This is a genomic window from Mesorhizobium sp. P2_B5 (assembly GCF_056404775.1).
Genome location: NZ_JBFUDJ010000014.1, coordinates 55,998 through 111,754 on the forward strand (window position 1 = coordinate 55,998; position 55,757 = coordinate 111,754).

The window sequence follows — 55,757 nt, forward strand, 5'->3', positions numbered from 1 at the left end:
CGGTGATATTCGTCGTGTTCGACACTATCACCTGCCTTTCCTGGAAATCGATCAGGCGGGCGGAAATCGAAGCCCAGAATATCTTGTTCTCCCTGTCGTATTGCTGGACCCGAAAATCATCGATCCTGCCCTTTTCGATCAGGGCGCGCTCCAATATTGCGCTACAGTGTGGATCGACATAGTAGTCGGTTATTTGAGGGCGATCGCCGTAAAGATCTCTGGTGGCAGGATTGCGGTAGAGCGTTTCTCCGTCGAACGTGGTCATGCGTATCGGCGAAGGGCAGGCATCAAGCACCTTTTGCAGCACTGCCGTGGCGTCGCGCTCGGCAGCCTCGGCCTTCTTGCGCTCGCTGATGTCGGCGCGCGTTACCACGAAGCCGCCAAGATCGGTGGGATGTATCGATACCGAGTGCCATTTGCCGTCGGAGAGGGGGACCTCGAAAGGGGAGTGGAACTCGATCCGACTTTGAATCTGCTCGTCGAGCCACTTGTCCTCGCGCCCAACCGCATCGCGGTATACGCCGCGCCTGGCGGATTCGCGAAGCAGTTCGTTCCATTCCACGCCCGGTTTAATGAGATCCCGCACCGGCTGGTTCAACTCGCGGTAAAGGCTGTTGCACATGACCAGGCGGTGATCTTCGTCGTACAGTGCGAATCCCTCGGAGAGTGACTCAACGGCGTCTGCGAGCATCTCCCGCGCAGCAGCGACTTCGCCGTCACGCTTCTTCTGCTTGGTCACATCGGCGATGCCGGCGAGAACCACTCGCCGGCCCTGGAACTCGACGATCCTGAGATTGCCGGTGGCCCAGAACTCTTGGCCGTCGGGTCTTTTAAGAAGCACCTCGCAATTTTCGACGACACCCTTTTGCATGAGCTCCCGATTGATTTCCCGGTATTTCTCGGGATCGACAAAGTAGTCGCCGAGCCGCACCGTCTCGCGTTGCGCCTTTTTGCTCCATCCAAGCAGCCGTTCGGCAGCATTGCTCTGGTAGATGAGTTCCCCCGAACTTGCGTCGTTCATCCAGACCGGCAATGGATGATGCTTGATCAGGAAGCCGAACAGGTCTTCGCGCTGCTTCCGTGCCGTGATGTCCAATACCCCGATGATGAGTGAGTGGCGCCCACCATAGATGCCGCGACGGCAGTTGGTAGAGCACCAAAGGGCCGATCCGCTTGTGTTTCTAAGCTGGATTTCGCGATCCCGCACGATCTCGCTGTTGCTGGCGAGAGAACTGATTTCATCGAATTCGCCAGTATTCACCAAATGATCCGTCAGGAATTGCGGATCATGCGGAGTCCATTTTCGGCCAAGCAGGTTCGACGCATCGAGGCTTTCGTACAGGATCTCCCCGCTTGCCGCGTCTACCACCCAAACGGGCAGCGGATGACTGTCGGTGATGCAGCGGAATATCTCCGCGCCTTCCTGGTGCGCAATCTGCGCTCGTTTCATCTCGGTAATGTCGACGCTTACCAGCGCCGTGCCGCCCTCCAGCCGAAGATGTGCCGTGAGCAACTTCCACCGCCCATCCAGTGTCTCAGCTTCAACTGAACCCTTGTCGATTTGCATCCATCGTGTCGCGGCACTTTCAGCGAACTCGTTGCCCGGCTCAATGGCGCGACCGTCGAAACTTTTCAGATGGCGGAGGGCTTCGGCGACTGCGGCAATGGCGTCTATGGGCTGCCTCTGGTCTAGGCGGAGCCGCTGGCCTCCAAATATCTCCGGATTGCTACCAACGAGGATATTGTCGGCGTCAAAGAGGGCATAGCCAGTGTGTGTGGAGGTAATTTGATTGTCAGGCCGCATGGTCGATCCTTTGGTGGCGTGATCCCGAGGGAGGATACTAGACCCTCTTTGTTTCAGCACACATTCAGGCGCTGCGTGATTTGTTTCAAATGTTTCGGCGCGTGCGAGTCTTCGCCGGCGCTGACGTGAAACGAAACTCGCTCCCGAAAAAACGGCCGAAACACGGATGGCCCAGTACAGTTGCGGGTGTCGATGCCGCCTGTAGTGACAGATCGTGGCCGCAGCCTGATGTCGTCGTTTAGTTCGGTTTGCTCGTTGCGGCGAAGATCAGTCGATAGCTTCGAGAGGATGCCAGGGCGGCCATGCGGACGCTCATGTGGCTATGCCATCCATGCAAGGACCGCCCCCCGCAACAGTCACGTGCGAGATCATCCTTGGCGCGCTGAGGAACTCCAGCGCAGACTTGTCTAGCTCGTGGACCGTCAATGCCTATCGCTCTTCGCTTGTGTGTCAGTTACCCGATACAAAACGCTTGAACAGAAACACTTGAGTCCATCTCTCTGACATTCAGCCGAAACCGGGCCGGTGTTTACCGTGCGTCCAACAAGAACGGCGAAACGGTTCAGACCATGTATGGCCAGTCATTCCAGCATCCTCAGGTAGCGGCGATCGGTTCCGGCTTGGGAATGCATCCCAATGCTGCGGGTCGGGGCTTTCTGAAAGTCGAAACCGCCTCGATCGAGTATAAGGAGTGCGGCAGCGGCCCTACTGTGGTGCTCGTGCCCGGCTCGTGCAGCACCGGAGCTGCCTGGCGTTCGGTGGTTTCGCATCTGGGCGATGGCTTCCGCTGTGTGACGACCAGCCTGCTCGGCTATGGTGAAACGGACGAACGCCGGACGATGGCCGACGCGTCGATCGATCATGAATGCCATGTCGTCGAACAAGTTATCAAACGGGCTGGCGGCCGCGTCCACCTGGTCGGTCACTCATTTGGGGGGCTGGTGGCTCTCGCGGTCGCTCTTCGAGGCCACGCCGCACTGGCGAGCCTAACCATCCTCGAAGCGCCGGCAGTCGGCTTACTGCGCGGCGAAGGCGACGAGAACCATTACCGCGATTTCATTCATCTCACCGACAGCTACTTCCGCTCGTATCGGAACGGCAACCGAGAAGCGATCGCAGCCATGATCGATTTCTACGGAGGTCCCGGCACGTTCGATTCATGGCCCCATCGGGTTCAGTCGCATGCCGTTGAAACGACTGAGGTCAACATGCTTGACTGGGCGAGCGCCTACACATTCACGCCTTCCAACGCTGCTTTGTTAGCCCTTGCCGTGCCTACCGAGATCATCGTGGGCGCAATGAGCCGCCGGGCCGTGCAGCGGGCAAACGAGGCGGTGATGCACCGCATTCCAGGCGCTGTCATGTGGGAGATCGAGGGTGCCGCGCACTTCATGATTGCCACTCATCCCGCGCAGGTTGCTAAGATCATATCGGCTCGTGTTGATGACGCTGACCGGCGTGCAGCCACGAATGGTAAGCTAAAGATCAGCCGGCGGTAAGGACTTGCTCCGCCAACCGCTGCTATCCCCTCAATAGTCATTTCAACGAACCGAGTGCACCGGATCCGAGCCGTCATGTCTTCACGCGACCCAAGCCCCCTCTCCACTGTTGTTGTCGTAGACGTCGCAGCTCTGATTGCTGGCGGAGATGCCGGCCAGGCTTCATCGCGACAGGCTGCGGCTTCTGACCTGGGTGGCTGCCTCTGGGGGCTCGGCGCCGCCGCGATCTGGAGCGGCTGGTGGACCGTTACCCGCTTCGGTGCGGCCGACGGACTTTCTGCAGCTGATCTGGCGGCGGTTTGGTTCGGCATCGCTGGCCTCGTGCTGCTCCCGCTTGCCTGGCGGAAGTGCGCCCGCCGAGATTCGAGCGTCGACGACTTCTGCTAGAGCGTTTCACCGTTTCACGGAAACGGCGAACCGCTCTATCTCTGTTTTCACGCAATTCCGGACGGAAAACCGCTCACACTTTTCCTGGAATTGCTCTAATAAACTCGGCTCGGAGATTTTCCGACGCCAGTGCTGGGACTCCAGAGCAAGCCTGGTTGGATCGGGGTGCCGTCAACACCGTCCGCGGTCCGCCTTGCCGATGATTCGGTTCTGCCCACGTGGTGGCGATCAAACTCAAGCTCATCGTCCAAGCATTGGTACGTGAGGAAGGCGGCCGCAGGCGCCAGCCCGAGCGCACCGCGGAGCGGCCGGCCCATCCCGTCCACCAACTGGCAGAAATGATCCGAACGAGGACAGGGCTTCCTGCCCTGTCCCCTCGCCCCCATCGCTGGGCGTCTCGCCAAGCGGTGCGGCCAAGACGCGGTGGCGAAGGGGCTTACGGTCAAGTCGATTGAAGACAATGTCGGCGGCCTTATCGACTTCATGGCCGAGGCGGTAGAGCTACGCCGCAGAGAAAAATAGCGAATCCGGCTGGCGCGAGTGACGACCCGGTCAACGATGCGCGCGGCGGCCGCACGCCGAAGCAGGTCGAAGGAGCCTGCCAAGCTTCTCTCGCCGCGAACAGGCTGGATTGGTCGTTCTGTCGAGCCCGCGGTGGCGACCCGCTGCTTAGTTAGTATCCTGAAAAGCGCAACATTGGCACGATTCACCATGGGCGATGACAAGGACAGCGGTGAGCGTGTGGCCGGGAATGAAACACTGGCGGAGTCCATTGCCAGGGAGACCGGCATCACCGAGGATCAGGCGCGCGAGCTTATTCGCCTGATCGGCACCGACCGCATTCCCTGCTCCGTGAGGCGCGGCTGTTGCTCCGCCAACGCCTGGGTTAGGCTTTGCAAGACCCACTCTCAAGCGCCCTCAGCTATCCGGTCATCTTCTGTTGCTGGGTGGCAGTCATGGCTTTGAGGACCCGGACCACTTCTGCCGATTCTGTGGGCTTCAACACTGTAATTCCGTGTGAGAATACTCCATGGCTGGCCTCGACGCTAAGGCCCGTATAGACTACAAAGGGTACACTCAAGTCTGCCAACGTCTTAGCCGCCTCATGGCACTCGCCATCCGACAGACTGACGTCAAGAACGGCGGCGGCAGGCGTGTGTTCCTTCAGAAACAGATTCGCCTCGGAACAGGACCTCACCACCGCCACCGTGAAACCTGCCTCGGAAAGCGCGCACTCTAGGTCCAAAGCGATCAAGGCTTCGTCGTCAGCGACCAAGACCAGAGGACTTTCCATGCTCAGCACGTTCATAAATTTAGCATTATGGGACGAGTCGTTGCCGTCCGAACTTGGCCATCAAAGTTAACTGCGATTGCGGCCGGATGGCAATATGGGCCGCGCAACCCTCAAAAAAACACCGATCGTGGAACGAAGTTAATACGAGCCGCGTTGTTGGCGGTTAAGCCAGATTGGGACCGGGAATGGATGAACTGCGGCAGGCGAATGTTGTCGCCTTCAAGAACCGGGAAATTTCCGGTCACGACAGCCTGAATTTCGATTATCAGGATTTTTTCGAGAATGGCGCCCTCGCGCTTCACTTAGTGGGCGCTGACGGCATTATTCTGCAAGCCAACAAGGCTGAGCTCGATCTGCTTGGCTATCCGGCAGAGGACTATATCGGCCGCCACATCGCGGACTTCTATCCCGACCGGCACGTGATAGAGGACATTCTGGATCGCCTCTCCAGGGGCGAGCGGATCGCGAGATATCCGGCGCGTTTGAGAGCCCGCGACGGATCCATCAAGCATGTCGAAATCACTTCGAGCGGCCATTTCCGCGACGGCGAGCTGATCAACACGAGATGCTTTACGGCTGATGTAACCGACCTTGAGCGGACACGGACGCAGCTCAGGCAGCACGACAGTACCTATCGCCAGATTCTCGAGAGCCTCCCCGTGGCGATCTATACGACTGACCAGGACGGCACCATTACCTACTACAATCGCGCTGCTGCCGATCTGGCAGGCAGGGAGCCCTCCGTCGGCAAAGACAAATGGTGTGTGACGTTCAAGCTGTTCACTGCCGACGGCCAGGAACTGCCGCACGACGAGTGCCCGATGGCTATCGCGCTCAAGGAAAACCGGCCGGTTCGTAATCAAGAGGCGGTAGCGCAGCGTCCGGACGGATCCTTCTTTCCGTTCCTACCCTACCCCACACCTTTGCAAGACGAGCATGGCAACCTCATTGGTGCGGTCAACATGCTGCTCGACCTGACGGACCGCCAGCGTGCGGAAGAAGCCAGGCAGCACTTGTCGGCGATCGTGGAGTCCTCGTTCGACGCAATCGTCAGCAAGGATCTCAACACCATCATCAAGAGCTGGAACCATGGCGCTGAACGACTGTTCGGCTACACCGCCGACGAAGCGATCGGTCAGTCGGTGACCATGCTGATCCCGGATAACCACCAGGACGAAGAACCCCGAATTCTCCAACGCATTCGCCGTGGCGAACGCGTCGAACCGTTCGAAACGACCCGCCAGCGCAAGGATGGCAGCCTGGTTCCGGTTTCGCTGACGATATCGCCCGTGCGTAACGCAACTGGGCAGATCGTCGGCGCTTCGAAGATTGCACGGGACATCACGTCGGCGAGGGAAAACGAGCACCGCATCCGCATGCTGATGCGCGAGGTCAACCATCGGGTGAAAAATCAGTATTCGGTCATCCTGTCGATGATCCGGGAGACCAACAAGCGATCGGAGACGCCCAAGCAGTTTGAATCCCAGGTGCGCGAGCGCATCATGGCACTGTCGCGATCCCACGACCTGCTGGTGTCGGCCGACTGGAAGGGCGCCACAATCCGTGACCTGTTGGCGGCGCAAGCCGAGTCCTTTCCTCGGGGTGACGTTATCGAGATGTCAGGCCCATCCTTGGTCCTTAGTCCCAATGCGGTGCAGTATCTCGGGATCGCCTTCCATGAACTGGCGACCAACTCGACCAAATACGGAGTGCTCTCGGGCGACGAGGGCCGGATTTCGGTCACGTGGGGCATCAACGGTTCCGGTGCTTCGAAGCTGTTTCAACTCACCTGGGCCGAAACCGATGGGCCGGAAGTCCAGAATATCGGACAGGGCGGCTTTGGAACCGTGGTCCTGAAGCGGGTGGCGCCCGCGGCGGTTGGAGGGCAGGGAAATCTCGAGTACGGGCCGCATGGGGTCATCTGGAGCTTGGAAGCCCCGTTACCGGCCGTGGAAGCGTCCGTTGCAAATGGGAGCTAAAGGTCGGGGGTTTCAAGGCCTCTGACGCCTTTGCATGATCTGTAGCCTCAGCCGCGCATCAGGTTTTGAGAGCGCAGCCGACGCGCGCCTCCCTCATGGCGTCGTGTCACGGCCCAGCCTGGATTCTCTTATGGTAGTCGGAAGCCGTCTGCTTGGACCGGCGCCACAGGCAATCGCAAGATCACAGTTGTTCCTGACCCGACTGCGCTGTCGATTTCGACACTTGCATCTAAGGATCATGGATCACACACTCGCGTCGATCGGTAGAAGCAAGATTGCGGTGATTGCACATGACGACATTCTCAAGGTTGTGCGTAAATCACCTCGCCTGGCAAATCTATTTTGGCGGGAAAGTTTGGTGGACGCGGCGGTCGCGCGCGCCTGGGTCAAGGTATTGGGAGGGCAGGATGTGGTGGGCAGGTTAGCCCACCTCGCCTGTGAGCTTTACGTGCGCATGACGGTCATGGGGCTGGTAAGAGAGAATTCCCATCCGTTACCGCTAACTCAAGTTCAGATCGGCGAGACTATCGGCGCGAGCGTAGTTCACGTCAATCGCATGTTGAAGAAACTGCGTTCTGACGGCCTTTTGGAGCACAAAGAAGGACGGCTGGTCATCCTGAACTGAGACGCCTTAAGCGAGATAGCAGACTTCGACCCGGGTATCTAAACCTTCGAGACCCACTCTATTTGGATGTAACGCCAGCCGCTGGCGTTAGCATCTCCGTTCGCATCCCAGAAATCGTATAGCGAGGCAAGCGGCGGCCCGCGCCGTGAGGAAAGCGCGGGCTCGAGTGTCTTAGGGGAGCAGCCGACAGCGGGAGGAGGAGCGCCGGCGCCCTCAACTAACTTCGCGGGCTTTTGTAGTTCCGTAGTAACAAAAAAGCCCGCCGTCTCTGAACAAAACGGCGGGCTTCTCACCAGCACCAAAAAAAGGCCCGCCGGTTTGCCCAGCGGGCAAGTGGGCTGGGGACGCACTGAGAGGTCAGTGCAATAGTACAAGTTCGGATGTTTCGAGATGTTCCAGCAGCTCACAAATTTGGATCGTACGTGCTGGAAGAGGACGCTAGTTAAGCCTGGCGGAGCAACCTGATGTTTCCCGACCTCTACGGCAACAAAAAGCCCGCCGACTTGGGCCAGCGGGCAATCGTCTGGAGTAGCGGAATCAACCGGCGCGAGTTCAACGAACGTTGAAGATGTCGGTTGCAACCTCGCACTCATATGCCGCTGGGTGACGCCCTTCATAGGGGCGCCGCCTCGGTCGCCTTATGGTTCGAATGCCGCCGCCTTCTTGCGCGAGCACGTTGGCAGGCGATTCCTTCCCATGGGAAACAGGCATCTTTTTTCCTTTCGACGGGGAAATATATTCAGGCCGCCGCGTTATGAGGGCGCGCGGACGGATGCGTGGGGGTTTAAGGTGAAGGTTTTCGACAGGCTCGAAGAGCTACTCGATGCGGGCGATCTGCAGTGCGCGTTAGCGGAGGCGCGCGCCCTCACGGGTCAGATTGAACGGCGCTCAAACGTGGTTTCGGGTGCAATCGACGACTTTTTGATCGACCTGATGACCCTTGCATTCGTCGCCGAAGCTTTTGGCAATCACCTCGCAGATGCAGCTCGCAAACTGGCTCGGCGAAGGCTCTCGAAAGTCCGGTTGCTTACGCTGAATTGACCCACAACGCGGGCAAAGTACGCGTCTGCGCCCGCCCAAAACCTGCAGCCCGCCACAGGGAGGCAGCGCGGGCTGATGGCAGCGGCGAACCGCATCTGCCCCTTTATTATCCTTCCGCGGCCGCTCCCTCTCCCTGCTCGTTGTCCCATGCCTTGTAACAGGCCGTCTTGATTTCTTGGGCTGAGCCATCTTCGTTGAAGGACCTATGCGACGACCCTGAAATTCCCGGCACCGCTGAGCAAGTAAGCCGCCCTGGATCGACCCAGAGATCCTTCCTTTATTCGCATGTTTCGCTGAGCTTGCAGGGATGCAAATATGTTCGCCAGTCGGCGCTGCCATACTCAAACGGGCCAGCCGGTCAGGCCCAGCGGGCGGCGATTGCTAGTCCCCTCGCAGTACCACCGAAGCCGCTGGGCCGCAGTGCCATTGAGGGCCACCCTGAAAAGAAGCGATCCTAACGAGCAGCAGACGCCAGTCGTCATCGGGATGTGGCTGATATTGCATAAGTCTCGACTTATGGGCAAGGCGTCGAAATTTACGACGCCCTTGCCTCGCTACGCTGGTCTTCTGGACTCTTTGTTGAAACAGTCGCATCCTCTCTTCAGGGGAAGAGGGGCGTGGACAAATACCGATACTACAATCGCTCTGACCACCGGCGAAAGCGATCCGGTGCCAAGCATAGCCGTGCGCGCCGATGGGCGAGCGTGCCGCTGCGCCTGGTCTTGGTGACTGTGGCCGCGGCTGGCGCGCTGGTCGCGCAGACCGCCATCCAGCGCAGCCAAGGTTTGCCAGAGATCAATGCATCGAACTGGTTCGGTCCAAAGCCGGCGCCGATCGCCGGTATTGCGTCTGTGATCTATGGCGATACGATCGAAATTCACGGGCAGCGCATCCGCTTCAATGGCATCGACGCCCCCGAGAGCAAGCAGTCTTGCGATGACGCCAAGGGATTCGAATATCCTTGCGGTCGACGAGCGGCCGAAGCGCTCGACAAGTTCCTTGCGGCCTCCAAGCCCGTGCAGTGCTCCTTTGTCTCCTGGGATCGCTATGGCCGCTTCGTAGGCGATTGCCGACGTGCCGACGGCACCAGCGTGGCATCATGGATGTTGGAGCACGGTCAGGCCTTGGATTGGCCCCCCTACAGTCAGGGGGCCTATGCTGGGCAACAGGCGACGGCCGAGGCTGCGAAGGTCGGTCTGTGGGTCGGAAAGTTTGAAGCGCCTTGGGATTGGCGTGCACGGCACGCTGACAAGGCACCAGCGATCAGCCAACCTCTCGGGGTCATCAACAACCAAGTGGCGCAAAGCTATTCCTGTCAGCCGCGGCGGACCTGCCCTCAAATCAGTTCGTGTGACGAAGCAAACTGGTATCTGGCCAACTGCCCCTGGGGCGGCAAGCTGGACCGCGATAAGGATGGCATTCCTTGTGAATCGCAGTGTTAAGGGGTCTCATGAGGATCGATGCGGCTAGTGTTCTGACAAGAACGACCTTCGGCCTATTGGGACTGATCGCTTTCATGGTGGCTGGATGCAGTTCGGTCGATTACCAGAAGCTTGTCACAGGCCAACTTTCTGGAAGTCTGTTCGTCATGTGGGTCGGAGAGGGCAGCAATTCGGGCGACGGAAATTTTCTCTTCGTGCCCGATCCACGGGATCCATTGATCTTCCACCGCTCAGATCCAGGCTCTCCGGGGAGCACCATCCAGCCGGGTCTCATGTACACTGACGGCGGATCGATCCCGAAAATCGCACAAGTCTTCAAGGGACTATCGCCTTGGGGCTACGCGCCTGCCTATATGGTTCACGATTGGGTCTTTATCGCTCACCACTGCATAGTAGACGGCAGCACGGAGAACCGGTTTGACCAAGTTCGCGGAGTCGAATTCGACGACTCAGCCGCGATCCTCGGCGAAGCGATCAAAGCATTGATCAAAGCCCGACAAGTGGCTCCCGACGATGTAGCGCCTAGTGCCATAACTGCTGCCGTCGGGAGCGTGGTCGCGAAGAACCTCTGGGATGAGAAAGGAGCATGTCAGTCGCTTCAGGTCAGCGCGAAGGACATCGCTGCTGCGGAGGCAGCCATACCGGGATCAACCACCAAGGCGCGGAACTTGAGGGCCTTCCGGATTCCGGAGACCATCGTGACTGCAGTTGCCCCCGCAAAGCCGGCGAAGATTGTGGCTCGCGTGACATTTTGAAATGCAAGCCACAAGCGGCGGCCTTCGTTCTTGATAAAGGTCCGATCGACATAGTTCGCCTTGGACTACGCAGTAGAGGTTCATATCTGTTGCGTGGGCGAGCTTCATCTTGGCGATGAGGTGACGGCTACATTCCATCTGCTCGATCATGGCGAGAAGCGTATTCGATTCTTCCAGGAGCTGCGCCATGTCGAAGGCTGGCTGGCAGCCACTGCCGAACAGCTCTCACTCCACATTGACATGTCCGGTCCGAGGGTCGTGCCATACCCTTCCGACATACTGCCGACACTCGAACAGGTCCAAGCCGCGCACGCCGTGCTCGGGACTCCGGTGCGAGCTGGGAAGAGGATTGCGATCGCCAGTTGCCAGGGGCCGGCCTTGCATTCCTGACCTGGAAAAGCAAATCCTCAGACTAGACGACCGTGGCTTGGTAACAGTCGTTCACGAGCATTCGCCGCTTGGCGATGACGCCCGCGCTCTCAAGGCTTTCGCTCCTGCTTGGCTCTGGCAAAGCCGCGATCCGTCGCGATGAAGCGTTCCAACATCGGCACAATCAGCCGCACGGGATCGGCTGATGGCTGACCTGAGTCTCGCCCTAGGATCTCGGCATATCTGGACAGGTCGCGGTGCAACCGCGCCGGCACCTCCACTGTGACTTTGACTGGCTTATCGTCTGCGATCGGACCGAGTTTCAACTTGGCCATTTCAGCCTCCATAGGGTTCGAGCACGAGATCGCGCGTAACGACGACGCGCACGGCAAAGCCTGGCCGTATCGTCAGCGTGGGTGCGATGTTGAGCTGGCGCTGGACGATCTGCTGGCCCACCTGGCTGAGGCTGTCGGAGGCGCCGCCGCGCAAGGCGCGCACGATGTCACTTTCCTGTCCAGACGAGCCGGCCTCCGCGCCGACGCTAAGGATAGTGGTGAGTGCCGCGGCCTTGAACAGCTCGGCCCAATGGTAGTCGACGCCGTCCTCAAGGCCGGCATAGCCTTGAGCGTCAGTGCCAGGCTGGCGTTCGAGAACAATGGAACGGCCGTTGGGGAAGACCAGCCTGCTCCAGACAAGCAGAACGCGCCGCTGGCCGAATCCGACCCCGTTGTCGTATTGGCCAATGACGCGCGTGCCTTGCGGGATCAGCAACGAACGACCCGTCGGACTGTCATAGACATTTTCTGTGACCTGAGCGGTGATCTGACCGGGCAGATCGGAACGGATACCGGTTATGAGCGCCGCCGGGATGACGGCCCCTGCCTGAAGCACATAGGGCGATACTAGCGGCGTGACGCGATCCGGCGCCACGGTGCGCCGATCAGTGGCCGCATTCAGAAAGGCGAGTTGACGGTCTTGCGTGGTGGACTGGCCGATCTGATCGGCAAGGTCGGGGCCGCCAAGGTTCGGCGGGGAGGTTCCTCCGGGCTGGGTTTCGGCCGTCACCCCAGTTGACTGCCCTGTCTGGAAGAAGACACGCGAAATTCGGGCCGCCTCCTCTTCGGCCCGCCGGCGTTGTTCGGCCTCATCGACCATGGGTGTCGCGATTGTCGGCGGCACGACGGGCTGCCCCTTGTGCTGTGCGTCAAGTATCGGCCGGCCAAGATCGCCAGGCAGCGGCGGCCCAAGAACGGGACCGGTGTAGTCGTGTGGCAAGCTGGCCAGTCCGTCGGCGGGCTGCCTGTTGGACGTCGAGTACAGCTCGTCGCCATGCCGGCCGGTTTCACTGGTTTGAAGCGCGTAGATCAGCGCACCGCCGACGCCAAGCGATGCACATAAGCCAATGCCGGCGAGCACCTTGCGGGACAGGCGTGTGACGCGCGGCGGATCGGCGCGAAGCTGCATGGGGGCAGCCGGGATTTCGTTCTCGTTCATGATTGCTCCCCTCCCCTTTGACGAAATCCGTTCCTTGCATTCGGCGCCGCGTTGGTGCCTGACATCCACGGACCTCTCCTCGTGGCATCGGTGCGAACGATCCTGACGGTCTGTTGCCGCTTGCCACTGCCAAGCCGCAATTCCGCCGCGCCAAAGAGACGGTCGACGATCAGGGTGTTCTGGTAGACGCGGCTGTTGGCAATCTCGGCCTCGCCGTCCGGGCCGATGACGAAGATGGGCGGCATCTCGCCTTGCACGATCCCGCGTGGAAACTCGACATAGACCCGCCTGCCGTCGTCGTACACGTTGACAGGCCTCCAGGGGGGCGCGTCGCCGGTGAGACCATAGCGGTGGTTGCGTGCGGTGATGGCGGGAAGCACCGGTGTCGCGGGGATCGCCCGCGCTTGTCCGGCCGACGGCGCGGGATAGGCCCATGACACGGCGGGCATGTACGGCTTCTCGCCCGATTGCAGCTCGATCATGTAGCTGCGCCGGTCGGTGGTGATGACGAGATTGGTCTTGATGTCCGAGCGCGAAGGCTTGACCAACACATGGACGCGCCTGGTGACGCCCGCTCCGCTTTCGGTGTCGCCGATGACCCAGCGCGCGGTATCGCCCGCCGCGATCGGACCTTCACCGGTCAGGCTTTCGCCAGGCTCAAGCGCGATGTCCGTTATCTGTCCTGGAGCGGCATAGACCTGATAAAGGGCTCCTTCGCTCCAAGGATAAATCTGAATGGCGTTGTAATAGCCCTCACGACGCGGCTGGACTCGCGCCGCTGCGTTGGCGTTCTCGACGCGCGCCTCCGGCGTGCTGCCGGCGACACCGCCGCGGGCCGGGACCCATCCTGGTGGAACGTGCAGCGGCTTTGGCCTTTCATCGAGCGCGGCTACCGGAGCGCCGGGCAAAGGCGGCACGTAGGCATCATAGGAGATCTGAGGTGGTTTCTGCGGTGTGGCGCAACCGGCAAGTATGGAGCCCGATAGCAACACCAAGGCAAACGCCGACCTTGTCAAAGCCGGAGTGGCGATGACACACAATGGCAGGTTCATTGGCTCATCTCCCGGGACCAGTTGATGGCGTTGACGTAGATGCCGAGCGGATTGGCGCGAAGACGTTCGGCGTCGTTTGGCATTTGTGTCACGATCGTCAGGATCGCGGTCCAGCGCTCGGTGCCGGAAAGCTGGCCGTTTTCGTAGTGATGCTCGATCCAGGCGACACGAAAGGAGCCGGGTGAAGCCCTGATGACCGAAGAAATATCCACCGCGACCTGCTGCTTGCCCACCCTGGAGAAAGGGTCGTTGGCGCGGGCGTAGTCGTTGAGCGCCGCAGCGCCCTGGTCGGTGGTCCAATCATAGGCGCGTAGCCAGTCCTGGCGCAGGATGATCGGATCGGCGGGGATGGAGCGCACCTGTTCGACAAAGCGGGCGAGATGCCACGCTATCTGAGGATCAGTCGGCTTATAATCTGCGATCGCGGGCGCGGTCGCTTGAACCTGGCCCATCCTATCGACCTGCACGACCCAGGGCACGACAGTACCGCGGCCCAATTGCCAGACCAGTGAAGTGGAAAGGCCTGCCGACAAGATGAGCGACCCGAACGCCATGGCGCGCCAGTTGCGGGCCTGCACGCGAGCAGAGCCGATGCGTTCATCCCAGATCTGCTCCGCCTTTTGATAGGGGGTTTCCGGTCGAGGGGTCTTGCCGTAGTGGACCACGGGTCGCCTAAAGATATTCATGGATCATTTGCCTTCAGAAAGAGAAATCGAAGCTCCGCCGCCATGGCTGTCGCCGGCGCGTACTGCGTGGGCGGCGGCCTGGGCGCCATGAGAGAGGCGTTGAGAGCGCTGCAAGCGTCTGGCCCATTCCGGCTGTCCGTGAGTGCCGGATGGCTTGCCCGCGCCTGACGCCGCGGCTGACAACGCGGCGCCGCCGATCGTTCCCATGGTCGACGAACCGCCGGTGATTTCAGTCGCCGAACTGGCGCCGGAGGCGAAGCTGGACTTAAGCGACTGACCGGTGTTTGCGGCAGCACGCTTGAGGGGGGAGGAGGCTGCCGCAGCGCCAGCACGCGCAATGCCGCCCAAGCCGGAGGCGATGCCTGCCGCGCCAGATTGGCCCTCGGCGCCAAGCGTATAAGCGGCCAAGGCGCCGCCAGCGAGTGACGTGCCGCCACGCGCGGCTGACACCGCGCCCGAGAAAGCGGCTGTCCCACCTCGCGCCGCCAGGCCGGCCGCGCCATAGCCCGCAACCGCCATGCCGCCCGCGGCAAGGCCAGTCCCGACGGCCGCACCGGCGCCAAGCTGCGGTCCACCCGCGACGAGGCCGTTGGCGATGCCAGGACCGAAGATGCCGAGGCCAAGCAGCGACAGCGCCGCCAGCACGATCGCCATGGCCTGGTCGATGGTGGGGTTCTCGCCGCCGAAGCCTTGAGTGAATTCGCCGAAGAGCGTCGATCCGATGCCGATGACGACGGCAAGCACCAGAACCTTGATGCCGGACGAGATGACGTTGCCGAGCACGCGCTCGGCCATGAAGGCAGTCTTGCCGAAGAGACCGAAGGGGATCAGCACGAAGCCCGCCAGCGTCGCCAGCTTGAACTCGATCAGCGTCACAAAGAGCTGGACCGCCAAGATGAAGAAGGCGAGCAGGACGAGCGCCCAGGCAAAGAGCAGGCAAGCAATCTGGATGAAGTTTTCAAAAAAGGAGACGTAGCCCATCAAACCGGAGATCGCGTCAAGCAATGGTCGTCCCGCATCGAGACCGGTTTGCGCCACCTTGCCGGGGTGCAGCAGGTCCTGTGCCGAGAAGCCGGTTCCACTCGCCTTGAGACCAAGACCGGAGAAACTCTCGAACACGATTTGGGCGAGACCGTTCCAGTTGGATATCAGATAGGCGAAGACACCGACGAAGAGCGTTTTCTTGACAAGCCGCGCTAGGATGTCGTCATCAGCGCCCCAGCTCCAGAAGAGCGCGGCGAGCGTCACGTCGATGACGATCAGGGTGGTGGCGACAAAGGCGACCTCGCCGCCGAGCAGGCCGAAACCGCTGTCGATGTAGCGGGTGAAAGTGGCCAGGAATTGGTCGATGACACCGGTATTGCCCATATTTATCGGGCCTCATGCAGGGCCGCATCTGGCGCGTCCGGCTCGCCTATCGAACGCCCCGATGGCTCTTTGAGACCGAGGAAGCGATCGCGCCGTTCGGCCCATAGCCGGGCGCATCCATCGTCACGCAGGGCAGCCTCGCCGAGGACCTGGCAGCGGCGCAGACCATCGCGAAGAGGGTTCGGCATCGAGCCTGCGGTTGTGTGAGCGCCCTCGCCCGCCGGCTTGTTCTCGTTCCGGCTCATACCGAGCGCGGCTGCCGTGACGGCGGCCGCGACAAAGATGACAGCCACCGTGCGAGCGAGCGTTTTTCCGTCCATGGCCTTCGGCCTCAGCGGTTGAACATCTGGACCGAGCCGGCCTCGTAGCCGGAGCCTGGCGCCAGGAAGCGGCGGCGTTGCTCGCGGCCCTGATCGACCGCGGCGGCACGCTCGGCCTCAGTCAGAGCCTGGGCGCGGCCGTTGGCGGCGACCACAGCGGTCAGGTCCGCGAGCTGCTGGCCCTGGAGCGCAAGAAGCTGATTGCCAGCTTGCGTCGCCTGCAGCGCTCCCGTCGCCGATTGGCTGGCGCCGACCAGCGCCGACATCTGTGCGCGGCTGGACTCGATGTTTCCAACGACGCCCGCCTGGATCCGCATGGCGTCCTGAAGGCTGCCTACCGTGTTTTGCCAGCGCGAGCGCGCCTCCGTGACGAGCTCCTGGTCGGATGCAGAGAGCGACACGCTGCCGTATTGCTGCTGAAAGGCCTTGTCGACCTGCTGGACGTCGAAGGCGATGTTTTGTGCTTGCCCGAGAAGCTGTTGCGTGCGTTGCACCGACTGTTGCAGTTGCTGCAGCGAGGACAAAGGCAGGCTCGTCAGGTTACGCGCCTGGTTGATCAGCATCTGAGCCTGGTTCTGAAGCGAGGTGATCTGGTTTGTGATCTGCTGCAGCGAACGCGCGGCCGTCAGAACATTCTGGGAATAGTTCGATGGATCAAACACGATGAAGGCATACGCTGGGGCAGTCATCGTCGGCGGGATGGCGACCGGGGCGGCGAGCATCGCCGCGACCATAAGAAGGGCGCGTGGTCGGCTTTGACGAACAGTCATGGTTGGGAATCCTTTTCAGGTTCGGGCAGGGTGAGGTTGGGAATGAGGTCGGCGGCCCAGCCGACGTCACGGGCACGCAGCCAGGCCGCCAGGAAGCCGTGGCGGCCATGCTCGGCGATGATGCTGCCGATCAGGGCCTGATCGCTCTTCGAGGACGCGGCGCAAAGTGCCAGCCCGACCTCGGACAGGCCGAGCTCGAAGAGACGGTTGCCGCGACGGGACTGGCAGTAGTAATCACGCTTGGGTGTCGCTCTCGCCAGGATTTCGATCTGGCGGTCGTTCAGGCCGAAGCGCCGATAGATGGCGGTAATCTGCGGCTCAACCGCGCGCTCATTGGGCAACAGCAGCCGGGTTGGACAGCTTTCGATGATCGCCGGCGCGATGGCCGAATTGTCGATATCGGCAAGCGACTGGGTGGCGAAGACGACGCTGGCGTTCTTCTTGCGCAGCGTCTTCAGCCACTCGCGCAACTGCCCGGCAAACCCCTCGTCGTCGAGGGCAAGCCAGCCTTCGTCGATGATGAGCAGCGTTGGGCGCCCGTCGAGCCTATCGCCAATGCGGTGGAACAGATAGGACAGGACAGCCGGCGCGGCTTGCGTGCCCACCAGTCCTTCGATCTCGAACGCCTGCACGGAGGCCTGGCCGAGGTGTTCGGCCTCGGCGTCGAGCAATCGGCCGTGAGCGCCTCCGACACAGTACGGGCGCAAAGCCTGTTTCAGATCATTGGCTTGCAAGAGCACATTGAGCCCGGTAATGGTGCGCTCCTCGACGGGAGCCGAGGCAAGCGACGTCAGCGCCGCCCAGATATGCTCCTTTGCGTCCGGGGTGATCTGGATGCCCTCGCGCATCAGGATCGCGACGATCCAGTCAGCTGCCCAGGCGCGCTCGTACGTGTCATGAACCCGGGCGAGCGGCTGCAACGAAACGGAGGCGTCCACGCCTTCGGTGAGGTGCCCCCCGAGATCGTGCCAGTCGCCACCCATGGCGAGCGCAGCGGCGCGGATAGAGCCGCCGAAGTCGAAGGCGAATATCTGAGCGTTGCGGTAGCGACAGAACTGCAGCGCCATCAGCGCGAGCAGCACCGACTTGCCGGCGCCAGTGGGACCGACGACCAGCGTATGACCGACATCGCCGACATGAAGGACCAACCGGAACGGGGTCGAGCCTTCGGTCTTGCCGTAAAGCAAGGGAGGGCTGACCAGATGCTCGTCCCGTTCCGGCCCCGCCCACACGGCGGAAAGGGGCATCATGTGGGCGAGATTGAGCGTTGAGATGGGAGGCTGACGGACATTGGCATAGGCGTGCCCGGGCAAGGAGCCGAGCCAGGCATCGACGGCGTTGACGGTCTCGGCAATCGCCGTGAAGTCGCGGCCCTGGATGACCTTCTCGACAAGCCGCAATTTCTCGTCGGCAACGCGCGGGTCGCAATCCCAGATGGCGACGGTCGCGGTGACATAGGCCATGCCCGCCATGTCGGCGCCGAGCTCCTGCAACGCAGTGTCGGCGTCAGCCGCCTTGTTGGCGGCGTCGGTGTCGAGGAGGGCTGACGCTTCGTTGGTCATCACCTCCTTGAGGATCGAGGCGATGCTCTTGCGCTTGGCGAACCATTGCCGCCGTATTCTGGTCAACAGGCGGACAGCGTCGACCTTGTCGAGCAGGATCGCGCGGGTCGACCAGCGGTAGGGGAAGGCCAGCCGATTGAGGTCATCAAGCAGGCCGGGTGTCGTGGCGGTCGGGAAGCCGACAATCGAGAGCACGCGAAGATGCTTGTCGCCCAGTCGCGGTTCGAGCCCGCCGGCGAGCGGTTCATCGGCCAGCAGCGCATCGAGATAGATCGGCGTCTCGGGGACCCGCACCCGATGGCGTTTGGTCGAGATGGTCGAATGCAGGTAGGTGAGCGTTTCGCCGTCATCGAGCCAATGGCATTCCGGCATGAAACCATCGAGAAGGGACAGCAAGCGCTCTGTCCGGTCGACAAAGGCGCGCACGATCTCGCCCGGATCCGCGTCCGACTGGTCGCGACCCTCATAAAGCCACCCCTCGGCGCGCGTGGCGTCTTCGGGCGGTGGCAAAAACAGGAATGTGAGAAAGTAGCTCGATACGAAATGAACCCCCTCCTCGTCGAAATCGGCTTTGCGCTCGGCATCGAGCAGGCTGGAGGCCGCATTGGGAAACTGGCTCTCGGGATAGGAGGCGGCTTCGTGCCGCTGCGCTTCGACAAAGACGCTCCAGCCCGAGCCGAGGCGACGAAAGGCATTGTTGATGCGCGACGCCACCGCAACAAGCTCTGCCGCGACGGCGGAGTCGAGATCGGGGCCGCGAAACCTCGCGGTGCGCTGAAAACTGCCATCCTTGTTGAGCACGACGCCAAGCGCGACGAGAGCTGCCCAAGGCAGATAGTCGGCAAGGCGAGCAGCGGTCCGGCGGTATTCGGCAAGGCTCATCATAGCGGCGCCCTCAAACCAAAAGATGTCCAGGGAGACGCAGGTGTCGACGCCCAACTTCGAAAAACAGAGGATCGCGCCTGGCGGCCCATACCGCCGTGAGATGTCCGATTGCCCAGATGAGGAGACCGACCAGCCACAGCCGCAGCCCAAGACCGACAGCGCCCGCAAGCGTGCCATTCAGGATCGCGATTGCGCGCGGCGCGCCGCCGAGCAGGATCTGCTCCGTCAGCGCCCGGTGAACGGGCACCGTCCACCCCGGCACCGCGTCGAGCTGTTCAAGGGCGGTTGTCATCAGATCAGCACTCCGCCGCCGAACGAGAAGAACGACAGGAAGAAACTCGACGCCGCAAAGGCGATCGAAAGGCCAAAAACGATCTGGATGAGCCGCCTGAAGCCGCCCGAACTGTCGCCGAAGGCCAGCGTCAGGCCGGTGACGATGATGATGATGACGGCGATGATCTTGGAGACCGGACCCTCGACGGACTGCAGGATCTTTTCGAGTGGCTGTTCCCACGGCATCGAGGAGCCTGACGCGCGGGCGCTCGAGGCGACCAGGAGATTGACGGCAAGGGCGGTGGCCCCCGTGGCCAAGCGGCGGTGGCAGCGTACAAGGAGGCGGATCATGAGGTTTCTCCTGGGTTGATCGGTGTGGCTTCAGCAATGCGATAATCGCCGTCAGGGCCGAGACCCTCGACCCGGACGAGTTCGCTAAGCCGTCGCGCGGTGCCACGTCCGGACAGGACGGCGACGAGGCCGATCGTGTCGGCGATCAACGCACGCGGGACAGTGACGACGGCTTCCTGGATAAGCTGCTCAAGGCGGCGCAGGGCGCCGATGCCGGAGCCCGCATGAAGGGTGCCGATGCCGCCGGGGTGCCCGGTTCCCCATGCCTTCAGCAGGTCGAGGGCCTCGGAGCCACGCACCTCGCCGACGGGAATGCGATCGGGCCGCAGGCGCAGCGAAGAGCGAACCAGGTCGGCCAGCGTAGCGACGCCATCCTTGGTGCGCATTGCAACAAGGTTGGGCGCGGCGCACTGCAGTTCGCGGGTGTCCTCGATGATGACGACCCGATCCATCCCTTTCGCCACTTCGGCGAGCAGCGCGTTGGTGAGGGTGGTCTTGCCAGTCGATGTGCCGCCGGCGACAAGGATGTTCGCGCGACCGGCAACCGCGGCGCGCAATATCGCGGCCTGACCGGCGGACATTATGCCTGCCGCGACGTAGTCATCGAGCGTGAACACGGCGACGGCGGGCTTGCGGATCGCGAAGGCGGGTGCTGCGACGACAGGCGGCAACAGGCCCTCGAAACGCTCGCCGGTCTGCGGCAACTCGGCCGAGACGCGCGGGGAACGGGAGTGGACCTCGGCGCCGACATGATGGGCGACCAGGCGCACAATCCGCTCGCCAGCGGCAGGCGCCAGCATTTCCCCTGTATCGGCCAAACCTTCCGAAAGCCGATCCACCCAGATACGGCCATCCGGGTTCAGCATTATTTCAACGATCGCGGGATCGTCGAGAAACCGGGCGATGGCGGGTCCGAGCGCGGTGCGCAGCATGCGCGAGCTGCGCGCGCGTCCCTCGGTATCGTTGTGCGATGTAGCCATCCTGTCCCCGTTTGAGCCGGGAACGCGTCAAGCAAAGCCCGGTCGGGGACGATCAAAAGAGCCCTGAAGCGGTACGATTCAACGGGTTTCAGCCGTCATCGTAGCTTAGCGCGCAATTACCGGCCAACGGCGGTGCCGACAGCAGCCGCGCTATAATGTAAACTTTCGCAATAATATGTACATGTTTATTGACACCCGACTCACGCCGGGTTTATGAGAGAACCACCGATGGCCTGCTATAGGCGATCGTTCTTTCCACGGCGCGGAGGGTGTCATGAGGTCCGGTCCGGAGAGCGCGATTTCTCGGCGCAAAACCGCCCGCCTCAGGCACGCCGAAACGATACTGACATCGTCGCCGCGCGCCTCGACGAAGAGTGGTGCCACCCCGTGAGCATGAGCGAAATCTGGCTGGGCATTCTGCAAGGGCTGGGTATCACCGCAGAGGTCACGGCCTATGGCCTGGTCTTTGCGATCCCCTTCGCGCTCGTCTTCGGCGTCGCGCAGTTTCTGACCACCGGCATGACGCGCTTTCTGGTTACCGCCGTGATCGAATTCTGGCGTAGCTCAGCGGTCGTCGTCCTGCTCTTCTTCTTTTATTACGTGCTGCCGGTGATGGGGGTCACTCTGTCGGCGCTCACCGTCAGTGCATTGGTGCTCGGTCTCAACACCGGCGGCTATGCCAGCCAGGCGGTTCGCGCCGGGTTGCAGTCTCTGCCCGCCGGCCAACGCGAGGCGGGCATGGCGCTCGGCCTCTCGCGCCCGGCGATCCTGCTCCTGATCGAGCTGCCGCAGGCGCTGGTCGCGATGAGCCCGACCTTTGTCAACAACCTTATCCAGCTCGTCAAGGCGACGTCCCTCGTCTCGCTGGTCACGCTGACGGACATGACCTTCCGCGCCAAGGAAATCGCGCAGACCGACTACAACCCCGTGGCGATCTATTCGGCGCTGCTGCTGGCCTTCTTCGTCGTCTGTTATCCGATCGCGCTTGCAGGCCGCTGGCTCGAGGCGCGGGTCAGGCCTGAAAGAGGAACGCCGCGTGGGATTTAACTTCGATTTCGTACTATCGACCGTCCCGACGATCATCGGGGCGATCGGAACGACTCTGCTCGCAACGGTGTTGAGTTGTCTCGGCGCTTCGGCGCTTGGCTTCACTTTCGAAATGATCCGCCGCGGCGGCGGTGCGACTGGCCTCGCCGTCCGCTTCCTGATCGACTTCATCCGCTCGACGCCGGTTTTGGCCTGGCTCTATTTCCTCTATTTCGTCCTGCCCTTCTACGGGATCCGGCTTGGCGCCATGACAGTCGGCATACTGGGGCTGAGCCTGTACTACAGCGGCTATCTGGCGGAGGTGTTCAAAGCGGGCATCGACGCGATCCCAAAAGGCCAGCAGGAAGCGGCCAGAGCCTTGTCGCTCACCCGCCGCGACACGGTCGTTTTCGTCATCGCGCCGCAGATGTTGCGCAACGTCGCGGCACCGTTGGGCAACTATCTTGTTTCGATCCTCAAGGCGACGCCCTATCTCGCAGTCCTGGCCGTGCCCGAAATGCTCGGACGCGCCTTCGATATCGCTTCTGAAACCTATCGATACGCAGAGCCGCTGACCGTTGCCGGCATCCTGTTTCTCGCGCTAGCGCTGATACTTGGCTATGGCGTGAAGCGCATCGAGCAGCGCCTGCTTGCAGCTGGACGCCGCTGATGCTCGCTCAAACCCCTCCTCCAGTCCCAGCCGTTCAATCCATCCCTCATGTCCGGATCGACGGTCTCAACAAATGGTTTGGCGCCCTGCACGTTTTGAAAAACATCGATCTTTCCGTACGAGCGGGCGCACGCATCGTCGTTTGCGGACCGTCCGGCTCCGGCAAGTCGACCTTGATCCGCTGCATCAACGGTCTCGAGCCCTTCCAAAAGGGAACGATTCAGTTCGAAGCGGCAACTCTGGACAAAGATGGCCGCGATGCCGCGAAGGCGCGCCGGCAGACAGGCATGGTGTTTCAGAGCTTCAACCTGTTTCCGCACCTCACCGTGCTCGCCAACTGCACGCTGGCGCTGCGCCGCGTTCTCCTGAAACCGGCACGGGAGGCCGAAGAGATCGCCATGCACCATCTGACAGCGGTGCACATCCCCGAAAAGGCGCAGGCCTACCCGGCCCAGCTCTCGGGCGGCCAACAACAACGCGTGGCGATCGCGCGCGCGCTTTGCCTCAATCCCCGCATCATGCTGTTCGACGAACCCACCTCAGCGCTCGACCCGGAAATGATCAAGGAAGTCCTGGACGTCATGATCGCGCTGGCGGCAAGCGGCGTGACCATGGTCTGCGTAACCCATGAAATGGGTTTCGCACGCGAAGTCGCGGATGAGATCGTTTTCATGGACGAAGGCCGCATTGTCGAACATGCCTCGTCCAAGGACTTTTTCTCAACAGCCGCTCACCCACGCGCCCGGCTGTTCCTGGATACCATCCTGAGCCATTGAGAGCAGATGCGTGTGGACCGGCGTGCCGGCAATCGGCGCGCACGTGCCATATGCCGGAATCGCCGAGCAGGTCACCAGTCCGGCGCGAATGCGTAGCCAGCCGAGCGGACCGTCCGGATCACATCGCTTCCCACGGATGCCCGAAGCCTTTTGCGCAGCCTGGCTATATGGACGTCGACGCCCCGCACATCGGTTGCGGCGGCATGTTCAGGCCAGGCGGTCGCGACCAGTTCCTCGCGGCTGAAGACCTTGCCAGGCTGCCCCAAAAGGCTGCGCAAAAGCTTGAACTCGATCGGTGGCATCAGGATCTCGTTTTGCTTGAAGAATGTTCGGTGGGTCTGTCGCTCCAGCCGGAAATCGCCCTGCACCAACTCACCCGAGTCCGTTTCGCGCGATAGCTTCGCAAGGCGCGCTTTGCCATGCAGCCAGGCCAAAAGCTGTTCGGGGGGGAACGGCCGCGAAAAAATCTCGTCGACTCCGGCCTTGATCAAATCGAGATGCAGCTTGCCCGAACGCGGGGCAACCAGACTCACGACCGGCGTCCCTTTGGTTGCGGTGCTAGACTTCAGCCAGGCGCACTGCTTGACCACTGCACGGTCGCCTGGATGGCAGTCCATGACCACGGCAAGCGGGGTGGTCGCCGCGATGGCGCTTGCGATTTCCCGGTCTCCCGTAATCAGTCGAATCTCGAAGCCAGCTACCGAAAGTATGTGCCCGAAAACCAGGAAAAAATCCGGGTCCTTCGAGGCGATCAGGACCAGCGGCTTCATGAGTCCATCAACCGGGTTCGACGCATCATAGCGCTGACTAGCGCGCAAATGGGCGCGATGACAATATCCCTTGGTTTCTTTGAATCTTTTCGACCTTTCTGAGTCGCGCCTCAGCCCGAGTCTCGGGTGCTTATGGATAAAGCGGGAATGCATCGAGTGTAGACGGCGGCTTTGCGCCTCATGTCAGTCATTCCAACGATCCCGCCCGTACACCAAAAGCGGACATCGCGCGTGCCGAGGCAAGAGGCGAGACTACGCCCACGTCTCGGCAGTCTTCGACACGATCGCGGGATGTATTAGTCAGTGGGAGGCGCTTGGACTCAAGTCACCGATCTCCACCAAATCACCGCCCAAAAAGGTCAGGCCGCGCCAGGCTGAGCCCGTGCACGGTGCGCAACACTTCGCGCAGATGCGCCGTCATGCGGGCGCCGGCCTGCTTGACCTCGCCGGTCTCCACCGCCTCGAGGATCGCCACATGCTGGGCCAGGAGCGTCTCGAGATGGCCGGGCTCGGGCAGGCTGAGATAGCGCACGCGGTCCATCTGCAGCTTGACCACCTGGATGACCCGCCAACTCTTCGGCAGGCCGGCCTCCTCGCACAGGCTGCGGTGGAACGCCTCGTCGAGCTCGAGGAACAGGTCGCGGTCGCCTTCCGCCACAGCTTTCGCCTGCATGGCGAGGTTGGCTCTGACCGTAGCGACGAACCCCTCCGAGCCATGCCCGGCGAGTTTTTGCACAACCGACACTTCGAGCGCCTCGCGAATGAACTGCGCTTCCTCGACGTCGCTTAGCCGGATCGGAGCGACGAAGCTGCCGCGCTGCGGCAGGATGTCGATCAAGCCCTCATCCGCCAGCCGGATCAGCGCTTCGCGCACCGGCGTGCGGCTGACGCCAAGTTGCTGGGCCAAATCCTGTTCGCTCAAGGCTTCGGACGGCAGCATTACCAGCGTGGTGATGGCACGGCGCAGCCGCTCGTAGATCTGCGGCGAGATCGGCATCCGGTTGTTGACCGGCTCCAGCGTCCGCGACGGCTCACGCTGGCCGGCGCTCCTCACCTTGGCAGCGTTACCTGAAAACCTGGTCTCCCCCGAAATCTTCCCCATGACGAATCCATTCTGCGACTGCCACTGCAGCTCCGTGATGACACCTGCGCACACCGCAACTCAAGCGCCAAGGGACAATTCCAGCATCATTGACATACTACCATGGTAGTGCGCAAGATGCCATTAAACTAGGGAGAGGAGCCGGCATGAAGATCACGGACATCAAAGCCACCACCGTCACCGTTCCGCTGGAAGCGGCATTGCGGCACAGCAACGGCACGCATTGGGGGCGCTTTGTCCGCACCGTGGTCGAGGTCGAGACCGACGAAGGCATCGTCGGCCTCGGCGAAATGGGCGGCGGCGGCGCTGGCGCCGAGCTGGCCTTCGCCGGCTTGAAGCCCTACCTCGTCGGTCACGACCCCTTCGATCTCAACCGCATGCGCTACGCCATCTGCAATCCGACGGCGTCGCTCTACAACAACCGCACGCAGCTCCACGCAGCGCTCGAATTCGCTTGCCTCGACATCATCGGCAAGAGGCTCGGCGTGCCGGTCTACCAGTTGCTTGGCGGGCGCGTGCGTGACAGCGTCGGCTTCGCCTCCTATCTGTTCTTCCGTTATGCCGACCGCCGCAGCGGCAAGGGGGAGGTGCGTACCATCGAGCAATTGCTCGACCATGCCCGTGCCCTGAAGGCCGAACACGGGTTTTCCGCCCACAAGCTCAAGGCCGGTGTGTTTCATCCCGACTACGAGCTGGAGTGCTTCAGGGCGCTCGCCGCGGAATTCCCTGGCGACACGCTGCGCTACGATCCCAACGCCGCCCTGTCGGTCGAAGAGGCACTGCGTTTCGGCCAGGCCATCTCGGACCTCAGGAACGACTATTTCGAGGACCCGACCTGGGGCCTGGCCGGCATGCGCCGCTTGCGCGAAAAGCTCTCCATTCCGCTCGCCACCAACACCATCGTCATCGATTTCGAACAGCTCGCCACCAATGTGCGCGATCCGGCCGTCGATGTGATCCTGCTCGACACCACCTTTTGGGGCGGCATCCGCGCCTGCGTGCGCGCCGCGCATATCTGCGACACGTTCGGCCTCGGCATCGCGGTGCATTCCTCGGGCGAGCTCGGCATCCAGCTCGCCACCATGCTGCATCTTGGTGCCGTGCTACCCAATCTCGTCTTCACCGCCGACGCGCACTACCACCATCTCGCCGACGACATCATCGTCGGCGGCAAGATGCGCTACGAGAACGGCGCCATCGCCGTGCCGGAGGCGCCGGGCCTCGGCGTCGAACTCGATCGCGACAAGCTCGCAACCTATGCCGAGCTCTACCGCTCGCTGGGCGGCTATGCCTATGACCGCGATCCCGGCCGTCCCGGCTGGTATCCGCTCTTGCCCAACACCAAGTTCGCCGACCATCGAGACGCCGCCGCGCCCGATCTCGGGCTGGGGTGATTTTTTCGTTCGAAATGGTCGGCGGAGGACGCTATGACCGCTGCCGTCTTCGTTACTAAAGTTCTCTTCCTTGATCCGGGATTCAGGTCCTCCTGACCCCCTGCCTCGCGGCACCGGCGGCTGCTTTTGCTTTCAATGCCCGAACACCAATGGCGACGCCAGGCGATCCCAGCGCCGCAGCATGCGCCCCGGTCACTCTGCAGTCAGAACAACCTTGACGCTTTGGGAGCGGTCGGCGGCGAGGCGGAAGGCCTCGGGCGCGGACGAAAGGACGCGTTCGGCGGTAACCAGCTTCAAGACGTCGACTTCTCCATCGACGATGAGAGCGACCGCCTGATTGAATTCGGCGTCGAAACGGAATGACCCCTTCAGGTCGATCTCCTTGGCCATGACGGTGTTGGCCGGTACCGGGATCTGGCCGCCCGGCAGATTGCCGACCTGGACGACGACGCCGCCGCGCCGGACGCTGGCGATCGCCGCGGTGAGGCCGGCCGCGGTGCCTGATATTTCGAAAGCAATATCGAATGGTCTGTCGGCGGCAAGCGCCTTGAGTTCGGCATCTCCGCCGGAAAGATCGATCGTCTGATCTGCACCCAGCCGGGTGGCGAAGGCGAGCGGCGCCGCGGCTATGTCGGCGACAGTTATCCCGCCACAGCCTTTGAACCTGGCCGCGAGCATGGTGAGAAGTCCGATCGGCCCGGCGCCAAAGAGGATGACATTCCTGTCAGCGATCGCGCAGGCTCGCGCCACTGCGTGCAGGCTGACGGCGAGCGGCTCGGCGAGCGCCGCCGCTTGATATGCCACATGCTGCGGGATCTTGATGCATTGCGCCGGCGTGGCGTCGAAGACGCTGGCGAACCCCCCTTGCATATGCGGCGTCCTGGAAGCCGAACCCATGAAGTAGATGTTCTCGCAGAGATTGGCGCGGCCTTCGGCGCATCGCGCACAGTGCCCGCACCATCGCGAGGGGTTGACCGCAACGCGGTCACCGATGGCAAGTCCGGACGCTGCTGCGTTGATCTCGACAATCTCTCCAGCAACCTCGTGACCAAGTACGAGCGGAGATGTGACGACGAAATCGCCGGTCCGGGCATGGCGAAAATAGTGCAAGTCGGAGCCGCATATGCCGCCAGCGCCGAAACGCACGCGCACCATGCCCGACGCAAGGGGTTCTAGCGGACGCTCCACCAAGCGCAGGTCTTCGGGGCTGAACAACGTCGCAGCGATCACATTGCCGGTCATTTGATCAGTCCCATTTGTGTCGGCAGCCACAGCGTGATGGCCGGAATGAAGGTGATCAGGATCAGCGCGACCAGCAACGGCACGAGCCAGGGCAGGATCGCCATCGTCGTGCGCTCGACCGACAGCTTGGCGATCCGCGAGAGAACGAACAGCACCATGCCGAGCGGCGGATGCAGCAGGCCGATCATCAGGTTGAGCGTCATGATCAGGCCGAAGTGCACGGGGTCGATGCCGTACAGGACGACGATGGGCAACAGGATCGGCACGAGGATGGTGATCGCGGCGATGGTATCGAGAAAGCATCCCACCACCAGCATCAGGATGTTGATCAGAATCAGGAAGACCCATTTGTTCTCTGTCAGCGAGGTGATGAATATCGAGAACATCTGCGCCGCTTGGCTGACGGTTAGCAGCCACGCGAAGATCGACGCCGCGGTGACGATGAACAGAACCGACGCCGTCGTCTCAATCGTGTCGAAGCTGGCCTTGGCCAGCGTTGCGAAAGTCATCGTGCGATAGCGCACGAGCCCTAGGAACAGCGACCAGATGACCGCGGCCATGGCCGCCTCGGTTGGCGTGAACCAACCCATTGTCATGCCGCCGATCAGGATGATGGGCGTCATCAAAGCCATCACGGCGGAGAAGTCGAAATACCAGTCGCAGGCGATCAGAACCGCGAGAGCGATGCCGACGGAGATGTTGAGCGACAACCCGGCGCTGACCAATATGTAGACAAGGACCGGAAAGCAGGCGACGACCAGGATCTCGAGAGACGCGGCGCCGAGTTTGCGCAGTTCGAACGGCGTGTCGGAGCCCCAGCCGCGGCGATAGGCGAAGATGGCGACGGTCGCCATCATCAGCACCGTCATGACGACGCCGGGCAGGATGCCTGCCATGAACAGCGCACCGATGGAGACGTTGGCCATCATACCATAGATGACAAAGGGCAGCGACGGCGGAAAAATCGGGCCGAGCGTCGAGGATGCCGCGGTGACGCCGACCGCCGCCTCGACCGGATAGCCGTGATCGCGCATGGCCTTGATCTCGATCGTGCCGATCCCGGCAGCATCTGCGAGGGCCGCGCCGGACATGCCAGCGAAAACCACCGATCCGATAATGTTTACCTGAGCGAGGCCGCCTTTCATCCAGCCTACAAGCGCCAGCGCGAACGAATAGATGCGTCCGGTGACGCCGGCGATGTTCATGAGATTGCCGGCAAAGATGAAGAAGGGCACGGCGAGCAGCGGAAAACTCTCGACGCCGGCGATCATGCGTTGCGCGGCGATGATGTCGGGCGCCACACCGTAGAAGACGAGGTAAAGCAGCGACGAGACGGCCATCGACACGGCGACGGGCACACCGATTAGCATGAGGACGAGAAAGGCACCGATCAAAAGCAGCATCGCCTTACTCCCCCAACCCGTCGAATGCGGCGGGGCGCTCGAGCACCGAGTAGCCGCGGCGAACATTGCCGACGAAAACCTGGACCGCGCGAAGCATCATCAGCACGAAGCCGGCGAACACGGAGTAGAAGACGATGTTGCGCGGCACGTTGATCGTGACCATCCGCTCGCGGTGGACGATCCCGACATAGCGCCACAGAAGCCAGGACATGTAGGCGAAAAAGCCGATGGTGATCAGGTTCACCGCAAGCGCCAGATAGCGCCCGACCCGCGCCGGTAGATAGTGGTAGAGCACATCGACCTGGATGTGGCGCGACATGCGGGTGCACATCACGGAACCCAGAAACACGACGACGACAAGGCAGTTGATCGCGATCTCTTCGGTCCAGGCATAGCTGTTGTTGAGGACATAGCGGGTGAAGAACTGCAGGAAGACGCAGAACGACATGCCCCAGAACACGGCGAGCGTAGCCCAGTCCTCGACTGCGTAGCGAGAGAGGTCGACGGGCGCGGTCTCCTCCTCGAAGGCATGCGCCAGTTCTTCGGCTGTCACCGGGTTGTGAATCTCTTCAGTCATCGGCATGGCTCCGGGTTGAACGACCTGCGCTGTCATTGTCCAAACCGGTCCGGACGCATATACGCCGGACCGGTTTGAAAGCGATTACTTGATGGCGCGGATCGCCTCCCAATCTGCCTTGCGGTAGCCGAACTCCTCGAACGTCACTTTTTCCATCACGTTCTTCTCGAAGTCGGCCCGATCGACTTCGGTGACGGTCAAGCCGCGGTCCTTGAAGGTCTGAACGAGGGCCTTCTCGCGATCCACGATGATCTTGGTGGCGCGCGCGGCGGCTTCCTGCATCACTTCGGTGAAGATCGCCTTGTCCGCGTCAGAGAGCTCGGCCCAGCGCGATTTCGACACGATCGTGTTGAGATGGTCGACGATATGACCGGTCAGGACGATGTGCTTCTGCACCTCGTAGAATTTCTTCGCGTCGATCGTCGTCAGCGGGTTTTCCTGTGCCTCGACCGTGCCCTGCTGCAGAGCCAGATAGACCTCGGCGAAGGCGATCGGCGCAGTGTTGGCACCGCAGGCGCGCGGCATTGCGAGGTAGGCCGGCACATCTGGCACCCGGATCTTCAGGCCCGCCATGTCCGCGCATTTCGCGATAGGTCGGTTCGAGGTGGTATGGCGCGTGCCGTAGTAGGTCGTTGCTGTGATGTGATGGCCGGATGCTTCCTCGTAGCCGCCGGTCAGTTCCTTGTATTTGTCGCTTTTCGCGTAAGCGAGCAGGTGGTCGGCGTCGCGGAAGGTGAACGGAAAATAGGTCACCCCGATCGGCGGGAATTCGCGCGCCGCGAAGCTTGATCCGGAAATGATGATGTCGACCGTGCCCAGGGTCAGACCCTGATTGATATCGGCTTCCTTGCCGAGTTGGGACGCCGGAAACACGTCGATCGTATAGCGGCCGTCGGTGCGCTTCTTGATTTCTTCTGCCGCCCACACGGCCTCCGTGTGGAAGGGCTCGGACGTTTCATACACATGCGCCCATTTCAACGCCGTTTGTGCCGAGGCCGAAGCCGTGGGCAGAGCGATCGTGGCGATCGCGAAGAGCAGTGCGGTATACCTTGAAAACATCTTCATTCCTCCCTGTGATTGGACCGATGACGGCCGGATCTCCTCCCGGCCGGTTCTATTCCGCAACCTCCATGGTTGCGGGGCTCTCACCGAAATTGCGTGAGAATCGAAGTTGCGACCGACGCAGATGCTCCTGCATCGCCGCCTTTGCCCTTTCCGGATCGCGCGCCGCAATTGCGTCGCGCACCGCGCGATGCTCTACCGCGGCGGCCCGCCAAGAGTCCTTGTTCTCGAAATAGCTCGAGAGACGTTCGAAATAGGGGTTCATGCGCTGGTCGAACATCTCGCCGATAAAACGCACTAGCACCGCGTTGCCGAGGATGCCCGCCACCGTCGTATGGAATTCCCGGTCAAGCATGATGGTCGTCGTGGCGGGCAGGCTTATGTCGTCCATCCGGCGCAGCGCATCGTCCAGCAGATCGAGATCGGTCGGCCGAACCTGGAGAGCGGCTTCCGCGGCGATCGCACCTTCGATGAACTCCCGCGCCCGCAGCAGTTCGAACGGGCCTTCATCCGTTTCTGCGGCGAATATTTCGGCGCGCGGCGGGGCAGTGACGTAAATGCCGGAGCCGACGCGAATGCGTATGCGGCCCTCAACCTCGAGCGCAATTAGCGCTTCACGGACCGTCGGACGCGAGATCCCCAACTGGTCGGCCAATTCCCGCTCCGTCGGCAGACGATCGCCAACGCCAAACTCGCCAGAGCCGATCAACTGCCTCAGTTGATCGGCGACCTGTCGATAGAGCCGACGCGGCTCAACAGCCTGAATAGGCATCGCTCCCTGCTCCCGAAGTCGTCTGCTATCCAATTTGGTAAATTGGTCTGGCCAATTGACCTTTAGCTTGTGCGCAGCACGAGTCAAGAGCGATGTAAGGGTCTTCATCGGTCTCAGCGGAGCCGCGAATCTGTGCTAAGCCGCCGCCCAACCACCAAAGAACGACACCTGTGAGCGAACTGACCGTGGCTGAGGCGAAAGGATGCTTCGCTCCGGGCGGACAATCTAAAGCGCGCCGTTGTTCGGCAGATCCCGGCGGTTTACCAACGGAAGTTGGGACTGCGCCGCATCTCAGTCAATCCATGACGTTCCGCCCGAATGCGAAGCGGAGGCAATAGGCCCGAACCGCATCGGTTGAAGCCGAGGTAGCGTGCGATCACCTGAGAAGGTGACGGTCAGCCGATATCTCCGCTCTGCAAGATGGCAGCTTTCTTACCTTCGTGTCCCGAAAACTGCCTGGCTGCAATCGGCCCAATTCCCGCCGGCGCGCCATCACAACGGCCGCTCGGCACCTCGAATTGACCTTCAGCCTGCGATATGAAGGTCCTGGGTGGATATGTCCGCGCCGGCGGTCCATTTAGAGGCAAGCCACGCTAATCCGGCTCGAGCTGCCGCCGTCGCCGCGACCTCGGGGAAGTGCAAAAAGTTGCATCCCGCGTCCCAATGCTTGCCGGTTGCACCTCAGTCCTGCGTCTTGAGGAAGTCCGAGACAGTGCGCATGCAGAGCTCCCGCTCCTCGACATGCGGCATGTGGCTCGAATGCTCGAACAGTACCCATCGAATACCCGGAACGCGCTCCACATAGGGTCGAACTACCTCGGGCGTGGCCTCGTCGTGGCGGCCCGAAATCAGCAGTGTCGGTACCGCGATGTCGGGCAGCCGGTCCTCGATGGTCCAGTCCTTCATCGTGCCGATGACGTGGAATTCGGTCGGGCCGTTCATGTTGCGGTAGACCGTGTTGTCCTCGTCCATGATGGCGAAGGTTCGCGCCACCTCCGGCGGCCATGGGACGACCCGGCAGACATGTCGGTCGTAGAACACGCGCGAGGCTGCTACATATTCAGGATCGGTGATCGTGCCGGCGGCCTCGTGCCGTGTGAGCGCATCCTGGACGTCGGCGGGCAGTTCACGGCGCAGCCGATTGGCCTCGGACACCCAGGTGCGCATGTTGGCCGGCGAGTTGGCGATCACCAGGGCCTTGAGGCCTTCCGGCCGGCGCACGGCATGCTCGGCGCCGAGCATGCCGCCCCAGGACTGGCCAAGGAAGGCGTAGCGCTGCTCGATCCCGAGCGACCGCAACAGCGTATCGAGTTCGTCAAGGAACAGGTCGACCGTCCAGAAGTCTGGTCCCTTCTCCGGCAGCCGAGTGGAGTTGCCATTTCCAAGCTGGTCGTAGTGTATCACGGCCCGGCCATCGAGAGCCGCGATGTCCTTGAAAGTGTCGACATAGTCGTAGGTGCAGCCTGGTCCCCCATGGGCGACCACCAGGGGGAGCCTCGGCGAATCTAGGTTGCCGGCGATGCGGTACCAGGTGCGGGAGCCGCGAAACGCGACATGGCCTTCCTTCGCTTCCGTCACGGCGGCTGTCCTCGTTGCGGCGGGCATCGTAGGGCGAGCCTGCCCGAGGCGGCAGCTATGAAAAGTAATAGGTCTCTTCGTCAGTTGTCGAGCAGGCGGAAATGCGCGGCGCGAACGACGGCCTGCGTTCGGTTCCTGGCGCCCAGCTTCCTGGCGGCGGCCGTGAGGTGCATGACGACCGTAGGAACCGAGCGCCCGATGACGCGCGCGATCTCCTTGGCAGAGAGCCCATGTGCCGAATGGCGGAGACACTCGCGCTCACGCTCGGTCAGCGCCGGCAGTCGCGGACTGAGGGCCGAGCGGTTGTAGTAGGCGTAGGCCGCGTCATGGAAGACATGCGCGAGCAGGCCGAACTGGGCGATGCTTCCGGGATCGCGCGGAACATCTTGTCCGGCGCCGAAACGTACCCCGGTGACCGTGGCATAGCCGCCGCGCGGCATATGAATGGGGATCGTCACGCCTCGGGTGAGATCGCGCTCTCGCAGATATCGCGCCACCGGCTCCGTCGTCTCGTTGAGTAGCGCGCGTATTTCCGTGTCGGCTCCATCGTCGTAGTTCCAGGCGAAGGGTCTGGAACAGTGCGCGGCGACGAGTTGCACGGGATCGATGCGGAAGTAGCCGCGATCGCACCAATAGTCGTACATGTCGTCATCGATGTTGCGCAGCTTAAGCATCGACGGGATCATGATCGAGCCGTCGAGGTCGTAAGGCACGGGCGTATAGTCGTATATCAAGGCCTCGTAGCCGAGTCCGCGCATCGCTACGAACGCCTCGTCGATGCAACCGTCCAGGGTGCCATGGCGAGCGAAGCGCCGCCTGATCGTAGTGATTTCGTCCAGCATGAGCTCTTCCGCCGACACCCTCCCGGACCCACCCTATCACTTCTTATAGCTGATGCACTCCCAACGTTTCGCTTAAAATATGAGCATGCCTAAAAGCTGTGCATTCGGAGCGTATCATGTGGCGTGAGATGGCGGCCGACGATCGCATCGAGGTAAACGTCGACGGCTTTAACGTCGTTGCCTACAGCTTTGGCTCCGGCAGCGAGACGGTGTTCTGCCTCAACGGCGGGCCTGGCCTGCCCTGCGACTACGTTCGCGAATCGCACTCCTGCCTAGTAGACCAGGGATACAGGGTCGTGGCGTTCGACCAGCTTGGCACCGGGGCCTCCGACCGGCCGACGGACACCTCGTTGTGGACCATCGCGCGCTACGTCGAGGAGACCGAGACGGTTCGCAAGACGCTGGGGCTCGGCAAGGTCCACATGCTGGGTCATTCCTGGGGGGGCTGGCTGGCGATCGACTATGCGCTTGCCTACCAGGAGAACCTGCAGACGTTGATCCTCCAGGATACCGTCGCCGACATGCCGCATCTTGTCCTGGAATTGGAACGCCTGCGCGCCTCGCTGGGACCCGAAACCGTATCGATGATGCAGAAGCACGAGGCGCAGGGAACCTACGATCATCCTGAATACATGGCGGCGGTGACGATCCTCAACTACCGCCATGTCTGCCGCCTGCTCGAATGGCCGGCACCGGTGCGCCGCTCGCTCGACGACTGGAACATGGGACCCTACGCGACCATCCAAGGTCCGAACGAGTTTCTCTACATCGGCAATCTCAAGGACTGGAACCGGGTGCCCGACCTGCCCAGGATCAAGGTGCCGGTGCTGATCACGCATGGCGAACACGACGAACTGACGCCAGCCTGTGGTCTGCGCATGAAACTTGGTCTGCCGCAGTCGGAGTTGCACATCATCCCAAATGCGAGTCACATGCCCTTCTACGAGAACCCGGCTGCATACTACCCGATCCTTTCGGGGTTCCTCTCGCGCAACAAGGCAGGCTGATGCAGGCGGAATGCAGGTGGAAGGGAGCGGGCGAGGACACCCCTCAGGGCCATGCACCGCTATAAGTTTGTTCTATACCGTCCGCTTCAGTTCCTGCCGGTGCTGTTCGGCATCAGCGTCATCACATTCATCCTTGTCCGGCTGATCCCCGGCGACCCCGCTCGCGTTCTGCTCGGCACCCGTGCCACCCCGGAAGCGATCGCCCGCATCCGCGCGCAGTACGGCCTCGATGAGCCCCTGCTCGCCCAGTATTTCTACTTCCTGCGCAACCTCGCGGACGGCGAGATGGGGCGCTCGATCCTCTACAAGATCGATGTGCTGAAGCTGATCGCCACGCGCTTCGAGCCTACTCTGATGCTGGTGCTTTGCTGCATGGTGCTGTCGGTATTGATCGCCGTGCCGGTGGCGGGGATCGCGGCGCGCAATCACGGCAGGCTGGCGGACCAGGTGATCCGCATCGTTTCCACTTTCGGCATCGGCTTCCCACCCTTCTGGCTCGGCCTGATGCTGATCATCCTATTCAGCGTCGAACTCGCCATCCTCCCGGTGTCCGGTTACGGCAATACGCTTTCTGAAAAGCTTGCGCATCTCGTGCTACCGAGCCTCACTGTGTCGCTGTCGCTGTCGACCGTTCTGGCGCGCAGTTTGCGTGCGGCGATGGTCGAAGGCTTGAGGTCCGACGTGGCGACTGCCGCGCGCGCGCGCGGCATGCCGGAGAGCATCGTGTTCTGGCGCCACGTGCTGCCAAATTCGCTGGTGCCGACCGTCAACCTTCTCGCCGTAAACATAGGTTGGCTGATAGGCGGCACTGTCGTGGTGGAGACCGTGTTTGCGCTGCCCGGCATGGGCCAGCTGCTGGTGCGCGCCATCTTCTCGCGCGACTACATGGTCGTGCAGGGCGTGGCGATGGTCTTCGCCTGCGCCACCGTGCTGATCAACTTCCTGGCCGACATCGTCACGGTGGCTCTCGATCCGAGGGTGAAGCTGTGAGCGAGCCCATGGCCGCCCCCGCGCTCGGCAGGAGCGGCCGCTTTCGCCGCCGCGGCACACTGGCGGCCGGCGTCTTTCTGCTTGGCGGGTTCGTCGTCCTGGCGCTCGGCGCGCCGCTGATCGCGCCCTACGATCCGATCGCACAGGACGCGACAGCACGGCTCCAGGGGCCGTCCTGGCTGCACTCCTTCGGGACCGACAATTTCGGCCGCGACATCCTCTCGCGCGTCATCTGGGGTGCGCGCATCGACCTGCAGATCGCCATCATCGGCGTCATCTTTCCCTTTCTCATCGGCACCACGCTGGGCACGGTAGCCGGCTTCTTCGGCGGGATAGTCGACGCCATCTTCATGCGGCTAGTCGACATCATCCTGGCCTTCCCGTTCCTGGTATTGATGCTGTCGATCATTGCGATCCTGGGGCCTGGCCTGGCCAGTTTCTACATCGCCATGGCCCTCGTCGGCTGGGTGTCCTACGCGCGGCTCGTCCGCGCCCAGATGCTCGTGCTCAAGAACCACGACTACGCGGTTGCCGCGGTCAGCCTCGGCTTCAGCCGCACGCGCATCATGTTCCGGCACCTCCTGCCCAATGCCGCTGCCGGCTCGGTCGTCTTCGCGATGTCCGACGCGGTCCTCGTCCTGCTGAATGGCGCGGCCATCAGCTATCTCGGGCTCGGCGTGCAGCCGCCAGTCGCGGAGTGGGGCGTGATGGTGGCGGAAGGCCAAGCCTTCGTCACCACCGCGTGGTGGATTACGCTGTTCCCGGGGCTTTCGATCGTGACGCTCGCCTTTGCCTTTAGCATGATCGGCGACGGGCTGGCCGATTTGTTCGGGGTCCACGAATGATAGCGGCGCTGCTTAAGATCACCGACCTGACGGTCGTCCATGACGATGACGGCGGGGAGCGTACCCTGCTTGATGCCGTGTCGCTCGACCTCGCCCCGGGAGAAGTGCTCGGGCTGGTCGGCGAGAGTGGGTCGGGCAAGAGCCTTCTCTGCCGCTCCCTCGTTAGGCTGCTGCCATCGAGCCGGCTCAGGATCAGCGGCGGCTCGATCACACTTTCCGGGCGTGAGCTGACGACTGCGCCGGAGGCCGAGATGCTCGCCGTGCGCGGCGGTGAAATCGGCATGATCTTCCAGAATCCGAGCAGTCATCTCGACCCGGTCATGAGGATCGGCGACCAGATCAGCGAGGGGATCCGCTTTCACCAGCGGCTGAACGCCAAGGCGGCGCGCGCCGCGGCCGTAGATATCCTCGCCCAGGTCGGGTTTCAGGATCCGGCTCGGTATTACGATAGCTATCCGCACGAATTCTCCGGCGGCATGCGCCAGCGCGCCATGATCGGCGCGGCACTATCGAGCAATCCCAGGATCCTGATCGCCGACGAGCCGACGACGGCACTCGACGTGACGATACAGGCGCAGATCCTGCGGCTTCTGATGGACATCCGCGCCAGGCGTGGGCTCTCGGTGATCCTGGTCACCCACGATCTCGGCATCGTCGCCCAAGTCTGCGACCGCATCGCGGTGATGAGGCAAGGTCGATTGGTGGAGGTTGGAGAGAAGCGCGGTCTGCTTGCGGCGCCGGCGCACGTCTACACCCGTTCGCTGATCGCCAGTCATCCCTCGCTGCCGGAGGAGCACATGCCGGCAAAGACTGAGAAGCGCCAGGCACCCGGAGCGGTGCCGCTGGTCGACATCGTGAAGCTGCATGTACGCTTCGCCACCGGCGGCCTGTTCCGGCGAGGCGCGGTTGATGCCGTCAAAGAGGTCACGCTCCGAGTCATGCCGGGCGAAACGGTTGGCATTGTCGGCGAATCCGGAAGCGGCAAGAGCACTCTGGCGCGCGCCGTCCTTGGCCTTACGCCGGTCTCGTCAGGCACGATACGTTTCGATGGTGCGGACATCGCCTCGGGTCGGGCAGTCCTCGCCACGCTGCGACGCCAAACCGCGATGGTTTTCCAAGACCCCTACAACGCCCTCAACCCACATCTTACCGTTGGCAAGATGCTCGCGGAGGTCCTGCGGGTACAGGGCAAGATCGAGACCGCGCAAATACCAGCACGCTGCGGCGAACTGCTCGACCTGGTCGGCCTGGGTCGCGCGTTCCTCGACCGCAAGCCGCGCTCGATGAGCGGCGGCCAATGCCAGCGCGCCGGCATAGCTCGCGCGCTTGCCGTCGACCCGAAACTGATCATTGCGGACGAGTGCGTGGCCGCCCTCGACGTCACCATCCAGGCGCAGATCGTGGAGCTGTTCCGCGAACTGGTGGAGCGTATGTCGCTCACTCTGATATTCATCGCCCACGATCTCGCCATCGTGCGTAATCTCTGCCAGCGTGTAGTGGTGATGCACCGCGGCGCGATTGTCGAGGAAGGTCGGTCGGAAGAGGTGTTCTCCCGACCGAAGCATGCCTACACCGCCGCGCTGATAGCCGCCATTCCGCATATCGATCCGGACAAGCCGCTGCTTGCTCCCTCGAAGATGGGGACCGCGCAGGCCGACGGGGTCGCAAACTGAAAACCAGAGGCAAACCAGAAGGGGAATACGGATGTTAAGAAGCAAATGGATGCGCATAGGCCTGGTCACCGTTATGACCAGCCTGTCACTGGGGGCGACGCTCGCAGAAGCCGCCGGCGTACTGACAATCGGTCGGCGCGAGGACTCGACCACCTTCGATCCGATCAAGACCGCCCAGAACATCGACCTGTGGGTGTTCGCCAACGTCTATGACGTGCTGATCCGTGTGGACAAGACCGGTACCAAACTGGAGCCCGGTCTCGCCAAGAGCTGGGAGGTCAGCCCGGACGGCCTCACCTATACGCTCAAGCTGCGCGACGCGAAGTTCTCGGACGGCTCCGACCTGACGGCCGACGACGTGGTGTTCAGCCTCACCCGCATCAGGGACGACAAAGGCTCGCTGTGGGCGGATCCCTTCAAGGTGATGGATACGGTCGAGGCAACCGATCCGAAGACCGTCACGATTAAACTCAAGCAGGCGACCGCGCCATTCCTGGCGACGCTGGCCTTCCCGATCGCCTCGGTTCTTTCCAAGAAGGGCTTCGAGACGCTCGGTCCGGAGAAATATGCCGAAACGCCCATCGGCTCCGGCGCCTTCACCATCACGGAATGGCGGCGCGGCGACCGAGTCATCCTGGCGAAAAACCCGCATTTCTGGGAGGCCGATCGTGTCAGTCTCGATGGCGTCGAGTGGATCTCCGTGCCGGACGACAACACCCGCATGCTGAACGTACAGGCCGGCCAGCTGGACACCGCGATCTTCGTGCCATTCTCGCGCGTCGCCGAACTGCAGAAGGATTCCAACCTCACCGTCCATCTAGACCCGTCGACCCGCGAGGATCACCTGCTGATTAACCATGAGCATGGCGCGCTGGCGAAGAAGGAGGTGCGGCAGGCCCTCGACATGGCCATCGACGAGCAGGCTGTGGTCGACACGGTAACGTTCGGCTACGGCGAGGTCGCAAACTCCTACGTCCCGAAGGGCGCGCTCTATTACTACGCCGACAATCTGAAGCGGCCCTACGATCCGGAAAAGGCCAAGCAGATGCTGGCCGACGCCGGAGCTTCGAACCTGACGCTCAACTACGTCGTGCGCGCCGGCGACGAGATCGTCGAGCAGACGGCCGTGCTGCTGCAGCAGCAACTCGCCAAAGCCGGCGTCACCGTCAACATACAGAAGGTCGACCCCAGCCAGGAATGGGACATGCTGGTGGCTGGCGACTATGACGTCGGCGTCAACTACTGGACCAACGACATCCTGGACCCCGACCAGAAGACCACCTTCGTGCTCGGTCACGACGCGAACATGAATTACATGACCCGCTATAACAACGAGAAGGTCAAGGACCTGGTCGCGGCGGCGCGCACCGAGATGGATCCGGCCAAGCGCGAGCAAATGTACACCGACCTGCAGAAGATGGCCAAAGAGGACGTCAACTGGATCGATCTGTACTACAGCCCGTTCATTAATGTCTCGCGTAAGAACATCGAGAACTTCTACCAGAATCCGCTGGGCCGGTTCTTCCTGGAGGACGTGGTCAAGCACTAGGCTTGTGAACGAAGCTATGGGACGCCGCTCGGCGGCGTTCCGCCCAACCCTGATGACACGCTTGGCGTCCCGCCCGACAGCTGCGCGTCGTTTGTTGGGGCGATCTGCTGCTGTCGTTACATCCGCTTTCTGATAGTTCCGCGCTGATTGCGGACGGTCCGCTGTCGGCCCAAAGGCTGCCCGTCTGAAAGGTGCCATAATCGGACATAGTATCGACGCGTATCCGCGGGCTCCTTCACAGCGACTAGGGGAATATCCGAGGATCCACTACCGGAATTGTGCGCTAGATCGGCAAACCTGCTTTGGCGGCACCTTCAACAATTCGCTCCGGATCGGACGGACTGGCGAACCAGAAGTTCGAAAGGCGCTCCCGAAGTGAATAGGCTGGGTTGATGGCAGTTAGATCGTTCCAGACTCGGCGGGCCTCCTCCACTTGACCCAAATGACCAAGCGCCGAGCACAAGTAGCCGCGCGACATATCGGTTTTTGGGACCAGCAGGATGCGCGCCCGGAGCAGCGATGCTGCCGTTTCGTAACGTGCTCCGAAGAGGTATGCCGTTGCAAGGTGGTGCAGGTTCTGGTGAGTCAGCGCCGGGTCGAGCCGGATGGCCTCCTCAAAGTAGGGGATAGCTTCCAGTGGCCGGCCGCCATGCGTGAACGCATTGCCGCGTCCCACTTGAACGAGGGTATGGTTAGGGTTGATTTCGAAGGCCTTGAGGGAGTCGGTCTCGACGCGGGCGCCGTCCTTTTCCATCAAGGCCACAATCGACGAGATGCCGTAGCCCAGTGCAAAGTCCGGATCGATTTCGACGGCGGCATCGGCGCATCGGCGTGCTTCAGCGACCCCGGCGGTGACGTCCGGTAGCCAACGGTTCACGGCCATGGGCAAGAACGCTATTGAAAGGGCGACGTAAGGCCCGGGCAGGGTGGGATCGACGGCAAGCGCACGTCGCATGAGTTCGATGCCGGCGCGCGCCCGGTCCGGAGATGGACTCTCTGCAAACAGTATCGCTCTGCCTCTAAGGGATAGGTCCAACGCTTCGAGGTTCGCCGACTTCCCTTCGAGCTCGACTAGAGTGGTGCGCGGAGATATCGAAAGGCGAAGCGCGTCCGCGACCTCGCGAGCAACCTGATCCTGGATCGCGAAAATGTCGGTAAGATCGCGATCGAACCGCGTCGACCAGACCTGCGAGCCATTTGCGGCGTCGGCCAGCTCTACATACATGCGCAGCCTCTGGCCGGAACGCTGCACGCTTCCGGTCAGCACGAACCGGACCTCGAGATCGGCGCCGACTTTTCTCACGTCAATGTTCCGGTCGCGATAAGCAAAGCTCGAGTTGCGAGCGATGACCGACAGTCCCGGGACCTTGCCCAAGACACCGATGATTTCTTCCGCCAGGCCGTCGGCGAAGTAGGCTTGCTCCTGGTCTTCGCTCAGATTGAAGAAGGGAAGAACCGCCACCGACGGCCTCTCGCTGAGCGGCGAGGCAGGACGGCCAGAGACGTCGGGCGATGCAAGGCGATATCCGATGCGGGGCACCGTTACGATGACGTCGCCGTGAGAGCCCTTGCCGAGAATCTTCCTTAGCGAGGCAACCTGTACCGAAAGGTTGCTCTCCTCTACGGCTCGCCCTTCCCATGCAGCATCCATCAGCTCCGATTTGGTGAGAATGTCGCCGCGGCGGCTCAGCAGGGCTGCAAGGAGACGGGAGCCTCGAGAACCGAGCGACCATGTTTCGCCGTTGCGGCGGACCGATTCCGTCGCCGGATCAAATTCCAGATCGCCAATATTCAAGCGCGGGTGCATGTCGCCGGTCGACCTTGCTGGCTCACTTTTCGGAAGTATTTCGGATCCTCTTCGATACTCGATCCACGCCCTCAGGCCAATCTCCCATGATCATCGATAAATAAAGGAGGAGGCCCCGATGTTTCCCTACGTTTGGCATGACCCCTTCGCCGAACTTGCACTGCTCCGTGACCAGAGTGCGCTGCAAAAAAGGACAATAGAAGCCCAGCACGGGGCAGCCAGGGCCCCATCGTCATGCTTGCTGCTGGCGATCCTCTTCAACTTGGCAACGGGCGCGCTGGTGGTGACGCACTGGATCTTCCAACCCGCATCAATCGAGAGGAGTTCATCGGATGGACAAAGCGGATCTCAGCCACATCTACCAGTTCTGGTTCGGAGGACAGCCCTGCACTGAGGCCACGGCAGGCGAGCGCGTCAGGTTCTGGATGGAACAATCCGACGAGACCGACAAAGTCATACGTCGAAGGTTCGGTCACTTGATCGCTGCAGCCGCTGGACAAACGTGGGACCCGGAGCAACTGAGCCGTCAGGAAGCGATAGCGCTGGTCGTTCTTTTCGACCAGTTTCCACGCAATATCCACCGCGCCAGTGCCGAGGCATATGCCTACGATCCGCTCGCTCGAGATCTCGCGAGGACAAAAGTTGCGGATGGATGGGAGACTTATACGACTCTCGAGCAATTCACACTGGGCCTTCCTTTCGTGCACCACGAGGACCTAAACGACCAGAACTACATCCTGGGCCTAGCCGAAGGCAGGCTGGTGGCGGCGTCCGTCGAATCTCGGCTCCTCTGGCAGCCGACTGTCGACCAAATCCGGAAGCATCGCGATATTATTGCGCGCTTCGGTCGCTTTCCACATCGGAACGATGTCCTCGGGCGCCAGTCCACGGTCGAGGAAAGGGCGTTCTTGTCGAGGTGCGGGAGAGGCTTCTGACCAATCCGCTGTCGCCGAGCCAGGTTAGCTTCCCTAGCCACTCGGGCTGCATTGGGACCCGGGCATTTGATTAGCCGGCACGCGACAGCGGCACGGCAGCGTCGACGAGGCGACAGGTTCAAGGAGAGCAAGCAGCAGCATCGAGAAGAAAAATCGGCAGCTTGCCATCCTCGAAGTCAGGACGGATCTCGACTCTCAGGGAAGAATCTCCGTAACCAGGCATAGCCGACGCGCTCCTGATCTTGAACGGCAGCTTCGCGCCGCATGTCGGCTGAGGTGATCTTCGCTTGCCCGATAGCGGACGTTGCCGGCGACCACCTTGGACATCTTATTGCGCCATTTCCAGACATTTCCGACGCTTTTCAGGAGCGGACCTTCGCTTATCGTCCGGAACCGACCCGTTGACGACCTTGGGCATTGCAGACTTGCACCTCCAAATCGAGGTCGGGAACCTGACCTTCAGCGCAAGAGCATTCGGGAGTGCGCTCGCGTGAGGTCATTCACCACATTTGGCGGCCCCCGCAGATGCTTTTTCGTGTTATGATGGGCTTGCAACGCGTAATCTCGACCTCGGCAATATGGCAGAGGTCGAACGCTATTGCCTTGGCACAGGAAGCTTTCGTCCCAGCACGTGATTGCCTCCGAAACGCTGGGTGTGCAGCTTTGCCTGACTGACCCGAGGCGAGGAGGTTGTCCATGTCCACGAATAGTGTTGACCGCCCGCTGCAGCCGGGCGACCGGGCACCGAATGTTGTGCTCAATGCGATCTCATGCGAAGGCAAGATCGCGCTCGATGATTTTCAGGGCCGTAGCCCGTTGTTGATCGGCTTGTTCCGAGGCCTGCACTGTCCGTTCTGCCGGCGCCATGTCGCGGCGATGGCGCAACTCAAGCCGGCCCTGCGTGAGAAAGGCGTCGAATGCCTGGCGGTGGTCAATACGCCGGTCGAGCGGGCGCGGCTCTATTTCCGTTACCACCCGGCACCCGATCTTCTCGCCGCATCCGACCCGGAGCGGGCCTCGCACCGTGCTTTCGGCTTGCGCGAGGTGGGGATGGACACGGTCATGGCGATACGGATCCATCTCCCGGGCGAGTTGCCCAAGCCTATGGACGTCATGGCAATGGACGAGTTTCTTAACAAGAAGGAAGGATATGAGATGACGGAAGCCGATCAGCAGGCGATGGCTTCCGGCTCGGGGCAGCTTGTCGGTCAGTTCCTAATCGACCGGGCGGGCATCATACGCTGGAACTTCACTGAAGTTCTGGAGGATGGCATCAACACCTTCAGAGCGCCGAATCCCGAGGAATTGATGTCGGCAGCTTCCCAAGTTGCACATTAATAGGCTGCGGAAATGGGCTGCTGAAAACGCGCTCGACGGCCGACGATGCCCGCGCGACCTGAATGTCCGCTCTTGAACATATGCAGCCCTCAGCTGCCGTTCCGCTCTCGGCCCAAAATGGTCGCCGAATAGTTCTACAATTCGCGATCGATTGGCGGTCTCCGGCTGGCGAACTTCAGCTGGCGATGGGCTAGATCTTGTCGGCAAGTAGGACGCCGCTGATGCCGTAGGCGCGGCGCGTCTGTTCAACAGCCTCTGGCGTGACATCGATCAGCAGGGCGATGATGTCGCCGTCGGGATGTTCAAGAACTTCGCCGAGCTCGATCAGCGTCCAGCCAAGCGCGCGCAGCCGTTTTGGCCAGAATGTCTCGCACACCACGCTGATCTGTCGAATCCCCAGGCTTTGCGCAGTCTCGAGCAGACCGCAAAGAACCAAGCCAGCGATCGGCGACGGGGCGCCTTGCGTGCGAAGCGATGGAACGACGAAGAAACGCGTCCATTCGAAGATTTCAGCTGCTCTGGGAGGCCTGCCGCCGGCAAGACCCGGGAACACTTCGCTCATGAGATGCGGCTCCAGCGTCGGCACGAGGCGGGAGCCGCCTACGATCCTGCCATTGGTATCAAGCGCCAGAACATAAAGCGTACGCTCGTTGTCAAAGGCATCGATCTCGATGTTGATCGGCCGTGCGACGTCGCGCCAACGCCTGTGCTTGACGTAAATCTCGTACCGTATCCGAAAGTAGCGCTCCAGAACTTTCCTGTAGTGCTTCCTGTTATCCCAAGTGACCAGATGTATACGAACCATGACGCCTCCAGGCGGAGGGTCGTAGGAAAACGGACTTGCCGTACGTATGACGGTATTCAGGTATTGCTAAATCTGGATTTCCTGCCGTCGCAGCGCCTTGACGATGGCGTGCGCGACATTGATCGCGTCGAGCTTTGCTCGAATGTTGCGCTGATGGCTTTCAACCGTGTTCCTGGTAACACCGAGGATACAAGCGATATCATCGGTGGATTTGCCTTGCGCGCTCCACTCCAGGAGTTCGCGTTCACGCGCCGTCAAGGGCGTGGGCTCATCGCCATCGCCGGGTGTTGCCAGCCCTGAGAGGCTTCGAAAGGTATGCGCGCAAAGCGTCTCGATAAGGGGCATGGCGCTTGCCGGAACTTCGATCCGGTCACTCGCCATCGTGACGACGCCTGGCCCGGCCAATGGAAGATGAATTGGGACGCAGATGCCTTCTTTCATCCCGAACTCGGCCGCCTCGTCCATGACGAGCTTCGCGCGTGGACCCAGCCTTGCGGCCGGCAGCTCGCCCCATCGGAAAGGGTCTGGCGAGTGCCGACACTGGGCGACACAAGGATCGTGCAAAAAATATTCCTCGGTGACGTAGCGACGATGCCATTCAGGAGACCAGCCATCGGCAAGAATTTCACGCTGCCAGTCCGTGCCGTGTGGCACAGGCAGTCCGGTGATCAGAAAATTGCGCAATCCGTAGCGCTCCATGGCTAAGCGGAACTCCTGAAGGATTGCATCGGCCGACCGCGCAGCATCGATCCTCGTGATCGCCGCAAAAAGGTCGACAACAGGTTCGTTCTCCATTGGAAGACCTCAACCACAGTCAGGCCCTACCCCGCAGAACAACCTATGGCTGTCTAGACGCCATCTTCAATGGGACATGCATCGAATGTACACTAAAGGAGTCAATCACGTATCACAAAGACGAGATAAGTGAAAATCAGGTCAGCACTGCATTGTGGAAGTCTGGCTTCAATCGCTCGACTTTGAAGCGGCCGGTTTCGTCACCCGAATAGCTCGCTTATTTGCCGGGCTTGCCGAAACCAACTCTTGTGGCTCGACATTCAACGCCTTGGCTAAAATTTCGACTGTATCCAGCGTGGCGTTGCGCCGCCCGGCCTCGACGCTGCTGATATAGGCGCGCGTGCGGCCCGAAACGAAAGACAACTGCTCCTGCGAGAGTTTTCTTTCTCTGCGAAGCCGCTGCACGTTCAGGCCAAAAACGCCGCGAAGTTTCATCAAACAACGGATGCTACGGCGCGCACTATGGTGCGACACACTATAGTGCACATTCCGCATTGACAGCCGTGCTGTTGGCTGTTTGAACCAACAAGCGAATTCATCGTTTCCCGGACAAGGAATAGCCATGACGAGCCGGCCGTTTCGCGACCTCGCGCACGACATGTCGGCGCATTCCTCAGGCGAGATTAGCCGTCCCGAGATGGACACAAGCCGGGTCCTGGAACTCGTCTGCATCCGATGCGGCGCTTCCTACCCCGCCGATGTCACAATCGACTCCAAAGGATGCGCGCGGTGCCAAGACACCGCGCCGGCAAATCTTCGCCCGGTCTATGCGGCCCCGCGGTCTCCCCTCTTGGCCGGCGCCACCAGCTCGCGCTCGCTGTGGCGTTTTGCGCATATGCTGCCTTGCACAGAAGCGGAAGCGGTGAGCCTCGGCGAGGGGCTGACACCTTTGCTTGCCGCGCCGCGCATCGGTGCGTTTCTCGGCGTGCCGGATCTTGCAATCAAGGACGAAGGCCGAAACCCGACCTGGTCGCACAAGGACCGCTTCTCGACCATCGCGATCAGCGTGGCGCGCGCGCGTGGCGCGAGAATCGTCGCTACCGCCTCATCGGGAAACGCCGGCGCTTCGCTGGCGGCCTACGCTGCCCGCGCGGGGTTGAAATGCATCGTCACCACTTTTGCGGGATCGGCCGGCGCGATGCTGGCCCAGATCCGCAAATATGGCGCGACGGTCCTGCCCTTGGTCAGCAAAATGGACCGATGGTCGCTGCTTGAACAGGCAGCGGCCCGTTACGACTGGTTCATCGCGTCGCCCTATCACGGTCCGGTCGTCGGCAGCCATCCACTCGGCATCGAAGGCTACAAGACGATCGCCTATGAGATCGTCGAGCAATCAGATGGCGCGGCGCCAGACTGGTGCGTCCTGCCGGTCTGCTATGGAGATGCGCTGTCCGGCGTGTGGGCCGGCTTTTGCGAGCTGTTCGCGCAAGGGTCGATCACGCGCCTGCCTCGTCTCGTCGCAGCGGAGGTGCATGGGTCGCTGGCGGACGCCCTGGCCAGCGGCTCCGATGCGTTGAGTGAACGCAAAATGCTTTTCGACAGCTTAGCCGTATCGATCGGAACGCCGCGCAGCACCTTTCAGGCGCTGAAGGCGCTGCGCGAATCCGGCGGGCACGCCGTCCCTGTCAGCAATCACGGCCTGATCGCCATGCAGGAGCGCCTTGCGCGGGACGAAGGGATATTTGCCGAACTGGCGGCGGTCACGCCGCTGATGGCGATATCCACATTGAAGGACCAAGGTGTCATCGCAGCCACAGACCGTGTGGTGGCCGTCGTGACAGCCAGCGGTCTCAAGGACCTCGATCGGTCCGCGGGATCGAACGAACACGATCAGGTCTTCCAGACGACGGACGATGCCTGGCGCTGGCTCGACAAAAACGGGCTGGATCTCGTTTCATAGATTTTCCGCCGCACCGGCAACCGGTGGCACTTCGCTTGCTTCGCACGTGTTCAGCACATCGTCGAGACTGCGACGCAGCCAAAGAAAGCGCGTCCATTGCGTTTCTGCGGCCGGTGCGATGGTGGTCAGCGTCCTTGGCTCAGACAGTTCCTTGCAGGGCCAGCCAGGCAGCGCGCTGAGCCATTCGTCATTGTAGACAGTCTCGGCATGGCGATGGCCTTCGTCAGGCATGATGACCGTCACTTGCGCATCCGGAAGGGTCGTTGCAACCCATTGCGCCACCAACGCGGCGGCGCCGCTGGTCGGCCCCATGAAGAGGCCGTGCTCGCGCAGCAAACGATGCGCGGTCATGTAAGCCGGATAGGCGCCAACCCAATGGATCTCGTCGACAAGCTCATGCCTGACATTTTTAGGAAGCACGCTGTTGCCCAGGCCCCGCAGCATGCGTTTGCCGACGGGCTGTCCGAACAGGATGCTGCAATGGGTATCGACGGCAAACACCGTCAGATGCGGAAAGACCGTTCGCAAAAAGGACGCGGTGCCGCATAGCGAGCCGCCCGTACCGACGCAGCCGACGAGGCAGTCAACCTTGCCCATTGCCCGGATGAAAAGTTCGGCCAGCCGCGCATAGGCAAGCCAGTTGCCCGGACTGTCGTATTGGCGGGTCCAGAAGCCGTCCGGCTCGTTGGCCAGGATTTCCTGGAGGCGCTCCAGCCGGCCAGGCTGATTGCCGTCGCCGCGCGGATCGTCAAGGGCGATGACCGTGGCGCCGATGCGCTCCAGGCGGGCTTTGTATTTGGCATCGATCAGCGTTGAAGCGGTGACGAGCGTAAGGCGATAGTCACGCGCCGCCGCCAGCAGCGCGACCGCCATGCCGAACGTGCCCGACGTCGTCTCGACAATGTGGGAGCCTGCCTTCAGTTCGCCATCCGACGCTGCTCGATCCAGAATGTAGCGAGCCGGCATCAGCTTCATCAGCGGAAACGCCGCGGCCACGAGATTTGGCGCCAGGCGCGCAAGGCGCGGGGTCTCAAGGTCCCTGAAATAGTCCACGTCGATGGTCACCATGTCCAGCCCTCCGCATTGACCAGATGGACCTCGACATCCTTGAAGCCGGCACGTCTTATCTGCTGCGCGACCAGGGCCGCGCGTCGCTTCAGATTCGATGCGAAAAGATCGAAAATCAGGCCGAACAACGAACCGCTATGGGCGACTTGCACCCCGCACGCTCCGGCTCGCCGGGCGATTTCGGCGATCTCGCCGAAGCCCTGTTTCGGCAAGTGCCGTTGACTGATCAGCGCACTGGCCGAGGCGGCGCGTCCAAGAAGATAGGGATCCTGGAGGCGAACCGCCCGCGCCACCAGCGCCCTAAGCACGCCGAATTCCTGGATTTCGGCACTATCGTAGCGTGCGGGCGTCAGCTGCAATGTGTCGACCGGGACCCCGCCATTTGCCTTGAAGCCGACGAGCAGCAGGGGCGGCAGGGAGCCTGCGAAATTCTCGATAACCGTGCCTTCTCGTTGCGCGAAAAGCACTGCGTGATCGTCGAACGCGATCGCGTCGCTGGCGCGCTCGGCAGCCACCGCCAGACGCCCGATGCTTGACGGTCGCAGTTGGACGCCAACGGCTGCGGCGACAGCACGAATGGAAGCGACAACGTCAGCCGTCGATGAGCCGTAGCCGTGCCCCACCGGAATTGCGCTTTGAAGTGTCAGCTCGCCGCCGCCGGTGACGGTCAAGAAATCGAGCGTGAGCCGCGCGGCTGCCGACGCCTTGACCTTATGACCGGGGTGGACAACGACCGCCTCTGCGTCGCTCCTGGCAAAGCGCGCCTCCGACCTCAAGCCGGCAATTGGCAGCGTCACGAGCCCGCGATGAAGGCGCCCGTCATTATCCTTGAAGACGCCCTGGATGAGTTCGCCGTGATGCGCAATCGCCACCGCCGTCCCAACCGGCGACCGCAGCGCTTCACTGCCCATGAGATCGCCGGCCTCGGCCATTTTCATCTCCCCCGTGCTTTTTAGCCACGCGGGAAGATGGCGCCGACCATTGGCAGCCGCCCTCAAGGAATTCCGGTATTGACGGCCCCTGTCGAGCGAGCCGGCCGCGAGGCGATGCTGGCGGATCGTCAGGCGGCGGAGCCAAGGTGCCTCAGCGGCCGGCCGGCCGACACCGATTGCACCGCGGCCATGATACCTTGCGCATCGATCCCGTAATGCCGATAGAGATCCGCGATCGTACCGGTCTGGCCGAAATGCTCGACGCCGAGCGCACGCGTGCGGTGGCCATGGACCGACCCCAGCCAGGCGAGCGTTGCGGGATGCCCGTCCAGCACCGTCACGATGGCGCATGAGGCCGGGAGACCGGCCAACAGGCGCTCGACATGACTGGTGGCGTGCGGATGGCCATACTGGCGCGCGCGCGCCGCGGCCGACCAGCCGGCGTTCAGCCGATCGGCCGAGGTCACCGCAAGAAGCCCTACGTCGCGCCGGTCACCGGCCACCAGCCCCAATGCCTGGACCGCCTCCGGCGCGACAGCTCCCGAATAGGCGATCACCACAGCGGCATTCGGCCCGGGTTTGCGCAACCAGTAGGCGCCATCGACGATGTCGCGCGCCAGCGGATCCCCGGTCTGGCGTGTCGGCTGCTCGATCAACCGCGTCGAGAGCCTGAGGTAGACCGAACCTCCAGTCTGATCCCGCAGCCAGCTATGGTCATCGGGCTCGGCCTCGCCGGAGCGCTGCATGTAGTCGAATGCCCAACGCAGGATGACTGCCAGCTCGTCGACATAGGCCGGCTCGAATGTTGCCAGGCCGTCCTGCGCCATGCCAATCAGCGGCGTGGCGATCGACTGATGCGCTCCGCCCTCGGGCGCCAGCGTCACGCCGGAGGGTGTCGCCGCCAGGATAAAGCGAGCGTCCTGATAGCAAGCATAGTTGAGCGCATCGAGGCCACGCTCGATAAACGGGTCGTAGAGCGTTCCGACCGGAAGCAGGCGCTCGCCGTGAAGCGAGTGCGACAAGCCCAGCGCCGACAGCATCGTGAAGAGGTTCATCTCCGAGATGCCCAGTTCGAAATGCTGTCCCGATGGCGAAAACGTCCAGTTGAAGGTAGAGGGAATGCGCTCTTCACGAAAAATGTCCGCCTGGTCGCCGCGCGCGAACAGACCCCGCCTGTTTACCCAGGCGCCAAGATTCGTCGAGACAGTAACGTCCGGAGACGTGGTGACGACACGCTTTGCGAAATCGCTGTCCGACTTGGCGATCTCGTGCATCAGAAGGCCGAAACCCTGCTGTGTCGACATGGAGGCCTGTGCGCCCCAGGTGATCTGTGCCGGCACGGGTACGGCCGGGGCTTTGTGGCGACGGGTAGCTGGCTGCGCGAAAGGCGACGACGCCAGATAGGACCGGATCGCGGCCTCATCATATGCAAGGCCCTCGAACATCTCCCATTCACGCCCCTCGCGGACACCCATGCCTTGCCGCAGCGCGTCGACTTGCGCCGGTGTCATCAATCCGGCGTGATTGTCTTTGTGGCCGGCGAGCGGCAGGCCGAAGCCCTTGATCGTATAGGCGATGAAGCAGGTCGGACGATCATGCCCGCGCGCTTCCTCGAAGGCATCGATGATGCTCGCCAGATCATGGCCGCCGAGATTTGCCATCAAGGCGGCAAGGTCTTCGTCGCTGCGCTTCTCGATCAGGCGGGTGACCGGCCCCTGGTCACCGAGGTCGTCCAGAAGTCTCCGGCGCCATGCAGCGCCGCCCTGGAAGGTCAGCGCGGAATAGAGCTGATTGGGGCATGAATCGATCCAGGACCGCAGCTTTTCGCCGCCCTCTTCCTCGAAGGCCGCCTGTTGCAATGTCCCATGTTTCAGGATCACCACATCCCAGCCGAAGTTGCGAAAGATGGACTCGAAGCGCTGCCACAGGCCCTCGCGCACCACCGCATCAAGGCTCTGCCTGTTGTAGTCGACGACCCACCAGGTGTTGCGCAGGCCGTGCTTCCAGCCTTCGAGAAGAGCCTCGAAGATATTGCCTTCATCCATTTCAGCGTCGCCGAGAAGGGCGATCATCCGGCCTTCCGGCTGGTCCGCATTCCAGCCTTTTGCCCTGACATAATCCTGGACCAGGGAGGAGAACAGGGTCTGCGCCACGCCCAGTCCGACCGACCCGGTCGAGAAATCGACGTCGTCGATATCCTTGGTTCGTGACGGGTAGGACTGCGTGCCGCGATAGCCGCGAAAATTCTGCAGCTGCTCGAGCGTCTGCCTGCCGAACAGATACTGGATGGCATGGAAAACGGGGCTCGCATGCGGCTTGACGGCAACGCGGTCTTCGGGCCTCAGGATCTGGAAATAGAGTGCCGTCATCAAGGTCGAGGCGGACGCCGACGACGCCTGATGGCCGCCGACCTTGAGGCCGTCCTGTGACCCGCGAACATGATTGGCATGATGGATCATCCAGACAGCCAGCCACAGAACCTTGCGTTCAAGCTCGGAAAGGATCGTCATCGTCGGCTCCCGTGAAATCGCGGCTCAACGATAGCGTCCAAGGTCTCTCAAAAGTGGCTATTCTTACGCAAGCATATCAATGATATTGGCTGATCCAGCCAATAATGACGCCAAGACGAGGGAAACGTGCCAAATCCGACGCTCGATGCAATCGACCTGAAAATCATCGCCGCGCTGCAGAAGAACGCAAAGGCGACGACGAACGACCTCGCTGAAGCCGTCGGTCTTTCGCCATCGCCATGCGCCCGGCGCGTAAGGCTCCTGGAGAGCGCCGGCGTCATCAAAGGCTACACCGTGGTCCTCGACCAGAAGAAGCTCGGCTTGCCGATCAGCGCTTTCGCGTCGATCAAGCTTGAACGGCAACGCGAGGATGATCTCGACCGCTTCTCGCAAGCCGTGCTGCGCTGGCCGGAGGTGGTCGACTGCTATCTGATGACGGGCCAGCGGGATTACCTGATGCGCATCGTGGTGCGCGACCTTGAGGCTTATGAGCGGTTCATCAAGGACAAGCTGACACGGCTGGACAACATCGCCTCGATCGAAAGCAGCTTCGCGCTTGGCCAGGTCAAGCGCTCGGAAGTCTTGCCCGTCTAGGCGACCGGTTGTTCGGCATCGGTTCAAGCGTCAGTGGCGGAAGCGAGGTTGGGGGGACCGTGTCACCCGATTGCAATCACGTAGGGCATGTATCTCCTCGAAGGGCAGGCTTGATCCACTCACCACTTCATCCGCAATATTTCGTCTATATTTTGTATATATACATTGACGAAGCACCGCATCCAACCGTAGCGTTGAGCGGCTGAGGCGGGACGCCTTCGCGCAACTCAAACTCATGGGAGGACCCCCGATGAAATTTCGAGCCCGATCGGCTGCGATTGGCCTGGCCTGCATCTATGCCGTGCTTGTTGGATCTGTGCTGCCGGCAACGGCAGAGACCACGAAAGAACGCGTCTTGAAGGAAGGGCGCATCGTCATAGGCATCCACAACCGCTCGCCATGGGGCTACAAGAAGGAGGGAACCGGCGAACTGCTCGGCTGGCATCCGGATCTTCTCAGGGCTGCCTTTGCCGATCTCGGCGTCAAGCAGGTCGACTTCGAGGTCACCGAGTTCGGCGCCTTGATCCCTGGCCTGATGGCCGGCCGTTTCGATGCCGTTGCATCCGGCCTGTCGATAACGCCGGAGCGATGTCAGCAAGTCGCCTTCGGCGGTCCCGACCTGAGGTCCGACGACGCGGCGGTCGTGCTCGCCGGCAACCCCAAGGCGATCCATAGCTATGCGGATCTTGCCAAGAAATCCAACGCGATCATGGGCGGCGGCCGCGGCAGCAATGTCATCAAGAACGCCATCAACGAGGGCGTGCCGGAAGACCGCATCCTGCAGTTCCCCGACATCGAGACCAACATCGCGGCACTGCGCGCCGGCCGCATCGACGCGGCTCTGTTCTCTTCCCCGACGGTGATCGGGTTGCTGGCCGGCAACAGGAGCCCCGATCTGGAGCGCGCCAGCCCGTTTACGACGGACGAGAAGTCGATCAGCTACATCGCGATCGCGTTCAGGAAGGACGATGGCGATCTGCGCGATCTCTACAATCAGGGTCTGGCGAAGGTCATGTCGAATGGCACGATCGCCACTATCATGGCGAAGTACGGATTTGGCCCGACGGAGAACGTGCCGCCAGGATTGACGACGTCGCAGTTGTGCGGAGCCGCCAACTGAACGCCATCAGCAACAGAACCCAGCTGGCATCAACAGCGCGGGCGGCGCCGCGCTAGCGCGGGCGGCCCGCGCTGGCGATGACCGAGTGCGGACCGCCCTCCCCCAGATGCGGCGTCGTCATCGTGGCCGCCATGGTCAATTCGATCGGGTTGCGTCTTTCAAGCGAGCCTTCGGGATCGACCAGGATGTCAGCGATGTTTTGTACGTCGCGGACCTCCCATTCCCCACGCCGGACCTCGAGAAAGTAACTTGAGGCGCAGCCGCTCGGGGAGACGCTCGTCTCGCTTAAGAACCTTGATCCTCGCCGAGGGCAATGAATCGCGAGTGAGCAAGGAATACATGGTTTTCAGGACGCGTCTCGTCGTAGCCGTCCGGCATCTGAAGTTCCGCATCCCAGGTGTAGATGTCAGTTAGGTTGATGTGTTCCCAACTGAGCGGCGAGATGTGCTTCAACAAAGTATCAAGAATGTCTCGTCCCGCTCGTTTCAGCTGGGGCGTCAAGACCGCCGCTGCCAGCTGACGCGCTGGCATCATACGCGATCGCGTATATCTTCCTTGTATACGTGATCGCGTATATATCTATTTTATACGCAACTTCGTATATTGACGATTAATACGCGATCGCGTATATTGCGGCGGTGGAGACCCATCATGACAGACCAGATCGCTCGCAACGAAAAACAACTCGGTGCCATTCTGCGCCGCGCCCGCAAGAACGCCGGCCTCACGCAAGGCTCGCTCAGCAACCAGATCCACCTGCGCCAGGGTACGGTCTCCCGCCTCGAGGCCGGCGAGCCCGCGATGCAACTCCGCACCTTGATGGCCGCCCTCTCCGCCCTCGACCTTGAACTCGTCGTGCGCGCGCGCAGCAAAGGCAGCTCTGCTGATATCGAAGACCTGTTCTGATGGCCCGGCGTCCGGCTCACATCCCCCTGAACGTGTTCCTGAACGGGCGCCCGGTGGGCGTCCTGCGCAGGGAATCGACGGGCGCCATCGACTTCCAATACGCTCGCGAATGGCTGGATTGGCGCGGCACCTTCCCGATCTCACTCTCGCTTCCCTTGAGGGAAGACCGCTATATCGGCACACCGGTGACCAACGTCTTCGACAACCTGCTTCCGGACAATGACGCCATACGCAGGCGTGTTGCCGAACGCGTCGGCGCCGACGGCACGGACGCCTACAGTATGCTGGCTGCGCTCGGCCATGACTGCGTCGGCGCGTTGCAATTCCTGACCGATGGCATGGATCCAGGCCCTCCCGGCAGTGTCGAAGGCAAGCCGGTCAGCAACGAGGACGTCGCCGGGATCATCGCGAACCTTGCTGCCGCTCCGTTGGGCCTCGGCGAGGATGAGGACTTTCGCATCTCGATTGCCGGCGCGCAGGAAAAGACCGCGCTGCTGCGCAAGGACGGAGGCTGGTTCAAACCGATCGGCACGGCAGCGACCACCCATATCCTGAAGCCGCAGATCGGCCGGCTGCCGAACGGCATCGATCTCTCCAACAGCGTCGAGAACGAGTATCTGTGCCTTAAGCTGCTGCAAGCGTTTGGCGTTCCCGCGGCCCAGGCGCAGATCGCTGACTTCGGCGAGCGCCGCACGCTGATCGTAGAACGCTTCGACAGGCTGTGGGCCCGCGACGGCCGCCTCCTGCGCCTGCCGCAGGAGGATATCTGTCAAGCGCTGTCGGTGCCGCCGACGCGCAAGTACCAGTCGGATGGGGGTCCCGGGATGCGGGAG

At 61.8% G+C, this 55,757-nt stretch carries 53 protein-coding genes and 2 pseudogenes (2 of these 55 cut by a window edge); 24 read left to right on the forward strand and 31 right to left on the reverse strand.

Features of this window, described 5'->3' with window-relative positions:
* On the reverse strand, positions 1-1,804 hold the 5' end (the start) of the coding sequence (locus AC1D1N_RS29110; protein WP_477352677.1) for a PAS-domain containing protein. 1,886 nt of this gene lie to the left of the window's left edge; 1,804 of the gene's 3,690 nt are visible here — the first part of the coding sequence; it begins with the start codon at positions 1,802-1,804; its stop codon lies off the left edge, out of view.
* 569 nt (positions 1,805-2,373) lie between these two features.
* On the opposite strand from AC1D1N_RS29110, the gene AC1D1N_RS29115 reads away from it, so the two are divergent.
* Both AC1D1N_RS29115 and AC1D1N_RS29120 read left to right on the forward strand, forming a co-directional pair.
* Complete coding sequence (locus tag AC1D1N_RS29115) at positions 2,374-3,303, forward strand: alpha/beta fold hydrolase (protein WP_436258455.1); 930 nt, start codon at positions 2,374-2,376, stop codon at positions 3,301-3,303.
* 75 nt (positions 3,304-3,378) lie between these two features.
* Positions 3,379-3,690 (forward strand): DMT family transporter, encoded by a 312-nt coding sequence (locus AC1D1N_RS29120; protein ID WP_477352680.1) that lies wholly within the window; start codon positions 3,379-3,381, stop codon positions 3,688-3,690.
* Positions 3,691-4,612: 922 nt separating this feature from the next.
* Here AC1D1N_RS29120 and AC1D1N_RS29125 read toward each other — a convergent pair.
* Positions 4,613-4,999: a response regulator gene (locus tag AC1D1N_RS29125; protein WP_436258454.1), complete on the reverse strand. Its 387-nt coding sequence runs from the start codon at positions 4,997-4,999 to the stop codon at positions 4,613-4,615.
* Positions 5,000-5,169: 170 nt separating this feature from the next.
* Here AC1D1N_RS29125 and AC1D1N_RS29130 point away from each other — a divergent pair, with 170 nt between their 5' ends.
* The 6 genes from AC1D1N_RS29130 to AC1D1N_RS29155 all read left to right on the forward strand — a co-directional run bounded on the left by AC1D1N_RS29130 (position 5,170) and on the right by AC1D1N_RS29155 (position 11,216).
* Positions 5,170-6,963, forward strand: coding sequence for a PAS domain S-box protein (locus tag AC1D1N_RS29130; protein ID WP_477352682.1), 1,794 nt, complete (start codon positions 5,170-5,172; stop codon positions 6,961-6,963).
* 238 nt (positions 6,964-7,201) lie between these two features.
* On the forward strand, positions 7,202-7,588 hold the full coding sequence (locus AC1D1N_RS29135) for a Crp/Fnr family transcriptional regulator (protein WP_436258452.1): 387 nt from the start codon (positions 7,202-7,204) through the stop codon (positions 7,586-7,588).
* A gap of 789 nt (positions 7,589-8,377) precedes the next feature.
* Positions 8,378-8,629 carry a hypothetical protein gene (locus AC1D1N_RS29140; protein ID WP_352591922.1) on the forward strand — a complete coding sequence of 84 codons (252 nt, stop codon included), beginning with the start codon at positions 8,378-8,380 and terminating at the stop codon, positions 8,627-8,629.
* Positions 8,630-9,246: 617 nt separating this feature from the next.
* On the forward strand, positions 9,247-10,071 hold the full coding sequence (locus tag AC1D1N_RS29145; RefSeq protein ID WP_477352685.1) for a thermonuclease family protein: 825 nt from the start codon (positions 9,247-9,249) through the stop codon (positions 10,069-10,071).
* Positions 10,072-10,079: 8 nt separating this feature from the next.
* Positions 10,080-10,826, forward strand: a complete 747-nt coding sequence (locus AC1D1N_RS29150) for a hypothetical protein (RefSeq protein ID WP_436258450.1) — start codon at positions 10,080-10,082, stop codon at positions 10,824-10,826.
* A 60-nt stretch (positions 10,827-10,886) separates the two neighbouring features.
* On the forward strand, positions 10,887-11,216 hold the full coding sequence (locus AC1D1N_RS29155; protein WP_436258449.1) for a thioesterase family protein: 330 nt from the start codon (positions 10,887-10,889) through the stop codon (positions 11,214-11,216).
* Between the two features lie 89 nt (positions 11,217-11,305).
* Here AC1D1N_RS29155 and AC1D1N_RS29160 read toward each other — a convergent pair whose 3' ends face one another.
* The 11 genes from AC1D1N_RS29160 to trbB are packed head-to-tail and all read right to left on the reverse strand — an operon-like array spanning position 11,306 to position 20,936.
* Positions 11,306-11,530: a DUF2274 domain-containing protein gene (locus AC1D1N_RS29160; protein ID WP_436258448.1), complete on the reverse strand. Its 225-nt coding sequence runs from the start codon at positions 11,528-11,530 to the stop codon at positions 11,306-11,308.
* 1 nt (position 11,531) lies between these two features.
* Positions 11,532-12,689: a TraB/TrbI/VirB10 family type IV secretion system protein gene (locus tag AC1D1N_RS29165; RefSeq protein ID WP_436258447.1), complete on the reverse strand. Its 1,158-nt coding sequence runs from the start codon at positions 12,687-12,689 to the stop codon at positions 11,532-11,534.
* Positions 12,686-13,741 (reverse strand): P-type conjugative transfer protein TrbG, encoded by a 1,056-nt coding sequence (gene trbG, locus AC1D1N_RS29170; RefSeq protein WP_436258446.1) that lies wholly within the window; start codon positions 13,739-13,741, stop codon positions 12,686-12,688. The genes AC1D1N_RS29165 and trbG overlap by 4 nt, the downstream gene beginning before the upstream one ends.
* Positions 13,738-14,427, reverse strand: a complete 690-nt coding sequence (gene trbF, locus AC1D1N_RS29175) for a conjugal transfer protein TrbF (RefSeq protein ID WP_477352688.1) — start codon at positions 14,425-14,427, stop codon at positions 13,738-13,740. The genes trbG and trbF overlap by 4 nt, the downstream gene beginning before the upstream one ends.
* A gap of 3 nt (positions 14,428-14,430) precedes the next feature.
* The gene (gene trbL / locus AC1D1N_RS29180) at positions 14,431-15,795 is read right to left on the reverse strand and encodes a P-type conjugative transfer protein TrbL (protein ID WP_477352690.1); all 1,365 of its coding nucleotides are present in this window, start codon (positions 15,793-15,795) and stop codon (positions 14,431-14,433) included.
* A gap of 2 nt (positions 15,796-15,797) precedes the next feature.
* Positions 15,798-16,115, reverse strand: a complete 318-nt coding sequence (gene trbK-alt / locus AC1D1N_RS29185) for a putative entry exclusion protein TrbK-alt (protein ID WP_477352692.1) — start codon at positions 16,113-16,115, stop codon at positions 15,798-15,800.
* A gap of 11 nt (positions 16,116-16,126) precedes the next feature.
* The gene (trbJ, locus tag AC1D1N_RS29190; RefSeq protein WP_477352694.1) at positions 16,127-16,885 is read right to left on the reverse strand and encodes a P-type conjugative transfer protein TrbJ; all 759 of its coding nucleotides are present in this window, start codon (positions 16,883-16,885) and stop codon (positions 16,127-16,129) included.
* Complete coding sequence (gene trbE, locus AC1D1N_RS29195; protein WP_477352696.1) at positions 16,882-19,332, reverse strand: conjugal transfer protein TrbE; 2,451 nt, start codon at positions 19,330-19,332, stop codon at positions 16,882-16,884. The genes trbJ and trbE overlap by 4 nt, the downstream gene beginning before the upstream one ends.
* 10 nt (positions 19,333-19,342) lie before the next feature.
* Positions 19,343-19,624: a VirB3 family type IV secretion system protein gene (locus AC1D1N_RS29200; protein ID WP_135880879.1), complete on the reverse strand. Its 282-nt coding sequence runs from the start codon at positions 19,622-19,624 to the stop codon at positions 19,343-19,345.
* Positions 19,624-19,956, reverse strand: coding sequence for a TrbC/VirB2 family type IV secretion system protein (locus AC1D1N_RS29205; RefSeq protein ID WP_477352698.1), 333 nt, complete (start codon positions 19,954-19,956; stop codon positions 19,624-19,626). Before AC1D1N_RS29205 ends, AC1D1N_RS29200 begins: the two co-directional genes overlap by 1 nt.
* Positions 19,953-20,936, reverse strand: coding sequence for a P-type conjugative transfer ATPase TrbB (gene trbB, locus AC1D1N_RS29210; protein WP_436258439.1), 984 nt, complete (start codon positions 20,934-20,936; stop codon positions 19,953-19,955). The genes AC1D1N_RS29205 and trbB overlap by 4 nt, the downstream gene beginning before the upstream one ends.
* Before the next feature lie 387 nt (positions 20,937-21,323).
* Here trbB and AC1D1N_RS29215 point away from each other — a divergent pair, with 387 nt between their 5' ends.
* Genes AC1D1N_RS29215 through AC1D1N_RS29225 form a run of 3 tightly spaced genes read left to right on the forward strand, consistent with a single transcriptional unit; the run spans position 21,324 to position 23,408 of the window.
* On the forward strand, positions 21,324-21,983 hold the full coding sequence (locus AC1D1N_RS29215; protein ID WP_477352701.1) for an amino acid ABC transporter permease: 660 nt from the start codon (positions 21,324-21,326) through the stop codon (positions 21,981-21,983).
* Positions 21,973-22,632, forward strand: a complete 660-nt coding sequence (gene ehuD / locus AC1D1N_RS29220; RefSeq protein ID WP_436258437.1) for an ectoine/hydroxyectoine ABC transporter permease subunit EhuD — start codon at positions 21,973-21,975, stop codon at positions 22,630-22,632. The genes AC1D1N_RS29215 and ehuD overlap by 11 nt, the downstream gene beginning before the upstream one ends.
* A complete protein-coding gene (locus AC1D1N_RS29225; RefSeq protein WP_436258436.1) occupies positions 22,632-23,408 on the forward strand; it encodes an amino acid ABC transporter ATP-binding protein in 777 nt (258 codons plus the stop codon). Before ehuD ends, AC1D1N_RS29225 begins: the two co-directional genes overlap by 1 nt.
* 71 nt (positions 23,409-23,479) lie before the next feature.
* On the opposite strand, the gene AC1D1N_RS29230 is transcribed toward AC1D1N_RS29225, so the two are convergent.
* Positions 23,480-24,331 (reverse strand): winged helix-turn-helix transcriptional regulator, encoded by an 852-nt coding sequence (locus tag AC1D1N_RS29230; protein WP_477352703.1) that lies wholly within the window; start codon positions 24,329-24,331, stop codon positions 23,480-23,482.
* Positions 24,332-24,521: 190 nt separating this feature from the next.
* The gene (locus AC1D1N_RS29235; protein ID WP_477352705.1) at positions 24,522-25,280 is read right to left on the reverse strand and encodes a GntR family transcriptional regulator; all 759 of its coding nucleotides are present in this window, start codon (positions 25,278-25,280) and stop codon (positions 24,522-24,524) included.
* Between the two features lie 146 nt (positions 25,281-25,426).
* Between AC1D1N_RS29235 and AC1D1N_RS29240 the strand changes: the two genes are divergently transcribed.
* Entirely contained in the window at positions 25,427-26,674 is a 1,248-nt protein-coding gene (locus AC1D1N_RS29240; protein WP_436258433.1) for an enolase C-terminal domain-like protein, read from the forward strand.
* Positions 26,675-26,866: 192 nt separating this feature from the next.
* Here AC1D1N_RS29240 and AC1D1N_RS29245 read toward each other — a convergent pair whose 3' ends face one another.
* The 7 genes from AC1D1N_RS29245 to AC1D1N_RS29275 form a co-directional block, all read right to left on the reverse strand.
* The gene (locus AC1D1N_RS29245; protein ID WP_436258432.1) at positions 26,867-27,916 is read right to left on the reverse strand and encodes an L-idonate 5-dehydrogenase; all 1,050 of its coding nucleotides are present in this window, start codon (positions 27,914-27,916) and stop codon (positions 26,867-26,869) included.
* A complete protein-coding gene (locus AC1D1N_RS29250; protein ID WP_436258431.1) occupies positions 27,913-29,319 on the reverse strand; it encodes a TRAP transporter large permease in 1,407 nt (468 codons plus the stop codon). Before AC1D1N_RS29250 ends, AC1D1N_RS29245 begins: the two co-directional genes overlap by 4 nt.
* A 4-nt stretch (positions 29,320-29,323) precedes the next feature.
* Positions 29,324-29,896, reverse strand: a complete 573-nt coding sequence (locus AC1D1N_RS29255; RefSeq protein WP_477352708.1) for a TRAP transporter small permease — start codon at positions 29,894-29,896, stop codon at positions 29,324-29,326.
* An 84-nt stretch (positions 29,897-29,980) separates the two neighbouring features.
* On the reverse strand, positions 29,981-30,955 hold the full coding sequence (locus AC1D1N_RS29260; protein ID WP_112560020.1) for a sialic acid TRAP transporter substrate-binding protein SiaP: 975 nt from the start codon (positions 30,953-30,955) through the stop codon (positions 29,981-29,983).
* 55 nt (positions 30,956-31,010) lie between these two features.
* Positions 31,011-31,730 carry a FadR/GntR family transcriptional regulator gene (locus tag AC1D1N_RS29265; RefSeq protein ID WP_436261909.1) on the reverse strand — a complete coding sequence of 240 codons (720 nt, stop codon included), beginning with the start codon at positions 31,728-31,730 and terminating at the stop codon, positions 31,011-31,013.
* A 681-nt stretch (positions 31,731-32,411) separates the two neighbouring features.
* Positions 32,412-33,335: a proline iminopeptidase-family hydrolase gene (locus AC1D1N_RS29270; protein ID WP_436258430.1), complete on the reverse strand. Its 924-nt coding sequence runs from the start codon at positions 33,333-33,335 to the stop codon at positions 32,412-32,414.
* A 53-nt stretch (positions 33,336-33,388) separates the two neighbouring features.
* Positions 33,389-34,150 (reverse strand): helix-turn-helix transcriptional regulator, encoded by a 762-nt coding sequence (locus AC1D1N_RS29275; protein WP_436258429.1) that lies wholly within the window; start codon positions 34,148-34,150, stop codon positions 33,389-33,391.
* Between the two features lie 116 nt (positions 34,151-34,266).
* Between AC1D1N_RS29275 and AC1D1N_RS29280 the strand changes: the two genes are divergently transcribed.
* Genes AC1D1N_RS29280 through AC1D1N_RS29300 form a run of 5 tightly spaced genes read left to right on the forward strand, consistent with a single transcriptional unit; the run spans position 34,267 to position 40,214 of the window.
* Positions 34,267-35,157, forward strand: coding sequence for a proline iminopeptidase-family hydrolase (locus AC1D1N_RS29280; RefSeq protein ID WP_477352711.1), 891 nt, complete (start codon positions 34,267-34,269; stop codon positions 35,155-35,157).
* Positions 35,158-35,208: 51 nt separating this feature from the next.
* The gene (locus AC1D1N_RS29285; RefSeq protein ID WP_436258426.1) at positions 35,209-36,147 is read left to right on the forward strand and encodes an ABC transporter permease; all 939 of its coding nucleotides are present in this window, start codon (positions 35,209-35,211) and stop codon (positions 36,145-36,147) included.
* Positions 36,148-36,155: 8 nt separating this feature from the next.
* Positions 36,156-36,992 carry an ABC transporter permease gene (locus AC1D1N_RS29290; protein WP_040584294.1) on the forward strand — a complete coding sequence of 279 codons (837 nt, stop codon included), beginning with the start codon at positions 36,156-36,158 and terminating at the stop codon, positions 36,990-36,992.
* Positions 36,989-38,665 (forward strand): dipeptide ABC transporter ATP-binding protein, encoded by a 1,677-nt coding sequence (locus AC1D1N_RS29295; protein WP_477352714.1) that lies wholly within the window; start codon positions 36,989-36,991, stop codon positions 38,663-38,665. The genes AC1D1N_RS29290 and AC1D1N_RS29295 overlap by 4 nt, the downstream gene beginning before the upstream one ends.
* A gap of 49 nt (positions 38,666-38,714) precedes the next feature.
* On the forward strand, positions 38,715-40,214 hold the full coding sequence (locus AC1D1N_RS29300; RefSeq protein ID WP_436258424.1) for an ABC transporter substrate-binding protein: 1,500 nt from the start codon (positions 38,715-38,717) through the stop codon (positions 40,212-40,214).
* Between the two features lie 283 nt (positions 40,215-40,497).
* Here AC1D1N_RS29300 and AC1D1N_RS29305 read toward each other — a convergent pair whose 3' ends face one another.
* Positions 40,498-42,021, reverse strand: a complete 1,524-nt coding sequence (locus tag AC1D1N_RS29305) for a winged helix-turn-helix domain-containing tetratricopeptide repeat protein (RefSeq protein WP_477352716.1) — start codon at positions 42,019-42,021, stop codon at positions 40,498-40,500.
* 332 nt (positions 42,022-42,353) lie between these two features.
* On the opposite strand from AC1D1N_RS29305, the gene AC1D1N_RS29310 reads away from it, so the two are divergent.
* Both AC1D1N_RS29310 and AC1D1N_RS29315 read left to right on the forward strand, forming a co-directional pair.
* Positions 42,354-42,956 (forward strand): DUF924 family protein, encoded by a 603-nt coding sequence (locus AC1D1N_RS29310; protein WP_436258422.1) that lies wholly within the window; start codon positions 42,354-42,356, stop codon positions 42,954-42,956.
* A 696-nt stretch (positions 42,957-43,652) separates the two neighbouring features.
* Positions 43,653-44,294: a peroxiredoxin-like family protein gene (locus AC1D1N_RS29315; RefSeq protein WP_477352743.1), complete on the forward strand. Its 642-nt coding sequence runs from the start codon at positions 43,653-43,655 to the stop codon at positions 44,292-44,294.
* Between the two features lie 190 nt (positions 44,295-44,484).
* Here the strand turns inward: AC1D1N_RS29315 and AC1D1N_RS29320 are convergent, their stop codons facing one another.
* The 3 genes from AC1D1N_RS29320 to AC1D1N_RS29330 all read right to left on the reverse strand — a co-directional run bounded on the left by AC1D1N_RS29320 (position 44,485) and on the right by AC1D1N_RS29330 (position 46,329).
* Positions 44,485-45,099: an acyl-homoserine-lactone synthase gene (locus AC1D1N_RS29320; protein ID WP_477352718.1), complete on the reverse strand. Its 615-nt coding sequence runs from the start codon at positions 45,097-45,099 to the stop codon at positions 44,485-44,487.
* A gap of 66 nt (positions 45,100-45,165) precedes the next feature.
* The gene (locus tag AC1D1N_RS29325) at positions 45,166-45,894 is read right to left on the reverse strand and encodes a LuxR family transcriptional regulator (RefSeq protein WP_436258420.1); all 729 of its coding nucleotides are present in this window, start codon (positions 45,892-45,894) and stop codon (positions 45,166-45,168) included.
* Between the two features lie 168 nt (positions 45,895-46,062).
* Positions 46,063-46,329, reverse strand: coding sequence for a helix-turn-helix domain-containing protein (locus AC1D1N_RS29330; RefSeq protein WP_436258419.1), 267 nt, complete (start codon positions 46,327-46,329; stop codon positions 46,063-46,065).
* Between the two features lie 202 nt (positions 46,330-46,531).
* On the opposite strand from AC1D1N_RS29330, the gene AC1D1N_RS29335 reads away from it, so the two are divergent.
* On the forward strand, positions 46,532-47,794 hold the full coding sequence (locus AC1D1N_RS29335) for a threonine synthase (RefSeq protein WP_436261907.1): 1,263 nt from the start codon (positions 46,532-46,534) through the stop codon (positions 47,792-47,794).
* Here AC1D1N_RS29335 and AC1D1N_RS29340 read toward each other — a convergent pair.
* The 3 genes from AC1D1N_RS29340 to AC1D1N_RS29350 all read right to left on the reverse strand — a co-directional run bounded on the left by AC1D1N_RS29340 (position 47,789) and on the right by AC1D1N_RS29350 (position 52,304).
* Positions 47,789-48,862 carry a PLP-dependent cysteine synthase family protein gene (locus AC1D1N_RS29340; RefSeq protein WP_436258418.1) on the reverse strand — a complete coding sequence of 358 codons (1,074 nt, stop codon included), beginning with the start codon at positions 48,860-48,862 and terminating at the stop codon, positions 47,789-47,791. The two genes, AC1D1N_RS29335 and AC1D1N_RS29340, sit on opposite strands and share 6 nt — an antisense overlap.
* Positions 48,856-49,800, reverse strand: coding sequence for a GHMP family kinase ATP-binding protein (locus tag AC1D1N_RS29345; protein WP_477352745.1), 945 nt, complete (start codon positions 49,798-49,800; stop codon positions 48,856-48,858). Before AC1D1N_RS29345 ends, AC1D1N_RS29340 begins: the two co-directional genes overlap by 7 nt.
* Before the next feature lie 122 nt (positions 49,801-49,922).
* Positions 49,923-52,304, reverse strand: a complete 2,382-nt coding sequence (locus AC1D1N_RS29350) for a transketolase (RefSeq protein ID WP_477352722.1) — start codon at positions 52,302-52,304, stop codon at positions 49,923-49,925.
* 126 nt (positions 52,305-52,430) lie between these two features.
* On the opposite strand from AC1D1N_RS29350, the gene AC1D1N_RS29355 reads away from it, so the two are divergent.
* Both AC1D1N_RS29355 and ehuB read left to right on the forward strand, forming a co-directional pair.
* Entirely contained in the window at positions 52,431-52,898 is a 468-nt protein-coding gene (locus AC1D1N_RS29355; protein ID WP_023767048.1) for an Lrp/AsnC family transcriptional regulator, read from the forward strand.
* A 250-nt stretch (positions 52,899-53,148) separates the two neighbouring features.
* On the forward strand, positions 53,149-54,018 hold the full coding sequence (gene ehuB, locus AC1D1N_RS29360; RefSeq protein ID WP_477352724.1) for an ectoine/hydroxyectoine ABC transporter substrate-binding protein EhuB: 870 nt from the start codon (positions 53,149-53,151) through the stop codon (positions 54,016-54,018).
* Positions 54,019-54,079: 61 nt separating this feature from the next.
* Here ehuB and AC1D1N_RS29365 read toward each other — a convergent pair.
* Positions 54,080-54,322, reverse strand: a pseudogene (locus AC1D1N_RS29365) (conjugal transfer protein TraG); the annotation flags it as partial.
* Positions 54,304-54,510 (reverse strand): annotated as a pseudogene (locus AC1D1N_RS29370) (hypothetical protein); the annotation flags it as partial. The pseudogenes AC1D1N_RS29370 and AC1D1N_RS29365, both read right to left, overlap by 19 nt.
* 159 nt (positions 54,511-54,669) lie before the next feature.
* Here AC1D1N_RS29370 and AC1D1N_RS29375 point away from each other — a divergent pair.
* Together AC1D1N_RS29375 and AC1D1N_RS29380 are read left to right on the forward strand one after the other, a co-directional pair.
* Complete coding sequence (locus AC1D1N_RS29375) at positions 54,670-54,924, forward strand: helix-turn-helix domain-containing protein (protein ID WP_284276439.1); 255 nt, start codon at positions 54,670-54,672, stop codon at positions 54,922-54,924.
* Positions 54,924-55,757, forward strand: partial view of a type II toxin-antitoxin system HipA family toxin gene (locus tag AC1D1N_RS29380; protein WP_477352726.1) — the 5' portion only. 492 nt of this gene lie beyond the right edge of the window; the window shows 834 of its 1,326 coding nt (coding positions 1-834); the start codon lies at positions 54,924-54,926; its stop codon lies off the right edge, out of view. The genes AC1D1N_RS29375 and AC1D1N_RS29380 overlap by 1 nt, the downstream gene beginning before the upstream one ends.

Coding starts and splice junctions, on each gene's coding strand:
- AC1D1N_RS29235 (WP_477352705.1), bottom strand. CDS start 25,280: ATGGGGAAGATTTCGGGGGAGACCAGGTTTTCAGGTAACGCTGCCAAG.
- AC1D1N_RS29320 (WP_477352718.1), bottom strand. CDS start 45,099: ATGGTTCGTATACATCTGGTCACTTGGGATAACAGGAAGCACTACAGG.
- trbJ (WP_477352694.1), bottom strand. CDS start 16,885: ATGACTGTTCGTCAAAGCCGACCACGCGCCCTTCTTATGGTCGCGGCG.
- AC1D1N_RS29315 (WP_477352743.1), top strand. CDS start 43,653: ATGTCCACGAATAGTGTTGACCGCCCGCTGCAGCCGGGCGACCGGGCA.
- AC1D1N_RS29245 (WP_436258432.1), bottom strand. CDS start 27,916: ATGACCGGCAATGTGATCGCTGCGACGTTGTTCAGCCCCGAAGACCTG.
- AC1D1N_RS29350 (WP_477352722.1), bottom strand. CDS start 52,304: ATGACGATCCTTTCCGAGCTTGAACGCAAGGTTCTGTGGCTGGCTGTC.
- AC1D1N_RS29240 (WP_436258433.1), top strand. CDS start 25,427: ATGAAGATCACGGACATCAAAGCCACCACCGTCACCGTTCCGCTGGAA.
- AC1D1N_RS29250 (WP_436258431.1), bottom strand. CDS start 29,319: ATGCTGCTTTTGATCGGTGCCTTTCTCGTCCTCATGCTAATCGGTGTG.
- AC1D1N_RS29305 (WP_477352716.1), bottom strand. CDS start 42,021: ATGCACCCGCGCTTGAATATTGGCGATCTGGAATTTGATCCGGCGACG.
- AC1D1N_RS29280 (WP_477352711.1), top strand. CDS start 34,267: ATGTGGCGTGAGATGGCGGCCGACGATCGCATCGAGGTAAACGTCGAC.
- AC1D1N_RS29275 (WP_436258429.1), bottom strand. CDS start 34,150: ATGCTGGACGAAATCACTACGATCAGGCGGCGCTTCGCTCGCCATGGC.
- trbG (WP_436258446.1), bottom strand. CDS start 13,741: ATGAACCTGCCATTGTGTGTCATCGCCACTCCGGCTTTGACAAGGTCG.
- trbE (WP_477352696.1), bottom strand. CDS start 19,332: ATGATGAGCCTTGCCGAATACCGCCGGACCGCTGCTCGCCTTGCCGAC.
- AC1D1N_RS29230 (WP_477352703.1), bottom strand. CDS start 24,331: ATGCATTCCCGCTTTATCCATAAGCACCCGAGACTCGGGCTGAGGCGC.
- AC1D1N_RS29325 (WP_436258420.1), bottom strand. CDS start 45,894: ATGGAGAACGAACCTGTTGTCGACCTTTTTGCGGCGATCACGAGGATC.
- AC1D1N_RS29285 (WP_436258426.1), top strand. CDS start 35,209: ATGCACCGCTATAAGTTTGTTCTATACCGTCCGCTTCAGTTCCTGCCG.
- ehuB (WP_477352724.1), top strand. CDS start 53,149: ATGAAATTTCGAGCCCGATCGGCTGCGATTGGCCTGGCCTGCATCTAT.
- trbB (WP_436258439.1), bottom strand. CDS start 20,936: ATGGCTACATCGCACAACGATACCGAGGGACGCGCGCGCAGCTCGCGC.
- AC1D1N_RS29165 (WP_436258447.1), bottom strand. CDS start 12,689: ATGAACGAGAACGAAATCCCGGCTGCCCCCATGCAGCTTCGCGCCGAT.
- AC1D1N_RS29335 (WP_436261907.1), top strand. CDS start 46,532: ATGGACACAAGCCGGGTCCTGGAACTCGTCTGCATCCGATGCGGCGCT.
- AC1D1N_RS29265 (WP_436261909.1), bottom strand. CDS start 31,730: ATGCCTATTCAGGCTGTTGAGCCGCGTCGGCTCTATCGACAGGTCGCC.
- AC1D1N_RS29375 (WP_284276439.1), top strand. CDS start 54,670: ATGACAGACCAGATCGCTCGCAACGAAAAACAACTCGGTGCCATTCTG.
- AC1D1N_RS29295 (WP_477352714.1), top strand. CDS start 36,989: ATGATAGCGGCGCTGCTTAAGATCACCGACCTGACGGTCGTCCATGAC.
- AC1D1N_RS29340 (WP_436258418.1), bottom strand. CDS start 48,862: ATGGTGACCATCGACGTGGACTATTTCAGGGACCTTGAGACCCCGCGC.
- trbL (WP_477352690.1), bottom strand. CDS start 15,795: ATGGGCAATACCGGTGTCATCGACCAATTCCTGGCCACTTTCACCCGC.
- AC1D1N_RS29150 (WP_436258450.1), top strand. CDS start 10,080: ATGAGGATCGATGCGGCTAGTGTTCTGACAAGAACGACCTTCGGCCTA.
- AC1D1N_RS29125 (WP_436258454.1), bottom strand. CDS start 4,999: ATGAACGTGCTGAGCATGGAAAGTCCTCTGGTCTTGGTCGCTGACGAC.
- AC1D1N_RS29200 (WP_135880879.1), bottom strand. CDS start 19,624: ATGACAACCGCCCTTGAACAGCTCGACGCGGTGCCGGGGTGGACGGTG.
- AC1D1N_RS29345 (WP_477352745.1), bottom strand. CDS start 49,800: ATGAAAATGGCCGAGGCCGGCGATCTCATGGGCAGTGAAGCGCTGCGG.
- AC1D1N_RS29255 (WP_477352708.1), bottom strand. CDS start 29,896: ATGACTGAAGAGATTCACAACCCGGTGACAGCCGAAGAACTGGCGCAT.
- trbF (WP_477352688.1), bottom strand. CDS start 14,427: ATGAATATCTTTAGGCGACCCGTGGTCCACTACGGCAAGACCCCTCGA.
- AC1D1N_RS29260 (WP_112560020.1), bottom strand. CDS start 30,955: ATGTTTTCAAGGTATACCGCACTGCTCTTCGCGATCGCCACGATCGCT.
- trbK-alt (WP_477352692.1), bottom strand. CDS start 16,115: ATGGACGGAAAAACGCTCGCTCGCACGGTGGCTGTCATCTTTGTCGCG.
- AC1D1N_RS29130 (WP_477352682.1), top strand. CDS start 5,170: ATGGATGAACTGCGGCAGGCGAATGTTGTCGCCTTCAAGAACCGGGAA.
- AC1D1N_RS29225 (WP_436258436.1), top strand. CDS start 22,632: ATGCTCGCTCAAACCCCTCCTCCAGTCCCAGCCGTTCAATCCATCCCT.
- AC1D1N_RS29120 (WP_477352680.1), top strand. CDS start 3,379: ATGTCTTCACGCGACCCAAGCCCCCTCTCCACTGTTGTTGTCGTAGAC.
- AC1D1N_RS29330 (WP_436258419.1), bottom strand. CDS start 46,329: ATGAAACTTCGCGGCGTTTTTGGCCTGAACGTGCAGCGGCTTCGCAGA.
- AC1D1N_RS29300 (WP_436258424.1), top strand. CDS start 38,715: ATGCGCATAGGCCTGGTCACCGTTATGACCAGCCTGTCACTGGGGGCG.
- AC1D1N_RS29310 (WP_436258422.1), top strand. CDS start 42,354: ATGGACAAAGCGGATCTCAGCCACATCTACCAGTTCTGGTTCGGAGGA.
- AC1D1N_RS29160 (WP_436258448.1), bottom strand. CDS start 11,530: ATGGCCAAGTTGAAACTCGGTCCGATCGCAGACGATAAGCCAGTCAAA.
- AC1D1N_RS29115 (WP_436258455.1), top strand. CDS start 2,374: ATGTATGGCCAGTCATTCCAGCATCCTCAGGTAGCGGCGATCGGTTCC.
- AC1D1N_RS29205 (WP_477352698.1), bottom strand. CDS start 19,956: ATGATCCGCCTCCTTGTACGCTGCCACCGCCGCTTGGCCACGGGGGCC.
- AC1D1N_RS29270 (WP_436258430.1), bottom strand. CDS start 33,335: ATGCCCGCCGCAACGAGGACAGCCGCCGTGACGGAAGCGAAGGAAGGC.
- AC1D1N_RS29135 (WP_436258452.1), top strand. CDS start 7,202: ATGGATCACACACTCGCGTCGATCGGTAGAAGCAAGATTGCGGTGATT.
- AC1D1N_RS29290 (WP_040584294.1), top strand. CDS start 36,156: ATGGCCGCCCCCGCGCTCGGCAGGAGCGGCCGCTTTCGCCGCCGCGGC.